The 55,492-nt window shown below is 61.2% G+C and carries 57 protein-coding genes and 3 tRNA genes (2 of these 60 only partly in view); 41 read left to right on the forward strand and 19 right to left on the reverse strand.

Translation table 11 applies throughout. The features are described from left to right. The 7 genes from csrA to ACNFHO_RS00410 all read right to left on the reverse strand — a co-directional run. On the reverse strand, positions 1–67 hold the 5' portion of the coding sequence (gene csrA, locus ACNFHO_RS00380; RefSeq protein WP_054892092.1) for a carbon storage regulator CsrA. It extends 131 nt beyond the left edge of the window; only the first 67 of its 198 coding nucleotides appear in the window; it begins with the start codon at positions 65–67; its stop codon lies off the left edge, out of view. A 264-nt stretch (positions 68–331) separates the two neighbouring features. Continuing rightward, positions 332–1,345: a DNA topoisomerase IB gene (locus ACNFHO_RS00385; protein WP_112898585.1), complete on the reverse strand. Its 1,014-nt coding sequence runs from the start codon at positions 1,343–1,345 to the stop codon at positions 332–334. A 54-nt stretch (positions 1,346–1,399) separates the two neighbouring features. Beyond that, positions 1,400–2,491, reverse strand: coding sequence for a molybdenum ABC transporter ATP-binding protein (modC, locus tag ACNFHO_RS00390; RefSeq protein WP_416764755.1), 1,092 nt, complete (start codon positions 2,489–2,491; stop codon positions 1,400–1,402). A gap of 1 nt (position 2,492) precedes the next feature. Further along, on the reverse strand, positions 2,493–3,173 hold the full coding sequence (gene modB, locus ACNFHO_RS00395) for a molybdate ABC transporter permease subunit (RefSeq protein WP_063545336.1): 681 nt from the start codon (positions 3,171–3,173) through the stop codon (positions 2,493–2,495). Continuing rightward, complete coding sequence (modA, locus tag ACNFHO_RS00400) at positions 3,173–3,931, reverse strand: molybdate ABC transporter substrate-binding protein (RefSeq protein WP_414155705.1); 759 nt, start codon at positions 3,929–3,931, stop codon at positions 3,173–3,175. Before modA ends, modB begins: the two co-directional genes overlap by 1 nt. Positions 3,932–4,100: 169 nt before the next feature. Further along, a complete protein-coding gene (locus tag ACNFHO_RS00405; RefSeq protein WP_172964765.1) occupies positions 4,101–4,271 on the reverse strand; it encodes a hypothetical protein in 171 nt (56 codons plus the stop codon). An 8-nt stretch (positions 4,272–4,279) separates the two neighbouring features. After that, positions 4,280–4,582, reverse strand: coding sequence for a DUF1883 domain-containing protein (locus ACNFHO_RS00410; protein ID WP_054892087.1), 303 nt, complete (start codon positions 4,580–4,582; stop codon positions 4,280–4,282). A gap of 163 nt (positions 4,583–4,745) precedes the next feature. Between ACNFHO_RS00410 and ACNFHO_RS00415 the strand changes: the two genes are divergently transcribed. The 12 genes from ACNFHO_RS00415 (at position 4,746) to ACNFHO_RS00470 (ending at position 17,381) form a co-directional block, all read left to right on the forward strand. After that, positions 4,746–5,105: a hypothetical protein gene (locus tag ACNFHO_RS00415; protein WP_054892086.1), complete on the forward strand. Its 360-nt coding sequence runs from the start codon at positions 4,746–4,748 to the stop codon at positions 5,103–5,105. A 145-nt stretch (positions 5,106–5,250) separates the two neighbouring features. Then, positions 5,251–5,901 (forward strand): c-type cytochrome, encoded by a 651-nt coding sequence (locus tag ACNFHO_RS00420; RefSeq protein WP_063545334.1) that lies wholly within the window; start codon positions 5,251–5,253, stop codon positions 5,899–5,901. Then, positions 5,898–6,812: a c-type cytochrome gene (locus ACNFHO_RS00425; protein ID WP_054892084.1), complete on the forward strand. Its 915-nt coding sequence runs from the start codon at positions 5,898–5,900 to the stop codon at positions 6,810–6,812. The genes ACNFHO_RS00420 and ACNFHO_RS00425 overlap by 4 nt, the downstream gene beginning before the upstream one ends. A gap of 95 nt (positions 6,813–6,907) precedes the next feature. Continuing rightward, entirely contained in the window at positions 6,908–8,269 is a 1,362-nt protein-coding gene (locus tag ACNFHO_RS00430; protein ID WP_416764758.1) for a UDP-glucose dehydrogenase family protein, read from the forward strand. 48 nt (positions 8,270–8,317) lie between these two features. Further along, complete coding sequence (galU, locus tag ACNFHO_RS00435; protein WP_063545331.1) at positions 8,318–9,157, forward strand: UTP--glucose-1-phosphate uridylyltransferase GalU; 840 nt, start codon at positions 8,318–8,320, stop codon at positions 9,155–9,157. 102 nt (positions 9,158–9,259) lie between these two features. Further along, positions 9,260–10,615, forward strand: a complete 1,356-nt coding sequence (gene gorA / locus ACNFHO_RS00440) for a glutathione-disulfide reductase (RefSeq protein WP_153774852.1) — start codon at positions 9,260–9,262, stop codon at positions 10,613–10,615. Positions 10,616–10,830: 215 nt separating this feature from the next. Continuing rightward, positions 10,831–11,355, forward strand: a complete 525-nt coding sequence (locus ACNFHO_RS00445) for a fimbrial protein (RefSeq protein WP_153774851.1) — start codon at positions 10,831–10,833, stop codon at positions 11,353–11,355. Between the two features lie 59 nt (positions 11,356–11,414). Then, complete coding sequence (locus ACNFHO_RS00450) at positions 11,415–12,158, forward strand: molecular chaperone (protein WP_112898580.1); 744 nt, start codon at positions 11,415–11,417, stop codon at positions 12,156–12,158. 4 nt (positions 12,159–12,162) lie between these two features. Further along, positions 12,163–14,619, forward strand: coding sequence for a fimbria/pilus outer membrane usher protein (locus ACNFHO_RS00455; RefSeq protein ID WP_416764762.1), 2,457 nt, complete (start codon positions 12,163–12,165; stop codon positions 14,617–14,619). A gap of 152 nt (positions 14,620–14,771) precedes the next feature. Then, positions 14,772–15,335 carry an alkyl hydroperoxide reductase subunit C gene (gene ahpC, locus ACNFHO_RS00460; protein ID WP_004375926.1) on the forward strand — a complete coding sequence of 188 codons (564 nt, stop codon included), beginning with the start codon at positions 14,772–14,774 and terminating at the stop codon, positions 15,333–15,335. Between the two features lie 125 nt (positions 15,336–15,460). Continuing rightward, on the forward strand, positions 15,461–17,023 hold the full coding sequence (ahpF, locus tag ACNFHO_RS00465) for an alkyl hydroperoxide reductase subunit F (RefSeq protein WP_416764763.1): 1,563 nt from the start codon (positions 15,461–15,463) through the stop codon (positions 17,021–17,023). 166 nt (positions 17,024–17,189) lie between these two features. Further along, the gene (locus ACNFHO_RS00470) at positions 17,190–17,381 is read left to right on the forward strand and encodes a hypothetical protein (protein WP_054892076.1); all 192 of its coding nucleotides are present in this window, start codon (positions 17,190–17,192) and stop codon (positions 17,379–17,381) included. Position 17,382: 1 nt separating this feature from the next. Here ACNFHO_RS00470 and ACNFHO_RS00475 read toward each other — a convergent pair whose 3' ends face one another. The 3 genes from ACNFHO_RS00475 to nhaR all read right to left on the reverse strand — a co-directional run bounded on the left by ACNFHO_RS00475 (position 17,383) and on the right by nhaR (position 20,335). After that, entirely contained in the window at positions 17,383–18,030 is a 648-nt protein-coding gene (locus ACNFHO_RS00475) for a YceH family protein (RefSeq protein WP_372822517.1), read from the reverse strand. Between the two features lie 67 nt (positions 18,031–18,097). After that, positions 18,098–19,309, reverse strand: coding sequence for a serine/threonine transporter SstT (gene sstT, locus ACNFHO_RS00480; RefSeq protein ID WP_416764764.1), 1,212 nt, complete (start codon positions 19,307–19,309; stop codon positions 18,098–18,100). Between the two features lie 132 nt (positions 19,310–19,441). Further along, positions 19,442–20,335, reverse strand: a complete 894-nt coding sequence (nhaR, locus tag ACNFHO_RS00485) for a transcriptional activator NhaR (protein WP_063545325.1) — start codon at positions 20,333–20,335, stop codon at positions 19,442–19,444. 137 nt (positions 20,336–20,472) lie between these two features. Between nhaR and ACNFHO_RS00490 the strand changes: the two genes are divergently transcribed. Together ACNFHO_RS00490 and ACNFHO_RS00495 are read left to right on the forward strand one after the other, a co-directional pair. Beyond that, positions 20,473–20,712, forward strand: a complete 240-nt coding sequence (locus ACNFHO_RS00490) for a hypothetical protein (protein ID WP_063545324.1) — start codon at positions 20,473–20,475, stop codon at positions 20,710–20,712. Positions 20,713–20,727: 15 nt separating this feature from the next. Further along, positions 20,728–21,480 (forward strand): TerC family protein, encoded by a 753-nt coding sequence (locus ACNFHO_RS00495; protein ID WP_054892071.1) that lies wholly within the window; start codon positions 20,728–20,730, stop codon positions 21,478–21,480. 62 nt (positions 21,481–21,542) lie between these two features. Here the strand turns inward: ACNFHO_RS00495 and ACNFHO_RS00500 are convergent, their stop codons facing one another. Next, positions 21,543–21,722, reverse strand: coding sequence for a hypothetical protein (locus ACNFHO_RS00500; RefSeq protein WP_054892070.1), 180 nt, complete (start codon positions 21,720–21,722; stop codon positions 21,543–21,545). Positions 21,723–21,881: 159 nt separating this feature from the next. Between ACNFHO_RS00500 and ACNFHO_RS00505 the strand changes: the two genes are divergently transcribed. Beyond that, positions 21,882–22,619, forward strand: coding sequence for a peptidase C39 family protein (locus ACNFHO_RS00505; RefSeq protein ID WP_372822519.1), 738 nt, complete (start codon positions 21,882–21,884; stop codon positions 22,617–22,619). Between the two features lie 100 nt (positions 22,620–22,719). Here ACNFHO_RS00505 and ACNFHO_RS00510 read toward each other — a convergent pair whose 3' ends face one another. Next, positions 22,720–24,003: an NAD(P)/FAD-dependent oxidoreductase gene (locus ACNFHO_RS00510; protein WP_065862498.1), complete on the reverse strand. Its 1,284-nt coding sequence runs from the start codon at positions 24,001–24,003 to the stop codon at positions 22,720–22,722. Positions 24,004–24,206: 203 nt separating this feature from the next. On the opposite strand from ACNFHO_RS00510, the gene ACNFHO_RS00515 reads away from it, so the two are divergent. The 5 genes from ACNFHO_RS00515 (at position 24,207) to ACNFHO_RS00535 (ending at position 28,960) form a co-directional block, all read left to right on the forward strand. Next, positions 24,207–24,283 (forward strand) — tRNA-Val (locus tag ACNFHO_RS00515). 139 nt (positions 24,284–24,422) lie between these two features. Then, positions 24,423–24,499 (forward strand) — tRNA-Val (locus tag ACNFHO_RS00520). Positions 24,500–24,679: 180 nt separating this feature from the next. Then, the gene (locus tag ACNFHO_RS00525; protein WP_416764767.1) at positions 24,680–27,595 is read left to right on the forward strand and encodes an RHS repeat domain-containing protein; all 2,916 of its coding nucleotides are present in this window, start codon (positions 24,680–24,682) and stop codon (positions 27,593–27,595) included. A 104-nt stretch (positions 27,596–27,699) separates the two neighbouring features. Further along, on the forward strand, positions 27,700–28,269 hold the full coding sequence (locus ACNFHO_RS00530; protein WP_416764769.1) for an SPOR domain-containing protein: 570 nt from the start codon (positions 27,700–27,702) through the stop codon (positions 28,267–28,269). Between the two features lie 265 nt (positions 28,270–28,534). Beyond that, complete coding sequence (locus ACNFHO_RS00535) at positions 28,535–28,960, forward strand: hypothetical protein (RefSeq protein WP_063545318.1); 426 nt, start codon at positions 28,535–28,537, stop codon at positions 28,958–28,960. A gap of 48 nt (positions 28,961–29,008) precedes the next feature. Here the strand turns inward: ACNFHO_RS00535 and ACNFHO_RS00540 are convergent, their stop codons facing one another. Beyond that, a complete protein-coding gene (locus tag ACNFHO_RS00540; protein ID WP_416764770.1) occupies positions 29,009–29,467 on the reverse strand; it encodes a MarR family winged helix-turn-helix transcriptional regulator in 459 nt (152 codons plus the stop codon). A 105-nt stretch (positions 29,468–29,572) separates the two neighbouring features. Here ACNFHO_RS00540 and ACNFHO_RS00545 point away from each other — a divergent pair, with 105 nt between their 5' ends. Further along, positions 29,573–30,556 (forward strand): aldo/keto reductase, encoded by a 984-nt coding sequence (locus ACNFHO_RS00545; RefSeq protein WP_414155695.1) that lies wholly within the window; start codon positions 29,573–29,575, stop codon positions 30,554–30,556. A gap of 48 nt (positions 30,557–30,604) precedes the next feature. Here ACNFHO_RS00545 and ACNFHO_RS00550 read toward each other — a convergent pair whose 3' ends face one another. The 3 genes from ACNFHO_RS00550 to ACNFHO_RS00560 all read right to left on the reverse strand — a co-directional run bounded on the left by ACNFHO_RS00550 (position 30,605) and on the right by ACNFHO_RS00560 (position 33,090). Beyond that, complete coding sequence (locus ACNFHO_RS00550; protein WP_416764772.1) at positions 30,605–31,570, reverse strand: endonuclease; 966 nt, start codon at positions 31,568–31,570, stop codon at positions 30,605–30,607. A 51-nt stretch (positions 31,571–31,621) separates the two neighbouring features. After that, a complete protein-coding gene (locus ACNFHO_RS00555; protein ID WP_054892062.1) occupies positions 31,622–31,861 on the reverse strand; it encodes a DUF1654 domain-containing protein in 240 nt (79 codons plus the stop codon). Between the two features lie 140 nt (positions 31,862–32,001). After that, the gene (locus ACNFHO_RS00560; protein ID WP_054892061.1) at positions 32,002–33,090 is read right to left on the reverse strand and encodes an asparaginase; all 1,089 of its coding nucleotides are present in this window, start codon (positions 33,088–33,090) and stop codon (positions 32,002–32,004) included. A gap of 400 nt (positions 33,091–33,490) precedes the next feature. Between ACNFHO_RS00560 and ACNFHO_RS00565 the strand changes: the two genes are divergently transcribed. The 7 genes from ACNFHO_RS00565 (at position 33,491) to ACNFHO_RS00595 (ending at position 40,519) form a co-directional block, all read left to right on the forward strand. Next, complete coding sequence (locus ACNFHO_RS00565) at positions 33,491–34,444, forward strand: sugar ABC transporter substrate-binding protein (RefSeq protein WP_054892060.1); 954 nt, start codon at positions 33,491–33,493, stop codon at positions 34,442–34,444. A 94-nt stretch (positions 34,445–34,538) separates the two neighbouring features. Beyond that, entirely contained in the window at positions 34,539–36,092 is a 1,554-nt protein-coding gene (locus tag ACNFHO_RS00570; RefSeq protein WP_416765391.1) for a sugar ABC transporter ATP-binding protein, read from the forward strand. Continuing rightward, the gene (locus ACNFHO_RS00575) at positions 36,089–37,084 is read left to right on the forward strand and encodes an ABC transporter permease (RefSeq protein WP_063545314.1); all 996 of its coding nucleotides are present in this window, start codon (positions 36,089–36,091) and stop codon (positions 37,082–37,084) included. Before ACNFHO_RS00570 ends, ACNFHO_RS00575 begins: the two co-directional genes overlap by 4 nt. A gap of 3 nt (positions 37,085–37,087) precedes the next feature. Further along, positions 37,088–38,110, forward strand: coding sequence for a LacI family DNA-binding transcriptional regulator (locus ACNFHO_RS00580; protein ID WP_063545313.1), 1,023 nt, complete (start codon positions 37,088–37,090; stop codon positions 38,108–38,110). Between the two features lie 9 nt (positions 38,111–38,119). Next, the gene (rbsK, locus tag ACNFHO_RS00585; RefSeq protein WP_416764775.1) at positions 38,120–39,028 is read left to right on the forward strand and encodes a ribokinase; all 909 of its coding nucleotides are present in this window, start codon (positions 38,120–38,122) and stop codon (positions 39,026–39,028) included. Next, on the forward strand, positions 39,025–39,429 hold the full coding sequence (gene rbsD / locus ACNFHO_RS00590) for a D-ribose pyranase (RefSeq protein WP_416764776.1): 405 nt from the start codon (positions 39,025–39,027) through the stop codon (positions 39,427–39,429). The genes rbsK and rbsD overlap by 4 nt, the downstream gene beginning before the upstream one ends. Positions 39,430–39,553: 124 nt before the next feature. Then, positions 39,554–40,519 carry a nucleoside hydrolase gene (locus ACNFHO_RS00595; protein WP_323453978.1) on the forward strand — a complete coding sequence of 322 codons (966 nt, stop codon included), beginning with the start codon at positions 39,554–39,556 and terminating at the stop codon, positions 40,517–40,519. Here ACNFHO_RS00595 and ACNFHO_RS00600 read toward each other — a convergent pair. After that, positions 40,491–40,703: a hypothetical protein gene (locus ACNFHO_RS00600; RefSeq protein WP_063545310.1), complete on the reverse strand. Its 213-nt coding sequence runs from the start codon at positions 40,701–40,703 to the stop codon at positions 40,491–40,493. The two genes, ACNFHO_RS00595 and ACNFHO_RS00600, sit on opposite strands and share 29 nt — an antisense overlap. A gap of 290 nt (positions 40,704–40,993) precedes the next feature. On the opposite strand from ACNFHO_RS00600, the gene ACNFHO_RS00605 reads away from it, so the two are divergent. After that, a complete protein-coding gene (locus ACNFHO_RS00605; RefSeq protein WP_054892053.1) occupies positions 40,994–41,317 on the forward strand; it encodes an I78 family peptidase inhibitor in 324 nt (107 codons plus the stop codon). An 89-nt stretch (positions 41,318–41,406) separates the two neighbouring features. Here ACNFHO_RS00605 and ACNFHO_RS00610 read toward each other — a convergent pair whose 3' ends face one another. Next, positions 41,407–41,619: a cold-shock protein gene (locus ACNFHO_RS00610; RefSeq protein WP_012313861.1), complete on the reverse strand. Its 213-nt coding sequence runs from the start codon at positions 41,617–41,619 to the stop codon at positions 41,407–41,409. A 163-nt stretch (positions 41,620–41,782) separates the two neighbouring features. Further along, complete coding sequence (locus tag ACNFHO_RS00615) at positions 41,783–42,085, reverse strand: hypothetical protein (RefSeq protein WP_054892052.1); 303 nt, start codon at positions 42,083–42,085, stop codon at positions 41,783–41,785. 330 nt (positions 42,086–42,415) lie between these two features. Here ACNFHO_RS00615 and thrS point away from each other — a divergent pair, with 330 nt between their 5' ends. From thrS to ACNFHO_RS00675, 12 genes are all read left to right on the forward strand, one after another. Further along, complete coding sequence (thrS, locus tag ACNFHO_RS00620) at positions 42,416–44,338, forward strand: threonine--tRNA ligase (RefSeq protein ID WP_416764778.1); 1,923 nt, start codon at positions 42,416–42,418, stop codon at positions 44,336–44,338. After that, the gene (infC, locus tag ACNFHO_RS00625) at positions 44,338–44,889 is read left to right on the forward strand and encodes a translation initiation factor IF-3 (RefSeq protein ID WP_172964767.1); all 552 of its coding nucleotides are present in this window, start codon (positions 44,338–44,340) and stop codon (positions 44,887–44,889) included. Before thrS ends, infC begins: the two co-directional genes overlap by 1 nt. Before the next feature lie 61 nt (positions 44,890–44,950). Further along, entirely contained in the window at positions 44,951–45,145 is a 195-nt protein-coding gene (gene rpmI / locus ACNFHO_RS00630; RefSeq protein ID WP_003250667.1) for a 50S ribosomal protein L35, read from the forward strand. Between the two features lie 28 nt (positions 45,146–45,173). Then, positions 45,174–45,530 (forward strand): 50S ribosomal protein L20, encoded by a 357-nt coding sequence (gene rplT / locus ACNFHO_RS00635; protein WP_003250671.1) that lies wholly within the window; start codon positions 45,174–45,176, stop codon positions 45,528–45,530. A gap of 110 nt (positions 45,531–45,640) precedes the next feature. Next, positions 45,641–46,657, forward strand: coding sequence for a phenylalanine--tRNA ligase subunit alpha (pheS, locus tag ACNFHO_RS00640; protein ID WP_054892050.1), 1,017 nt, complete (start codon positions 45,641–45,643; stop codon positions 46,655–46,657). A gap of 33 nt (positions 46,658–46,690) precedes the next feature. Beyond that, positions 46,691–49,072 carry a phenylalanine--tRNA ligase subunit beta gene (pheT, locus tag ACNFHO_RS00645; protein ID WP_416764780.1) on the forward strand — a complete coding sequence of 794 codons (2,382 nt, stop codon included), beginning with the start codon at positions 46,691–46,693 and terminating at the stop codon, positions 49,070–49,072. Between the two features lie 4 nt (positions 49,073–49,076). Then, positions 49,077–49,379: an integration host factor subunit alpha gene (gene ihfA, locus ACNFHO_RS00650; protein WP_003250679.1), complete on the forward strand. Its 303-nt coding sequence runs from the start codon at positions 49,077–49,079 to the stop codon at positions 49,377–49,379. Further along, the gene (locus tag ACNFHO_RS00655; RefSeq protein WP_054892048.1) at positions 49,360–49,716 is read left to right on the forward strand and encodes a MerR family transcriptional regulator; all 357 of its coding nucleotides are present in this window, start codon (positions 49,360–49,362) and stop codon (positions 49,714–49,716) included. Before ihfA ends, ACNFHO_RS00655 begins: the two co-directional genes overlap by 20 nt. Before the next feature lie 99 nt (positions 49,717–49,815). Further along, positions 49,816–49,892 (forward strand) — tRNA-Pro (locus ACNFHO_RS00660). A 688-nt stretch (positions 49,893–50,580) separates the two neighbouring features. After that, entirely contained in the window at positions 50,581–52,002 is a 1,422-nt protein-coding gene (gene ltrA / locus ACNFHO_RS00665) for a group II intron reverse transcriptase/maturase (protein WP_416764783.1), read from the forward strand. Between the two features lie 769 nt (positions 52,003–52,771). Then, the gene (locus ACNFHO_RS00670) at positions 52,772–54,430 is read left to right on the forward strand and encodes an ATP-dependent nuclease (protein ID WP_416765393.1); all 1,659 of its coding nucleotides are present in this window, start codon (positions 52,772–52,774) and stop codon (positions 54,428–54,430) included. Then, positions 54,423–55,492, forward strand: partial view of a UvrD-helicase domain-containing protein gene (locus ACNFHO_RS00675; RefSeq protein WP_416764784.1) — the 5' portion only. The gene runs 109 nt beyond the window's last position; 1,070 of the gene's 1,179 nt are visible here — the first part of the coding sequence; its start codon is at positions 54,423–54,425; its stop codon lies off the right edge, out of view. The genes ACNFHO_RS00670 and ACNFHO_RS00675 overlap by 8 nt, the downstream gene beginning before the upstream one ends.

Consider the following 55,492-nt stretch of genomic DNA (forward strand, 5'->3'; position numbering starts at 1 on the left):
GAATGGTGACTTTGATGTCATCGTTGATGACGATGCTTTCGCCAACCTTGCGGGTGAGTATCAGCATGTAGTTCTCCTTGGTGATGTAGAAATCCGTGGGGCTATGTGCCGCAGCGGTGGGAGCCTGTCCCTCTTCCTTCTCATTAAAGACGCTTTCGGAAGATATTAATTCCTGAGCGAACAAAATCTGTTGGCGGTCTTCAGTTGCAGGTGCCGACATCAACCGGGTCAGATCAATCGGCGAAGGTGCTCGGTGGCAAGGATAGGGGGCCGGAGCGAATATGGGAAATTTCTCTGCTTTATGTTGTAAATAGCTCTGGTCAATGAAACTTCACAGCGCTTCGAGTGCCTGCAGAAAACGCAACAGGGCCACCTCTTCCTGCTCCAGGCCTTTGCGTGCCCGCACTCGCGGAAGTTCGGCAAGGCGGCCCAGGTGGAAGTGCTCGAGCAGCGCTGGATGGATGTAGCAGCGTCGGCACACCGCCGGCGTGTTGCCCAGGCGCGTTGCAACCTCGCGGACGATGGCCGCGACCTGGCGCTTGGCCTCGGCCTCAGGCTGCCAGGCCAGCGGACGCAGCAGGCTCAGGGCCAGTGCGCTGCCGCCCCAGGTGCGGTAGTCCTTGGCGGTGAAGTCGGCACCGGTCAGTTGTTGGAGGAACAGGTTGATGTCACTGGAGCCGATGCGATGGCGCTGGCCGTCCTCGTCCAGGTACTGGAAGAGTTCCTGGCCAGGCAGCTCCATGCAGCGCTTGAGCAATTGCGCCAGGCGCCGGTCGCGCACGGTGATGCTGTGCTCGACGCCGCGCTTGCCGCGAAACTGGAAGCGAATGGTGCTGCCCCTGACTTCGACATGTCGGTTGCGCAGGGTGGTCAGTCCGTAGGACTGGTTGTCGCGCAGGTATTGACGGTTGCCGATGCGGATCAGCGTGTTGTCGAGCAGGCTGACCACCAGTGCCATGACCTTTTCCCGGTCCATCCCGGGGCGTGCCAGGTGCTGGTCCAGGTGCTGGCGCAGCCCTGGCAACGCTTGCGCGAAGGCCAGCATGCGCCCGTACTTGTGCTCGTCGCGTAGCGTGCGCCACTCGCTGTGGTAGCGGTACTGCTTGCGCCCACGGGCATCGCGACCGGTGGCTTGCAGGTGGCCTTGTGGGTCGAGGCAGATCCACACATCGGTATAGGCGGGCGGGATGACCAGCGCCGCGATACGCGCCAGCGTCTCCGTGTCGCGCACGCGCTCGCCATCAGGGCTGAGGTAGATGAAGCGCCCACGCCAAAGGCGTCGGCTCAGGCCGGGCTGGGTGTCGTCGACATAGTGCAGGGTGCGGGGCAGGGTGATCTCGGGCATGGCGCAGTCCATCGACCAGTTGTCATCTGTGGACAACGACAGTGCCTGAGTTGCTCAGGCCAACAGCGCCACCGACTTGATCTGCGCCCACAGCATCTGGCCCGGCTGCAGCCCGAGCTGGTCTGCCGAGTACCGGGTGATGCGCGCGAGCAAGGCGCTGCCGGCAGCGTCGAGGCTGACCAGCACGTGCGCCGGGTTGTCGGCCGGGCGACATTCACGTACGGTCACCGGCAAACGGTTGAGGATGCTCGAGGTGCCGTCGTGGGCGAGGGTCAGGCTGACATCTCGGGCCTGGACCTTGAGGCGCAGGGTGCTGCCGACATGCAGGTCGGGATGGGCGATGCGTAGCAGCGCACCGTCGCTGCCCGGCAAGCGCAGGTCGAACAGTCCATAGTCGGGTTGGTGGCCGATCACCACACCTTCGAGCACCACACCCGCTTCCTCGCTCTGCGCCAGCGAGAGATCGAGGCGCGCGAGCGTCTGGCCGATCGGGCCGCTGGCCATGACCTTGCCCTGCTCCAGCAGTACCAGATGATCGGCCAGGCGTGCGACCTCGTCCTGGGAGTGGCTGACATACACCACAGGGATGTCGAGCTCGTCGTGCAAGCGTTCGAGGTAGGGCAGGATCTCGCGCTTGCGCGGGCCGTCCAGGGCGGCCAGGGGCTCATCCATCAGCAGCAGCCGGGCGCTGCTGAGCAGGGCGCGAGCGATGCCGACACGCTGCGCTTCGCCGCCGGAGAGGGTGATGGGCTTGCGTTCGAGCAAGTGCCCGATCCCCAGCAACTGGCAGGCTTGGTCCAGTCCGACCTTGCGTTCGCTGGCCGAGACCCGCCGCCAGCCAAATTCTAGATTGCCGCGCACCGAGAGGTGCGCAAACAGGCTGGCCTCCTGGAACACATAGCCCACCGGGCGTCGATGCGGGGCGAGGAAAGTGCCGTGGCGACTGTCTTCCCACACCTCGCCGTTGATCTCGATGTAGGCTTCGCTGGCGCGTTCCAGGCCGGCCAGGCAGCGCAGGCAGGAAGTCTTGCCTGAGCCCGAATGGCCGAACAGGGCGCTGATCCCGCGGCCCGGCAGGTCGAGGTCGACATCCAGGGTGAAGTCGTCGCGCGCCAGTTTCAGGCGTGCGTGCATGCGTGAACTCATCTCAGCTCCAGCCAGCCTTGCCACGGCGGCCGGCATAGAGCATCAGCAGCACCAGGAAGGAGAACACCAGCATCGCACCGGCCAGCCAGTGCGCTTGCGAATAGGCCATGGCTTCGACGTGATCGAAGATCTGCACCGAAACCACGCGGGTCTTGTCGGGGATGTTGCCACCGATCATCAGTACCACACCGAACTCGCCGACGGTATGGGCAAAGCCGAGGATGCTGGCAGTGATGAAGCCCGGCCTGGCCAGCGGCAGCACCACGTGGATGAAGGTGTCCCAAGGACTGGCCCGCAGCGTTGCGGCCACTTCCAGCGGGCGCTGGCCGATGGCGCTGAAGGCGTTCTGCAGGGGCTGGACCACGAACGGCATGGAGTACACCACCGAGCCGATCACCAGCCCGGTAAAGCTGAACACCACGGTGCCTAGCCCAAGCGCCTGGGTGGCCTGACCAAGCCAGCCGTGGGGGCCGAGCGCGATCAGCAGGTAGAAACCGATCACGGTCGGTGGCAGCACCAGGGGCAGTGCGACGACTGCCCCGACGGGCCCGCGCAGCCATGAGCGGGTGCGTGCCAGCCACCAGGCGATGGGCGTGCCCACCACCAGCAGGATCAGTGTGGTCAGGCTGGCCAGTTTGACGGTCAGCCAGATCGCCCCCAGGTCACTGGCGTCGAGTGGCATCAGATTTCATAGCCGTAGGACTTGATCACCGCAGCGGCTTTCGGACCCTTGAGGTACTCGACCAAGGCCTTGGCCGCCGGATTATCCTTGCCTTTGTTGAGAATCACCGCGTCCTGGCGAATCGGGTCGTGCAGGCTGGACGGGACGATCCACGCCGAACCGTTTTCGACCTTGCCATCCTTGTAGATCTGCGACAGGGCGACGAAGCCCAGTTCGGCGTTGCCGGTGGAGACGAACTGGAAGGCCTGAGTGATGTTCTGCCCTTCCACGATCTTGCCCTTGGTGGCTTCGGTCAGCTTGAGTTTGTCCAGCACCTGGGTCGCGGCCAGGCCGTAGGGCGCGGCCTTGGGGTTGGCGATGGACAGGTGCTGGAAGTCGTTCTTCTTCAACACCTCACCCTTGTCGTCGACATAACCGGGCTTGGCGGACCACAGGGCGAGGGTGCCGATGGCGTAGGTGAAGCGCGAGCCTTCGACGATTTCCTTTTCCTGCTCAAGTTTGGCAGGGGTGCTGTCGTCGGCGGCGAGGAACACTTCGAACGGCGCGCCGTTCTTGATCTGCGCGTAGAACTGTCCGGTGGCGCCAAAGGCTGCGACCAGCTTGTGTCCGGTGTCTTTCTCGAAGTCCTTGGCGATCGCCTGGATCGGCGCGGTAAAGTTGGCTGCCACGGCCACCTGAACTTCATCGGCCCAGGCGCTATTGAGGGAAATCAGGCTGGCCAGGGCGCTGACGGCCAGGTGGGGCAGGCGAATACGCATGAAACGGGCTCCTCGGAGGTTATCGTTATATTGCGAAATATATAGCGATAAACCGTTCGCGGGGAAGAGGTGAAATCATGGCAGGGTGCTATCGGGACGCCAGGCCTGTATCGGCGGTGCAGGCACCCAGGGCGGCGGCGGGCACGCCCTGAGCGCTATGGCTGTTGGATTACAACGCCTTGCTGACTTGAATGTCGCTGATTTTCTCGGCGTCTTCGCCGTGGATCTTGCGCAACGCTTCCAGGGCTTGTTCCTGAGAGGCATCGGGCATCACGGCAAAGTCCCAGCGGCGCTGGCCGTCGAGCTTGTACTTGATCACGTATTTGAGGTTCTGGGTCATGGCAGGGCTTATCCGAGTTTCGACGACGAGCGACGGATGATCTTGATCTTGTGGGTGAAGGTCGGCTTGCGCGTCACCGAGATCGGGCGGGCGGTCACGGTATCGAGCGTGATGTTCCAGAAACCGGTGCTGGGGACGGTGATTTTCGCCGGGAAGCGTTCGAACAGGCCGCCGTGGTAAGTGTGGCGACCGCCGTTCTTGAAGCTGCGGAAGTTGGCGTCGTTCATCAGGCGGATGTTGCAGCGCTGGGAGCACTCGATAACGACGATGTCATCCTCGTTGAGGTGCTCGCGCTGGTGGACGAATTTCATGTGGGGCTCCGCGAGGTTGGGATTCTGCAAATGCCCAAGATACCACGATGTCAGGGTACACTGGCGGGCTGCACGGCCGGGCCAGGGAGAAATCTGCCAAAGCAGGGAGCAAAACCGCCCGGACGTTGTCGAACGATTTCTTTGATTGGCAGAGGTGCAACGGATGAAGTGGGTGATGGCGGCGGCGACGCTGGTACTGGGTGGTTGCGTCAGTGTCTCGGAGCTGGAGCAGTCGCGAGAGACGCTGGATGTGATCTCCGGCAAGACGCCGCGTGAGTATGCCGATTGTGTCAAGCAGAAGCTGGGCGATAGCCGTGATCCGCTGGTGGAAGAGGCGCGTGGCGATGGCCTGCGCCTGATCGTGCCGCAGAAGCTCAGTGCCGGTGTCGGCCCGGCAGCGCTTGTCGATGTCGACAAGCGTGGCAGTGGCAGTGCCATCAAGCTGCATGAACGCTTGAACAACTTCCCTCTGCGTCTGGGTGATGTGCGCTCCGCAGCGACCCAGTGCATCTCCGGTTCTTGATCCAGCGCAAGCAATACGTCGTTAGACGCCCGATCAATACCTTATGACTTGTAGGGACATTGTTCCGCTTTAGTTATCCGGACTAGTATCCATTTCCTTATGTCTTTTAAGACTAAGCTTATAACAAGGAAATGGAGTGTCCCTGATGAACCCGATGAGTCGCGTCATGATCGGCGGTCTGCTGATCCTGGCCTGGCCCGCGGCGCATGCCGTCGATGGCCAGAAAATCTTCACCCAGGGCGGGCAGAATCCCGCCGCCATGGCCTGTCTCGGTTGCCATGGCCCGGACGGCAAAGGTATCGCCGCCGCTGGTTTTCCCCGCCTGTCCGGCTTGTCTGCCGGATACCTGAGCAAGCAACTCGAGGACTTTCGCTCGGGTAGCCGCAAGCAGCCGGTCATGGAGCCGCTTGCCAAGGCGCTGAGCGACGAGGAGATCCGCTCGGTCAGCGCTTGGCTGGCCGAGCAGCCTTCCGACCCGGTTACGGGTTCGCGCCGTCAGCAAATGGCCAGCGATCCGACCGAACGCCTGGCCTTGTACGGCGACTGGAGCCGGCAGATTCCCGGTTGTGTGCAGTGCCATGGCCCAGGTGGTGCGGGGGTTGGCGAGCACTTTCCGCCACTGGCCGGACAACCGGCGGCTTACCTGGTTGCGCAGCTCAATGCCTGGCGCGACGGTAGCAGGCGTAACGACCCTAACCAACTGATGGTCGGTGTGGCCAAGGCCATGACCGATGCCGAGGTGACGGCAATCGCCGACTACTTCGCCCACGCCGCCCGCCAGGAGGTCGCACCATGAAAAAAATCCTGATCGCAGCATTGTGGCTCGGCGCAGGCGTCGCCCAGGCGGCGCAGATCGCCATGCAAGACCAGTCGCAGCTCAAGGTGCCCGGCAGCCAGGCCACTCCGGTATTCGTGCCTCCTGCAGAAAGCGAGTTGCCGGACAACGCGTTCGGCCAGATGGTCCGCCAGGGGCATGCGCTGTTCGTCGATACTCGCCGCTTGATGCCTGAGGCTGTCGGCAATGGCATGAACTGTAGCAACTGCCATCTCGACCAAGGCCGCATGGCCCACTCAGCGCCGCTGTGGGGCGCCTACCCGATGTATCCCGCCTATCGCAAGAAAAACGACAAGGTCAACACGTACGCCGAACGTATCCAGGGCTGTTTCCAGTTCAGCATGAACGGCAAGCCCCCGGCGGCCGACAGCCCGCAGATGACCGCGCTCAGCGTCTATGCCTACTGGCTGGCGACCGGTACTCGCACAGGCGTGGAGACGCCCGGTCGCGGCTATCCTGAGGTGCCGCAACCCAAGGACGGCTACGACTTCAAGCGTGGCGAGCAGGTGTACAGCGAGCAATGCGCGATCTGTCACGGCGGCAAGGGCGAGGGGCAGAAAGTTGCAGGTGAGTACGTCATGCCGCCGTTGTGGGGGCGCGATGCCTATAACTGGGGGGCCGGGATGCACCGGATCAACACCGCCGCGTCCTTCATCAAGCACAACATGCCACTGGGCAAGCCAGGCAGCCTGAGTGACCAGCAGGCGTGGGATGTCGCGGCCTGGATCAACCGTCACGAACGCCCGCAGGATCCGCGCCTGGTAGAGGGCTCCATCGAGAAGACGCGGGTGAAGTTCCATGCCAACGATGGCGTCAACCTGTATGGGCAAAAGGTCGAGGGTGTATTGATCGGGCAGGGCACGGGCGGCTGAATACCGGGCACCTGTCATATTCCCGCCGCGTCGCTGTCACGGCCCTGCAATCGCCTGCAGGTTGCAATGTCGTATCTTCCTGAAGGAGTGCGGCCATGGAACTCTGTGTGATCGGGGCGGGGTATGTGGGGCTGGTCACGGCGGCCTGTTTCGCGCAAATGGGCAATCGCGTGGTCTGTCTGGAGCATGACCGCGCGCGCCTGGCCCAGTTGCGTCAGGGACAGTGTCCGATCTACGAGCCCGGGCTTGCTGCGCTCGTGCAGGAGGGGCTGCACAGTGGCCTGTTGAGTTTCACCGAGCACTGGGATCATGCGTTGGCGCGGGTCGATGTGGCGTTCATCGCCGTGGGCACGCCCAGCCATGAAGACGGCTCGGCGGACCTGCAGCATGTGCTGGCGGTGGCCGACAGTCTCGGGCGGCACTTGCTGCGCCCATGCCTGGTGGTGAACAAGTCGACCGTGCCGGTGGGCACGGCCGAGCGGGTTGCCCGCCAGGTCAACAGCGGCTTGCGCGCACGCGGGGCCAGTTTCACGGTGTCGGTGGCGAGCAATCCGGAGTTTCTCAAGGAGGGCAGCGCCGTCGAGGACTTCATGCGCCCTCAGCGGATCATCATCGGCACCGACAGTGACGCCGCCACTCAATGCTTGCAGCGCCTGTATGCGCCCTTTGTACGTAACCGGGAGCGCGTGCTGGTCATGAGCCCGCGCGCCGCCGAATTCAGCAAGTATGCCGCCAATGCCTTCCTTGCCACCAAGATTTCCTTCGTCAACGAACTGGCCGGCCTGTGCGCCGAGCTGGACGTGGATATCGAACAGGTGCGTCGCGGGATCGGCAGCGACCGGCGCATCGGCAGCGATTTCATCTACGCGGGCTGCGGCTATGGCGGCTCATGCTTTCCAAAGGACGTGCGTGCGCTGATCCACACAGCCGAGCAGCATGGCTATCAGACGTCGATCCTGCGCGCGGTCCAGGCGCGCAACGCGCAGCAGAAGACCGTGTTGTTCCAGGCACTGCAGGAGCATTTCGGGGGTAGCATGCGCGGGTGCAATGTGGCGTTGTGGGGCCTGGCGTTCAAGCCTGGCACCGACGACCTGCGAGAGGCGCCCAGCCTGGTGCTGCTCGACGCCCTGCTGGCGGCAGGGGCACGGGTGCGGGCCTGTGACCCGGCGGCGCTGGAGGGGGCCGCGGCGGCTTATCCGCAGGCGATGGCCAGTGGTCAATTGCAGTTGGGGGATGATCCCTATGCCTGTGTGGAGGGCGCGGATGCACTGGTACTGGTGACCGAATGGAAGCAGTTCCGCCAGCCGGATTTTCGTCGGATCAGGAGCCTGATGCGTAAGCCGGTGCTGTTCGACGGGCGTAATATTTACGATCCATCGGAACTATCTACACTGGGGTATCTCTATCATGGCATCGGTCGGCCGCAGGTGGGGCATTGTAAGGTGACTGCCGCCTGATTAGACTGCGCCGAATACCACAGGCCCAGCCCTTGTTTAAGGATGTATATGATCAAAAAATGCTTGTTCCCGGCAGCCGGTTACGGCACCCGCTTCCTGCCCGCTACCAAAGCCATGCCCAAGGAAATGCTGCCGGTGGTGAACAAGCCACTGATCCAGTATGGCGTTGAAGAGGCCTTGGACGCCGGTCTGAACGAGATCTCCATTGTCACCGGGCGCGGCAAGCGCGCGTTGGAAGACCATTTCGACATCAGCTATGAGCTGGAAAATCAGATCAAGGGCACCGACAAGGAAAAATACCTGGTCGGTATCCGCCGCCTGCTCGACGAGTGCTCGTTCTCCTACACCCGCCAGACTGAAATGAAAGGCCTGGGCCACGCCATCCTCACCGGTCGCCCCCTGATCGGTGACGAGCCGTTCGCCGTGGTGCTGGCGGACGACCTGTGCGTCAACCCTGAAGGTGACGGTGTACTGACCCAGATGGTCAAGCTGTTCAATCAGTTCCGCTGCTCGATCGTTGCCATCCAGGAAGTCGATCCGCAGGAAACCAACAAGTACGGCGTGATTGCTGGCGACATGATCCGCGACGACATCTTCCGCGTGACCAACATGGTCGAGAAGCCCAAGCCTGAAGATGCGCCGTCGAACCTGGCGATCATTGGCCGCTACATCCTGACCCCGGACATCTTCGATATCATCGCCAACACCGAGCCGGGCAAAGGCGGGGAGATCCAGATCACCGACGCCCTGATGCAGCAGGCACAGAACGGTTGTGTCATTGCCTACAAGTTCAAGGGCAAGCGTTTCGACTGCGGCGGCGCCGAAGGCTATATCGACGCCACCAACTTCTGCTTCGAGAACTACTACAAGACCGGCAAGGCCTACTGAGTCCGAGCCAGCGCTGCAGCGTCACTTTTCTTGCTGTCTGACGCTTGCAGCGCGTCACGAAAAGAGCCACCCTCGGGTGGCTTTTTTTGTGGAGTCTGGAAAGTGGCCTACGATTTTGATCTGTTCGTGATTGGTGCCGGTTCCGGCGGTGTACGCGCGGCGCGCTTTGCCGCGGGGTTCGGGGCGAAGGTGGCGGTGGCCGAGAGTCGTTATCTGGGCGGCACCTGCGTCAACGTCGGCTGTGTGCCGAAGAAGTTGCTGGTGTACGGTGCACACGTCGCCGATGAGCTGGAGCAGGCGGCCGGCTACGGCTGGACCCTCGAAGAAGGTCACTTCGACTGGGGCACCCTGATCGCCAACAAGAACCGTGAGATCGAGCGTCTCAACGGCATCTACCGCAACCTGCTGGTCAACAGCGGCGTCACCTTGCTGCAAGGTCATGCGCGCATGACCGGTGCCCATGAGGTTGAGGTAGAAGGTCAGCGCTACAGCGCGGCGAACATCCTCATCGCCACGGGCGGCTGGCCACAGGTGCCTGACATCCCTGGCAAGGAACTGGCGATCACCTCGAACGAGGCGTTCTACCTCAAGGAGCTGCCACGCCGGGTGCTGGTGGTCGGTGGTGGCTACATTGCCGTCGAATTCGCCGGCATCTTCCAGGGTCTGGGCGCCGATACCACCTTGCTGTATCGCGGCGACCTGTTCCTGCGCGGCTTCGATGGTTCGGTACGTACCCACCTGAAGGAGGAACTGGAAAAGCGCGGTCTGGACCTGCAGTTCAACGCTGATATCCAGCGTATTGACCAACAGGCCGATGGCAGCCTCAAGGCGACGCTCAAGGATGGTCGGGAGTTGATCGCCGACTGTGTGTTCTACGCCACCGGTCGTCGTCCGATGCTCGACAATCTGGGGTTGGAGAACACCGGCGTTGAGCTCGACGAGCGCGGTTACATCCGGGTCGACGACCTGTACCGTACCACCGAGCCTTCGGTGTTCGCCTTGGGCGATGTAATCGGTCGTGTCCAGCTCACACCGGTCGCTCTGGCAGAAGGCATGGCGGTGGCCCGTCACCTGTTCAAGCCTGAGCAGTACCGTTCGGTGGACTATCAGAACATCCCCACGGCGGTGTTCAGCCAGCCGCCGATTGGCACCGTCGGCCTGACCGAAGAGCAGGCACTGGCTGCCGGCCACAAGATCCAGATCTTCGAGAGCCGCTTCCGCGCCATGAAGTTGACCCTCACCGACCTGCAGGAAAAGACCCTGATGAAGCTGGTGGTCGATGCCGAGACCGACAAGGTCCTGGGTTGCCATATGGTGGGGCCGGATGCAGGCGAGATCATCCAGGGGCTGGGTATCGCACTCAAGGCAGGCGCCACAAAGCAGCAGTTTGACGAGACTATCGGCGTACATCCGACCGCCGCTGAGGAATTCGTCACGATGCGGACTGTAACTCGTTAGTAGTTCGCAGCATTCTCCGGGCCTCGAAGCATGAGGTCTGGGGATTGTTCCCACAATCGCATGGTAGAGAATCCTACCGCTGTCATGGTTGTCGCCAGCCGCTGATCAACCAATCACCGACAGAGCCTCCCAAGCCTGATGCAGATACTGTTGCCGCGCCGCTCTACGGCGCCGGTTCGGCATGTGCCTGATCGTCTCGCTTGAGGAAGGATGATATGGACAGGTTCTACAAAAGTGTTTTTGCGCTCTGCGGGTTGTCGCTGATCGCTGGGGGGGCCCAGGCAGACCATGGCGAAATCAGCTTTCAGGGGCGGGTTCTGGCGCCGACGTGCATCATCAATGGGGGGGACGGCAATCTTCCGGTGACCCTGCCGGATGTCAACGCCGCGAAACTCGTGCGTCCAGGCGATGTGGAAGGGGAAACCTCCTTCGTATTGCAACTGACGGGTTGTACCCATGTCGGCCAGGTTTCAACTTACTTCGAGCCAGGTGCGAGCGTCAGTGATCAAGGGCGTCTGATCGTCGATGCCGGCGGCAGTGAAAACGTCGAGCTGCAATTGCTCAACAGTGCCAAGAGCGTCATGAATCTCGCTGCAGCCAAAGGCTCGCAGAACTCCCAGCAAGTCACCCTCGTGGACGGTAACGCGACGCTGCGCTACTACGCCCAGTACTACTCGACAGGCCGCACTACCCCAGGCCTGGTCAGTTCCAGAATCCGCTACTCGCTGGATTATCTCTGAGTCCTATGGAGCAGCCCTGTCCGGGGCTGCTCCACTCCCAATTTTTCGAGTGGAACATCATGAAGCTATCACTCAGCACCATGGGGTGGGGATCGTTGCTGGCCGCGTTTTTGTCGTGCACGCAGGCCAATGCCAGTGTGGTGATTGCGACCACGCGGGTCGTCTATCCCGCCGAGAGCTCCGAGGTCACTGTCAGGTTGAGCAACGAGGGACGGTATCCGTCGCTGGTGCAGGTCTGGGTCGACGAAGGAGGGCCGGAAGAGGCTGAGGATGAGTTACAGGGACCATTCAGCGTGACACCTGGGTTATTGCGCCTGGACCCGGGCAAGCGCCAGAGCCTGAGGGTGTTTCACGATAGTCGTGCCATGCCAACGGATCGAGAGAGCCTGTACTGGCTGAATGTACTCGATGTCCCGCCGAAAGGTGGTGGCGATAACAGCCTGCAGATTTCTCTCAGGACTCGTATCAAACTGTTCTATCGGCCGCAGGGATTGGCCGCAAAACCTGCCGATGCACATGCTCGGCTTACCTGGCGCCTGGTCAGGGAATCCCAGGGCTGGGTACTGCATGCGGACAATCCCACACCCTATCACGTCAATCTCGCCAAGCTCGAGGCTGTCCATCCGGGTTCGGCGTTGCCAGCATCGGTAGGCCATGTTGCTCCCCTCAGCAGCGCCCGTTTCGCGTTGAGCTCCGCGCCGTCTCGTCCCGATGCGGTTTCTCAGGTCCGCTATCAGTACCTGGATGACTACGGCGCCTCTCGAGAAGCTGTTGCAATCCTGCAGTTCCCTCAAGGCCGTTAAACCCATGAGTTTTCGCCGGTGGTGGGCCATTCTCGGTATGACGGGAGGGTATGTCGGGCTTGTACCTGGTGTGGAGTTCGATCCCGGCCTGTTGCGCCAGGGCAGCACGATCAATCTCGAGCGTTTCCAGGCCAGCGATTCGGTTCCCCAGGGCGACTTTGCCCTGGATATCATCCTCAACCAGCAGTGGATAGGGCGGCGTACCGTGTTTCTGCGCAATCGGGATGCATCCGGTCAGGCGGCGCCCTGTTATGACCGAATCCTGCTCGAAGAGTTGGGGCTTGATCTAGCGAGGCTGGCGGCTCAGCCGCGCAAGCAACTGATCATCCCCGACAGCTGCATGATGTTGCCTCAACTGCTGGTGGCTGCCAGCGAGGACCTGGATTTTGGGGCCTTGCAACTGCGCCTTGAAATTGACCGGTCTTTGCTGCGTCGCCAACCCCAGGACAATTTGCCATTCCATACCTGGGATGCAGGTGTCACAGCAGGGTTTGTCGACTACCGCCTGAATGTCCATGAGCAGCACGACCTGCAGGCAGGCAGTCGTAGCCAGCAGGGCTATCTCGGCCTGCGTGCCGGATTCAATACCGGGGATTGGTATTGGCGCCACGAAGGCAATGCGCAGATGAGCGACAAGCGCGCAGCCCGGTACCAGCCGGGTGCGACGTCGGTACGGCGCGATGTTCCCTTGTGGTCGGCCCAGCTTACTCTCGGCGATGGCTACGCTGCTGGGGATGTATTTGACAGCAGCGCCTTTCGCGGACTGCGATTATCCACTGACGAGCGCATGTTGCCCCGCGCACAGCGGGGGTTTGCGCCGGTAGTGAGGGGCGTGGCCAATACTACGGCGCTGTTGAGCATCCGCCAGCGAGGGATGCTGCTGCATGAGTCGACGGTGCCGCCGGGGCCATTCGAGATCGACGACCTTTATGCCAGTGGCCTCAACGACGATCTGGAGGTCACCCTGGAGGAGGCTGACGGCAGCGTACGACGCTTCACGTTGCCCTATCAGGCTGCGCCACTGGCCCTGCGAGAAGGGGCAAGCCGTTTCGACCTTAGTGCGGGGGTGTGGCGCGACGACCTTGGGCGTCCTGGCCCAGGGCATGTGCAAGGCAGTTGGCAGCAAGGGGTGGACAACACCTTCAGCGTACATGGAGGCGCCTGGCTGGCAGAGGACTATCTGGCCAGCGCCATGGGGGGGGCGATCAACAGCCGCTTTGGTGCTTTTGGATTGACCGCATACCACGCGCAGGCATCGCTAGGCCAGGGTCGCTCCGCGCAGGGGCAGGCGCTGCGCTTCAGTTGGCGCCAGCGGGTGGAGGCAACGGCCACCGACCTGAGCGCCAGCCTTACCCACCGCAATAACGCTGGCTACTACAGCTTTGACGAGTTCGCCCGCACCAGCCAGCAAACGCAGCGTACAAATCAGCGTTCGCCTCAGCACTGGCGGGCAGCGCTGACACTTCAGCAGCGCCTGCCCGGGAGCGGTCGTCTGAGCCTGAGGGCCAGCGCGGGTAAGCAGTGGGGATCTGGGGTGGGCAATCGTGAGTACAACGTGGGGTATTACAACAATCTGCGCTCGCTCTCCTACGGCATGACGCTTGGGCGCGAGTATCGAGGCAACGGACAGGCCGTGAGCGCTTTGACACTGACGGCCAGCTTGCCGTTGGGTCTGCAACGTCGTGGATCGCTGAGTTCCAGCATGAGCCGCGACTCCGAAGGCGGGGCCAGGACGAATGTGCGCTGGAGCGCGACTGCCGGCGAGGATGGACAATGGGGGTATGGCCTGTCCAGTGTGTACCAGGAGGGAAGGCAAGGCGGCGCAGGGCTCGACGCCAACCTGGTGCATCGCAGCCCGACGGGAGAGCTGAGCGGGGTCGTGGCCCAGCGCCAGGGATCCCGTCAGCTGGCACTCGGCGCGCGCGGCTCGGTGGTCGCCCATCCGGGAGGTGTACTGTTGGCGCAACCGTTGGGCGAAAGTTTCGCTATCGTCCATGCCCCCTTCGCTGAAGCGGCGCGTATTCAACAGCATCCGAGTGTGCGGCTGAATGCCCAGGGCTTTGCGGTGGTCCCCTCGTTGAGCCCCTACAGCGTGAATACCGTCGACCTGGACCCCAAGGGCATGTCACAGGATGTGGAGTTGCAGATCAGCGGTCAGTCGGTGGTGCCCCGAGCCGGTGCGGTGACACTGCTGCACTATCCGACGCGCAGCGGTCGCTTGCTGATGCTGGAGGCTCGCAACGAGCACGGGCATGCCTTGCCGTTCGGTGCCCAGGTATTCGATGTGCAAGGTGACGAGGTGGGGATGGTGGGGCAGGGCAGCCGCCTGCATTTTCGCTCGCATGACGCGCGAGGACGGGTAAGGGTCTCCTGGGGTGAGCAAGCAGATGCGAGCTGCTGGCTGGATTACGCAGAGGGCGCAGCCTCGACCTGCACTTCAGGACCGGCAGACGAGGCATAGGAATGAAAAAATCTATCGGTCGCGCAGCTTATAGCCAAAACCAATCACCAACATGAGGTTTACCAATGAGCCATTGTCGAGGTCATTGGATAGGATTACTCCATCGAAAGTTACCCACCCCAAGTTAACTAACCCTCGAAGGAGCGTTTCTCATGCCCATCATCAACAGCCAGGTCAAACCGTTCAACGCCACTGCCTACCACAAAGGCGAGTTCGTTCAGGTAAGCGAAGCCGACCTGAAAGGCAAATGGTCCGTCGTGTTCTTCTACCCGGCTGACTTCACTTTCGTCTGCCCGACCGAACTGGGTGACCTCGCTGACAACTACGCCGAGTTCCAGAAACTGGGCGTCGAGATCTACGGCGTGTCCACCGACACCCACTTCACCCACAAAGCCTGGCACGACACTTCGGACACCATCGGCAAGATCCAGTACCCGCTGATCGGTGACCCGACCCACGTCATCTCGCGCAACTTCGACGTGCTGATCGAAGAAGCCGGTCTGGCTGATCGCGGCACCTTCGTGATCAACCCGGAAGGTCAGATCAAGATCGTCGAACTGAACGACGGTGGTGTAGGTCGTGACGCAGCCGAGCTGCTGCGCAAGGTCAAGGCTGCCCAGTACGTTGCCGCTCACCCAGGCGAAGTCTGCCCGGCCAAGTGGAAAGAAGGCGAAGCCACTCTGGCGCCGTCGCTGGACCTGGTCGGCAAGATCTGAGTCCATGCATCAGTCGAGGGCGGTGAGCAGCCGCCACAGCTGAAGTACTCACTGCCCCGTCAAACGCCCGGGCGACCTCGCCTGGGCGTTTTTGTATCCGAGTTTTGAAAAAGGAATCGCCCCGTATGTTGGACGCCACGCTTAAATCGCAACTGAAAACCTACCTGGAGCGGGTCACCCAGCCGATCGAGATCGTTGCTTCCCTCGACGACGGCGCGAAGTCCCGTGAAATGCACGACCTGCTGGTTGAGATCGCCGGCCTGTCGAACCTCATTACCCTGCGCGAGGACGGCAGCGACGCCCGTCGCCCGTCATTCTCGCTCAACCGTCCCGGGGGCAATATCAGCCTGCGTTTCGCCGGCATCCCCATGGGCCATGAATTCACCTCGCTGGTACTGGCGTTGCTGCAGGTCGGCGGCCACCCTTCGAAGGCCAGCGCCGAAGTGATCGAGCAGATCCAGGCCCTGGAAGGCGAGTTCAACTTCGAGACTTACTTCTCGCTGTCTTGCCAGAACTGCCCGGACGTGGTCCAGGCCCTGAACCTGATGGCGGTGCTCAACCCCAACATTCGGCACGTCGCCATCGATGGTGCGCTGTTCCAGGATGAAGTCGAATCGCGCAAGGTCATGGCGGTGCCGAGCATCTACCTGAACGGTGAAGTGTTCGGCCAGGGTCGCATGGGCCTGGAAGAGATTCTCGGAAAGATCGACACCAGTGCTGGCAGCCGCCAGGCCGAGAAGATCAACGCCAAGGACGCTTTCGACGTGCTGGTGGTCGGCGGTGGCCCGGCTGGCGCTGCGGCAGCCATCTACGCTGCGCGCAAAGGCATTCGTACCGGCGTTGCCGCCGAGCGCTTCGGCGGCCAGGTGCTCGACACCCTGGCGATCGAGAACTTCATCTCCGTGCAGGAGACCGAAGGGCCGAAGCTGGCCACTGCGCTGGAAGAGCACGTCAAGCAGTACGACGTCGACATCATGAATTTGCAGCGCGGTGAAGCGCTGATCCCGGCCGCCGATGGCGGTCTGCACGAAGTACGCCTGGCCAGCGGTGCGTCGCTCAAGGCCAAGACCGTGATCCTCGCCACCGGCGCCCGCTGGCGCGAAATGAATGTCCCCGGTGAGCAGGAATACCGCTCCCGTGGCGTGGCCTACTGCCCGCACTGCGACGGCCCGCTGTTCAAGGGCAAGCGCGTGGCGGTGATCGGCGGCGGCAACTCTGGCGTGGAAGCAGCCATCGACCTGGCCGGTATCGTCGCTCAGGTGACGTTGATCGAGTTCGACAGCCAGCTGCGTGCCGATGCGGTGCTGCAGCGCAAGCTGCACAGCCTGCCGAACGTCAAGGTGATCACCAGTGCCCTGACCAAGGAAGTGCTGGGTAACGGCGAGAAGGTCACCGGCCTGCGCTACGAAGACCGGACCAGCAACGAGATCCACGAACTGGCGCTCGAAGGTATCTTCGTGCAGATCGGCCTGCTGCCGAACACCGATTGGCTCAAGGGCACGGTCGAGTTGTCGCCGCGCGGCGAGATCATCGTCGACGCAAAAGGCCAGACCAGCATCCCTGGTGTGTTCGCGGCCGGTGACGTGACCACGGTGCCGTACAAGCAGATCGTCATCGCCGTGGGCGAGGGCGCCAAAGCTTCGCTGGCAGCCTTCGACCACCTGATCCGGACTTCGGCGCCGGCGTAAGTCAGCGCGGGCCTCATCGCGGGACAAGCCCACCCCACCGGTAAAGCGCAGTTCTCGAGAACTGCGCTTTACCGGTGGGGTGGGCTTGTCCGTGATATGGCCGACCAAACCAAGTATCACCCGAGGGTGTCTATGATTACTGCAGACGCTCCCAGGAGGTACAGTCATGACCCCGATCAGTCGAGAACCCTGGTGGTTGGTGCCACCCAAGCCCGGCCAGCAGGAGCAGGACCTGCACTGGGGCTATCTGGAAATCTATCCCGACGGCCGCACCGTGTTCGTCGACCAGCGCCCCAGCGACAGAGAGTTGGCCGAGCGCAAGAGCTGCCGTAACTTCCCCGAACCCGACCAGCCCTGACTCAGCCCTCGAGCTGAGCCAGCCGGGCTTCCAGTGCCGCGACGCGGGCTTCCAGCGCCTCGATCCGCTCGTCCGAAGCCGCACCTGACGCACTGCGTGAACCACCTTCCTGCTGGCGCGCGGCAAGAATCGCTTCGATCTCGGCCGGATCGCCCAGGGCGTGGGTGTAGCGGTCTTCACGCTGGCCTGCCTGACGTGGCAGGTGCAACGCCAGCCCACGTGAAACCAGGCGTTCCAGCTGATGCTGGACCTGATCGACGTCTTCGAATTCGTGCAGGCGATTGCTGCGGGTCAGTAATTCATTGAGGGTCTGCGGCCCGCGCAGGAACATCAGGCCCATCAGTACCAACTGTGCCGGCACCAGTTCCAGCGCCTTGTCCACCCGATGCTCCCAGCGGTCGGCGCGGCTGCCCATCTGCAGGCGGGCCATGTCCTGGCCTTCGAGTGCACGCAGGGCCTGGCCGACCTGGCCGGGGGAGAGGTTCATCACCGGCTCGCGGCTGGTCTTCTGGTTGCAGGCCAGGACCAGCGCATTGAGTGTTAGTGGGTAGCTTTCCGGGCTGGTGGCCTGCTTTTCGATCAGCGCGCCGAGGATACGGACCTCGATACTGTTGAGGCGGCCTTCGCCTGCGGTTTCGTGTTCTGACATGGCCCTGTCTCGTTACTAGGAAAAGGCCATTAGCCTAGGCCTTGCGTCTGGCATAAGCAATTGCGGCTCAGGCAGCACGCCGCTCCATGGCCTCGCACGCAGCCGCAGTGAACAGTACGTCGGTCGATGAATTGAGCGCGGTTTCCGCCGAGTCCTGCAACACACCGATGATGAAGCCGACGGCAACCACCTGCATCGCAATCTCGCTGGGAATGCCGAACAGGCTGCAAGCCAGAGGAATCAACAGGAGCGACCCGCCGGCCACGCCCGAGGCGCCGCAGGCACAGACCGCAGCCACCACGCTGAGCAGCACCGCGGTCGGCAGGTCGATGGTGATCCCCAGGGTATGCACCGCCGCCAGGGTCAGCACGGTAATGGTGATCGCTGCCCCGGCCATGTTGATGGTCGCACCCAGCGGGATCGACACCGAGTAGGTGTCTTCATGCAGGCCCAGGCGCTCCGACAATGCCAGGTTCACCGGAATGTTTGCCGCCGAGCTGCGAGTGAAGAACGCGGTGATACCGCTTTCGCGCAGGCACAGGAGGGTCAGCGGGTAAGGGTTGCGACGAATCTTCCAGAACACGATCAACGGGTTCATCACCAACGCCACGAACAGCATGCAGCCGATCAGCACCCCCAGCAGGTGCAGGTAGCCGAGCAGGGCATCCAGGCCCGCCTCGGCCAGGGTCGAGCTGACCAGGCCGAAGATCCCCAGCGGGGCGAAGCGAATCACCACGCGAACCAGCTGCGTGATGCCGTTGGACAGGTCGTCGACCACACCGCGCGTTGCCTTGCCGGCCTTGCGCAGCACTATGCCCAGGCCGATCGCCCAGGTCAGGATGCCGATGAAGTTGGCATTGACCAGTGCGCTCACCGGATTGTCCACCGCGCTCAGCAGCAGGCCCTGCAGCACTTCGGTGATGCCACCGGGGGCGCTCAGCGTCGCTTCATGTGCGCTCAACACCAGAGTCGAAGGGAAGGCCATGCTCGCCACCACGGCGACCACCGCGGCACCGAAAGTGCCCAGCAGGTAGAGCCAGAGAATAGGGCGGATATGGGTCTGCTGGCCTTGTTGGTGGTTGGCGATGGAGGCAATGACCAGCACGAACACCAGGATCGGTGCCACGGCCTTGAGGGCCGAGACGAACACCTTGCCGAGGAATGCAAGATCCCGGGCCAGGCTCGGGGCGACCAGCGCCAGGGCGATACCGGCAGCCAGGCCAATGATGATCTGGGTCACCAGGCTGGTGCGGTTGAGAAGGCGAAAAACAGGGCTCATGTGCAGCGGGGTCTCGGGTTTGAACGAACCGCGGACTTTAGCACAGGCACTGTAGGACAGGGCTGACGGTATTGTTCCTCCGACGCACTGCAGCGATCGCGGTGCAATCTGCCAGAAAAAGCCAGCATGGCCTCACCAGTTGAACAGTTCCCTGCGTGCCCCCTCGGTAATCGCCACGATCCCCGGATGCTTGACCTTGCGCTCCACCGAAATCGCATAGAACGACTCATGCACCGCCTCGGTTTGCCCGATCAACTCCACGCCGTATTGCCGACACACCTCATCGGCGATCACGCTTGGTGCCACGAAGATGCCGCTGCCCGATTGCCCGAATGCCTGCATCAAGGCGCTGTCGTCGAATTCCCCGACGATACGCGGCTGCACCTGCTGCTCGGCCAGCCAGCGCAACAGGCGGCTGCGCACCACCGTTTCCTGGCCGGGGATCAGTAGCGGTGCGTCGTTGAGGCAGCCGGGGAAGGGCTGCTTCAACCGAGTGGCAAGTGCCGCAGTGGCAAAAAAGCTCAGGCCGCACTCGCCCAGTTTCTGGCTATAGCCCTTGATGTCCAGATGGCTGGGCATGGGGCTGTCGGAGATCACCAGGTCAAGGCGCTGGATCGCCAGGTCCGCGAGCAGGCGCTCCAGCTTGTCTTCACGGCAATTGATGCGCAGTACTTCGTCAAGCTCCATGGTCGGTGCCAGCAAGCGATAGACGATGGACTTGGGCACCACGTCGGCGACCCCGACGCGGAACAGGATCTGCTCCTGGGGGCCGGCCCGCAGCAGGGTCTCGAGTTCGCTGCCGATCTGGAACATCTGCTCGGCATAGGCGAGGGTCTGCCGGCCGGTTTCGGTCAGCTCCAGTTGGCGACCGACGCGCTGGAACAGCTCCAGGTTGTAGGTCTGTTCGAACAGGCTGATCTGGCCGCTGATAGTCTGCGGCGTGAGATTCAATTGCTCGCTGGCGCGGGTGATGCTGCCAGTGCGGGCTACTACCCAGAAATAGTGAAGCTGCCGGTAGTTGAGCATGGAGACGCTACTCGATTCGTAAAAACCGAAGTATAACCGCTAAAAATACGAATTTTCCTGAACTGTTGTCCTCTCTAGAATTCGACTCCATCAGGCGCGGTGCGCGCGCCAGCCGAATATCGATAAGCGAGGACCCTATGCTACAACTGAAATCCATCGGCACCCCGTTGGTACTGGCGCTGGCGCTGTTGGCCACGGCGGGGTGCGACCAGGCCGAGAAGTCGGCCCAGCAGGTGCTGAACCAGGCTGCCGAATCGGCCAAACAGGCGATCGACAAGACCAACGAGGCGGCCCAGCAAGCGCTGAACGACACTCTTGGTGGCGAAGGGCAAAAGCCCGAGAGCAAGCAAGACAAGAACGACACCCAGGACATCTGAGCGAAGGAACACTAAATGGAATACTTGCTGGAACTTGCCGCGAGCCCCGCCGCCTGGGTCGCCCTGGCTACCTTGGTGGCGATGGAGATCGTGCTGGGTATCGATAACCTGATCTTCATCTCCATTCTCACCAACAAGCTGCCCGAGGCCTACCGCTCCAAGGCGCGACGCATCGGTATCAGCATGGCGCTGATCATGCGCCTGGCGTTGCTCTCTACGGTGGCCTGGATCGTCCAGTTGACGGAGCCGGTGATCGAGGTGTTCGACCACGCCTTCTCCTGGAAGGACATGATCCTGATCGCCGGTGGCCTGTTCCTGCTGTGGAAGGCGACCAAGGAGATTCACGAAAGCGTCGACCCGCATGGTGCGAAGGAAGAGTCCAAGGCCGGCTCCACCGTGACCCTGGGCTTTGCTGCGGCCATCGGCCAGATCCTGCTGCTGGACATCGTCTTCTCGGTAGACAGCATCATCACTGCCGTGGGCATGACCGAGCACCTGCCGATCATGATCATCGCCGTGGTCAGTGCCGTGATCGTGATGCTGGTGGCCGCCGACCCGCTGGCCAAGTTCATCAACGACAACCCTACCGTGGTGATGCTGGCACTGGGCTTCCTGATCATGATTGGCATGACGCTGATCGCCGAAGGTTTCGGCGCCCACGTACCGAAAGGCTATGTGTACGCAGCGATGGCCTTCTCCACGGTGATCGAGATTCTCAACATCATGGTTCGCCGGGCACGCCTGAAGCGCGAGGCGGCGCAAGGCTGACACCAGGCTGAGGTAAAAGAGAAGGGGCTGCCAGGCAGCCCCTTGTTCTTTTGCGGATCAGGTCAATGTGCCCCGGCGTGCCGGCGGGTGCGATGCAGCGGCTGCGGCTTGGGCGTGGTGGCCGCTTGGGTGTGATGCGGTCGGGCATGGCGTCGTGCGATGCGCAGTACCCCCCAGAGCATGGCGGTGGCGACGCTCAACCACATCGCGACCAGCATGAAGATTGCCATTGTCAGGCTCATGTGCGTGCCTCCTTCTCTCGGGACAGCTGTGGGCTGTTCCCTCCAGACACTTACTTAGTCTAGCTGCAGGCGTGTGACGTTCCATTGACCGAAGGTCTATTGCTTGGGTCGTTTCGTTACAAGCCCGAAGCGGGCTATACCCGCGCCGCGCAGGCGCCTATGATCGGAGCCCAGTGCCGGGCGCTGTCTGCCGGGCGTCGAAACAAGCGAGTGTCCATGTCGCAGCATTTCTTCACCTCCCTGAGCCCGCGCCGCCTGCTGGCGGCCTGCCTGGTGGCCGCCAGCCTTGCCGGTTGCGCCGGTTCTCCACCGGCAGCGCTCGACAAACTGCCGCAGCGGGTCGAGATCAGCAGCGTGCCGTTCTATCGTGGTAATGCCAACTTGAGCGGCTCCATGGCCCTGGCCGCCGTGCTTTCGCAGCAGGGCGCGCCGATTACGCCTGGCCTGCTGGACAAGTCACTGAACCTCCCGCAGGGCGCGGCGTCGTTGGAAACCGGTATTCCCCGAGTGGCCCGCGAGTACGGGATGGTGGTCTATCCGCTGGACAAGCGCCTGGATGCCTTGCTCACCCAGGTGGCGGCCGGTCATCCGGTGCTGTTGCGCTACCACGACGGCTCGGCGCTGTGGGGCGAGCCACGCTATGCGGTGCTGATTGGCTACGACCGTTACAAGCAGCGGGTGTTGCTGCGTTCAGGGATGGCCCGGCGGCATCTGCTGGATTTTGACAGCTTCGAGAGTGCCTGGGCCAAGGAGGGGAGCTGGGCTGTGCTGGTACAACCGCCGCAGCGCCTGCCGGCCCAGGTCGATCGCCAGCGCTGGCTGAAGGCCGCCGACGAGCTGGCGCGGGATGGGCAGGAGATTGCCGCGAAGCAGGCGCTGCGCAGCCTAGGGCAGTAGTTGCTGGCGGTACTGATTCCATTTCGCGGGTAACCCCGCTCCCACAGATGCACGTTTGTGGGAGCGGGTTTACCCGCGAAAAGAACAATACGGTGCTACATCAGAACCCCAGGCGATCCCGCAGGCTGTAGTACCACGCGCCAATGGCGCTGAACGGTACGCGCAGCATCTGACCACCCGGGAACGGGTAGTGCGGCAGGCCGGCGAAGGCGTCGAAACGCTCGGCCTGGCCACGCAGGGCTTCGGCCAGTACCTTGCCCGCCAGGTGGGTGTAGGTCACGCCATGGCCCGAGCAACCCTGGGAGTAGTAGATGTTGTCGCCGATACGACCGACCTGCGGCAGGCGCGACAGGGTCAGCAGGAAGTTGCCGGTCCAGGCGTAGTCGATCTTCACGTCCTTGAGCTGAGGGAAGGCCTTGAGCATCTTCGGACGAATGATCGCCTCGATGTTCGCCGGATCGCGTGCACCGTAGACCACGCCGCCGCCGAAGATCAGGCGCTTGTCGCTGGTCAGGCGGTAGTAGTCGAGCAGGTAGTTGCAGTCTTCGACGCAGTAGTCCTGTGGCAGTAGAGTGCGGGCCAGTTCATCGCCCAGTGGCTCGGTGGTGATCACCTGGGTGCCGCAGGGCATGGACTTGGCGGCCAGTTCCGGCACCAGGTTGCCCAGGTAGGCGTTGCCCGCGACGATGATGAACTTGGCGCGCACTTTGCCTTGTGGGGTATGTACCACAGGGTTGGCGCCACGCTCGATGCGGACGGCAGGCGTCTGCTCATAGATGACGCCGCCCAGCGACTCGACTGCAGCGGCCTCGCCCAAGGCAAGGTTCAGCGGATGGATGTGGCCCCCGCTCATGTCGAGCATGCCGCCTACATAGCTGTCGCAGGCCACCACTTCACGGATGCGCTTCTGGTCCATGAGCTCCAGCTGGGTGTGGCCGAAGCGTTCCCACAGGCGCTTTTGCGACTCCAGGTGGCCCATCTGCTTGCTGGTCAGGGCCGCGAATACGCCGCCGTCTTTCAGGTCGCACTGGATGTTGTACTTGGCCACGCGCTCACGGATGATGCGTCCGCCTTCGAAGGCCATCTCGCCCAGCAGTTGTGCCTGCTTGGGGCCGACAGTGCGTTCGATGACGTCAATGTCGCGGCTGTAGCTGTTGACGATCTGCCCGCCATTGCGGCCCGATGCACCGAAGCCGACCTTGGCGGCTTCGACGACGGTTACCTTGAAGCCGTTCTCCAGCAGGAACAGGGCGCTGGACAGGCCGGTGTAGCCGGCACCGATGATGCATACATCGGTCTCCACCTCGCCCTGCAGCGCCGGACGTGGCGGCACCGGGTTGGCCGAGGCGGCGTAGTAGGACTGGGGGTAGGGGGTGTTAGCCATGCTCGGAAAACCTCGTGTTTTATATTTTTAACGAATGTACCGATGCTATCAATAATAATAAACACCCGCTAGTCGTATGGTGAAAATCCTTTACATGAGCGTTACTGCCACCCATGGGCGCAAACATTTTTAGAATCAGTAGGTTAGCTCGAAAAAAACTGTTGACAGGGATTTTCTAGCGCGTAGAATGCGCCCTCATCGACAGGCACATAGCTCAGTTGGTTAGAGCACCACCTTGACATGGTGGGGGTCGTTGGTTCGAGTCCAATTGTGCCTACCAAATCGAAGAAAAGGGGCGATCCGCAAGGGTCGCCCTTTTTTGCGTCCTGGCATAGCTCCAGCCTGCAAAGTTTTTGATTTTTTTGAGAAAAAACGCTTTACAGGTGTGCATTCGATCACTAATATGCGCACCACACGACAGGCACATAGCTCAGTTGGTTAGAGCACCACCTTGACATGGTGGGGGTCGTTGGTTCGAGTCCAATTGTGCCTACCAAATCTGAAAAGGGCGTCCCGAAAGGGACGCCCTTTTTCATTTTCGCCCTTTGAGGTGGCAGCTCTCTCAGGGATGGCTAATCTCGCATTGAATGGTTCGAGAACATCGCCAGGGAGTAGGTAGCGGCATGTGTGAGGCTGCTTGGCGTCTTCCGCCGATCCCAATGAAGGGAGCCTCTCCATGCAGGGTGCCAACGCGTCGCTTCACACGTACACGCCTGAAGTCAGCGTCTCCGATAACCGGGGCCTGATCGTCCGCGATATCCGTTTTCACCGCCATCCGGATAGCCCTGACTCAACGGATTGTCGGGTAACCCACCTTCATTTCAATGCACGTGGCCACCCTGTGCAAAGCATAGACCCGCGTCTGGCCCAAAGCCGGCGTGAGGCACCAGGTGCGCCACCCAATCTGCTGTTGCAGCCTGCTCTGAGCGGCGCGGTGGTACGTTCTCAGAGTGTCGATGCCGGCACGCTGCTTGCGTTGGACGATTGCGCGGGACGGTCACTGATGCGTCGCAGCGGCGTGGGGGTTACCCATCGCTGGAATTACCAGTCGGTAGCCTTTTCAGGGCGATTACACTCACTTGATGAACAGGCAGAGGGCGCCGAGCGTGCAGTGTGCGAGCGCTGGATCTGGGCGCTTGACGGTGCCGTCGAACGTGCGCGCAATCTGCTGGGCGAATGCCTGCGCCACTATGACACGGGTGGCCTGCAGCAGGTGTGCAGCATCGCTTTGACGGGGACGCCACTGCTCGTTGCCCGGCAAATGCTGAGGGATGCCGAGCGGCCTGAATGGCTTGGCGAGAATGAGCAAGCTTGGCAGGCAAAGCTGGAGCCCATCATCCACGTCAGTGGTTGTAGCGCCGACGCCACCGGCGCGGCACTGACGCAAACCGATGCGCGGGGGCATCGGCAGCGCCATGCGTATGATGTGGTTGGCCGCTTGAGCAGCTGTTCGGTGCATGTGCACGGTGAGGAGCAAGAGCGCCGTGTGCTTGAGGCATTGACCTGGACAGCCGTGGGGCAGAAGCAGCGGGAACTGCATGGCAATGGCGTACTGACCCACTATCTATATGAAGCGCAGACGCAACGTGTGTCAGCCATCAAGACGGAACGCCCAGACGGCCATCCGGCAGGGGGCCGATTGCTGCAATACCTGCGCTACGTCTATGACCCCGTGGGCAACGTGGCCAGTGTAGACAACGCTGCGCAGGCTACTCGGTTCTGGCGTAACCAAAAAGTGTTGGCACAGAACACCTTCATCTACGACAGCCTTTACCAGCTGGTGCAGGCGTGTGGCCGGGAATTGGCGGCGCATGGGCAGCAGGGGGTGGGTGTTCCGTCGGCGGTAGTGCCGTTGCCGAGTGGCCCCGAGGCGTTTACCCGTTATCAGCGCGACTACAAGTACGACAGGGGCGGCAACTTGACGCAAATCCGTCACAGCGCGCCGGGCAGTGGCAACAGCTACACCACGGACCTGCTGGTCTCTCCCCATGGCAATCGTGCTGTGCGCTGGCAAGAGGGCCTTGATCCGGGTGATGTCGAACGGATGTTCGACGGCGCTGGTCACGCGCTGTGGTTACAGGCTGGCCAGCCTTTGCACTGGAATCCGCGTGGCGAACTGGGGCGCGTGGTGCAGGTCGCCCGCAGCACGATTGATGATAGTGAGCATTACCGCTACGACGGGGCTGGCAGGCGCCTGTTGAAAGTCACTTCCCGGCAAATCGGTGACGGTATCCAAGAGCGCCGGGTCTTGTACTTGCCTGGGCTCGAGCTGCGCGACCAGGCTTTCGACGGCGCCGCGCAGAAGGCGCTTGAAGTGGTTGCCGTGGGCAGTGCCGGGCGAGGTCAGGCGCGCTTGCTGCATTGGCCCGATGGGTTGACCGGTGACACGCTGCGCTACAGCTTCGACGACCTGTTGGGCAGCAGTCAGCTGGAGCTGGATGAGCAGGGCGAGGTCATCAGCCAGGAAGAGTATTACCCCTATGGCGGTACTGCGGTGTGGACGGCACGTAGCGAGGTGGAGGCGGATTACAAGACCTTGCGCTACTCCGGAAAGGAGTGTGACGCCACCGGGTTGTACTATTACGGGTTGCGGTACTACCAGCCTTGGCTCGGGCGCTGGTTGAGCGCTGACCCTGCTGGTGTCGTGGATGGGCTGAACCTGTATCGCATGGTTCGCAACAACCCCGTCACGCTCAAGGATCAACAGGGATTAGAACCCGTTTACCCGGTGCTATCGGCATTTCTGGCGGATGTCATGACCGATTTGAACCACGATGCCTTGGGCTTCGTCCCGTGGGGTGAGCAACTTGATTCAGCTCCGCCGTGGGCTATCGCCATCTGGGGAGATAACGCCTATGTGTCGACGATGAACAGGCATATGTCCATTCGGCCGCAGGGTGAGCGGGGATTCCCTGATTTCGTAGGTGTTTATGACGGGGGGCGCATTACGACAGAAACGGGGCATTACCGAACGCCGCCAGGTTATGCAGCAGGCATTGAGAACAACAGGCCGCGAATAACCTCGCATGGAAGCACTGCGTCACTGGATTGGCGAATGACAATGTTCAGTGATCCTCATGCGTATATGGCCAAGGTCAATGAATTCTGGAAAATCAATGATCGGGCAGAAAGGGGGCGGGCGGTATTGGCTTTCCTCAAATCGCATTGGGCGCAAGGTCTTGAAGAACTCGCTTCTTCATTCAATGAAAACAGGCCGGCCCTGCTGCTGGAAATGTTCCAGGCCAATGGGCAGTTGCGGGATGTCGAGCAGACGGGCTTTCAGTGGGTGGACCAGTTGTACGCAGAGGCCAATCAAATAATCTATGAAATCGGTGATCGCAAGGTCCTCGCGAAGCGGCAGCAAGCCAAGGCGCTGGCCGAGTTTAAATACAATGCAGTCATGGATATCTACAAAGGGAGAGAAGGCGATCTGCACATGGCGCGTCGATCCGAAGTCGAGGCGCAACTCCCGCCAGTGCCGCGCTTGACTGCACCTGCACGTGGCCTTCCGCGAAGACCGGTGACGACCGTTGCTCAGCCTGGGCGAAAGCCGAATTTTCTTTCCAGAATAAGGAATGCCCTCAAGCATTGATGGTTAGCCAGCTCGGGCCAGGTGCCGCTGCTGCGCCAATCTGACCCTCGGTCTGTGCTGTGCCTCGTGCTAGAATGCGCCCCTTCGAATCTGGAGGTACACGCGTGCGCAAACTGGCAGTGGTATTGGCAGTGCTGGCCCTGGCTGGCTGTGAGAACGAGGTCGAGGCCGTGCACAACCAGGTGGCCGAACACCTGCACAATCCCAAGACGGCCAAGTTCGCCAACGTGCGGATCGACACTCAGGGTTCGATCTGCGGCCAGGTCCGCGGCAAGGATGACGCCGGCCAGTACGAAGCCTACCGCAGCTATGTGGCGATCAAGCACGATGGCCAGTACGAGATCCTGGTCGACGATAGCGGCAACAATCTGCGCATCCGTGAGATCTGCGGCGGTGCCGAGCTGCAGCGCCGTGCCGATGCCCTGGCTGGCGAACCGGCGCCGGAAGGCTGGGATGTCGAAGTTGTGCAGGGGCCCAATATGGGCGCACTCACCGACATGACTGCGCGCCTGATCGAAAAAGGCATCCCTTCCTGGGTCGAATACCGCGACGGCAAGCCTGTCGTGCTGATGGGGCCTTTCCCCACCAAGGACGAGGCCGATGCGCGCAAGGCCGACGTCATGGCACGCCTGGGCACGGATTCGATCGTCATTCAGCACGGCGTCAAGCGCTGATACTCCCGCGCCCGGGCGGGGGCGTTGCATAGCCTCGGTCATAGCCCCCAGTACTGCGGCCTCTACTGCCAAGGAGGCCGATCACGCCCGCCTTACCATTCGATAGGCCCCGATAAAGCGACAACGAACCGGCACTGATCTTGTACAAGCGCCATGGCTTTGAAGTCGAAGGACATTTACTGGACTATGCTTTGCGTGACGGCATCCTTGTCGATGCTGTTGCAATGGCGCGTGTGCGACGACGTGCGGGGTGAAAGGAGGGGTCATGTCTAGCCTGGAACGAGCAATCGTGGTGGCGACCAGAGCCCACGAAGGGCAGATCGACAAAGGCGGCGCCGCATACATCCTGCATCCGCTGCGGGTGATGGAGCGGGTCTCGACGCCCGAGCAGCGAATCGTCGCGGTGCTTCACGATGTGCTGGAGGATACGCCGCTGACCCTGTCCGACCTGGCCCGCGAGGGCTTCACTCTGAAAATCCTGGCGGCGCTGCTGGCGTTGAGTCGGCGTGAGGGTGAGCGCTACGAGGATTTCGTCGTGCGGCTGGGCAGTGATCCGCTGGCGCGCGAAGTGAAGCTGGCCGACCTCGCCGACAACAGTGATCTCTCGCGAATCGTATGTCCGGGGCCCGCCGATATCGCCCGGCTGAGCCGTTATCGAGAGGCCAGCGCCTACCTGCAGGCGCTGGCGTGATAGCGCACGCCCTTGGCGGGGGCATCTGGTCACGATACGGGGCCGACTCTACAGGGAGTCAGCTGCTTCAGCCTCCGGGTCATTGAGCGTGCTCATGCACGCATCCATCAGTACATGCAGCGCGCTGATGCGCTCAAGCCCCAGCGCGTCCTGCAATGAGTCTTGGGCCGCCTGCCACGCCTGACTGCCTTCCTCGCGTTTTTCTATCCCGGCCTCGGTGATCTGCACCGCACGGCTGCGCGCATCGCCGCCCGCCGAAATGGTCAGCCAGCCCTGAGCTACCAGCGGTTGCATGTTGCGCGTCAGGGTCGAAGGTTCCATCTGCATGGCCTTGGCCAACTCACCTGGACGCAACGGGCCGAGCCGCAGCACATGGGAAAGCAGGGCGTACTGGGTGTTCTTCAGGCCTATGGCAGCCAAGTGCTGGTCGTAGTGGCGGGTGACCATGCGCGTCAATTGGCGCAGTTTGAGGTTTGTGCAGCCGGAGGGCTTGATTGATGTGTTCATGTGAAATATTGTACCTGCAACATTTGTATATGCAAATGTTCTGTTGGCCGGGGGCGATCAACCCTGGCGCCTGTTGGAACGGTATTCATCGGCTCAGGAGCATCCATGCGCTACACACCCTTTGGCAAGACCGGATTACAACTGTCCCAGCTGGCATTGGGTACAGGCAACTTTGGCACCGCCTGGGGTCATGGCGCCGACCCCGATGCATGCAAGGCGATGTTTGACACCTATCTTGAGGCTGGCGGCAATCTCATCGATACGGCGGACATCTATCAGTTCGGTGAGTCTGAAACGCATCTGGGGCGCTTGCTGGCAGGGCGCCGCGATGAGGTGGTGCTGTCGACCAAGTTCACCCAGGGCGCCTCGCCCACTGCGGGCGTGCTGGCCACCGGCAATAGCCGCAAAGCCATGGTCACGTCTTTGGAGGCCAGCCTCAAGCGTTTGAACACGGACCGTGTCGATCTCTACTGGGCGCACTTCCCCGATCATGTGACCCCGACCGAAGAGCTGCTGCGTGGTCTGGAAGACCTCTCGCGATCAGGCAAGGTGCTGTATGTCGGCCTGTCCAATTTCCCTGCCTGGCGTGTGGCCCATGCGGCCACCTATGCCCAGCTTGCTCGCGCCGTGCCTATTGCTGCTGCACAGTTCGAACACAGCCTGGTGCGTCGCGAATGCGAGCTGGACCTGCTGCCGACCTGTCGAGCATTGGGGTTGGGCATGATGACTTTCTCGCCCTTGGGCGGCGGCATGCTCACCGGCAAGTACCGCCAGGGCGAGGCCGGGCGAGCCCAGGGCCTGGGTGGCAAGGTGTTCCAGGCAGAGAATTCGCCGCAGCGCAGCGCGATCCTCGATGCGCTGCTAGGTGTGGCGCAGGAGCATGGCGTACCGGCAGATCAGGTGGCGATCGCCTGGGCCGCCAGTCACGACACATTGCCGCTGATAGGGCCGCGCTCGCTGGCGCAGTTGCAATCGAACCTGGCGGCGCTTGAGGTGAAGCTCAGCAGCGAGCAGTTGCAGCGCCTGGATGACGTCAGCCAGCTCGTGTCGCTGCCCGTCGAGCGGACTGCTCGCATTCCGGTGGCATGACTGATCTTGCTTCCGGGGCGCCGTAAAGGCGCTCCCGGTTCATGAGGCTCAGCGGCAGTTGCCGGCCTTGCGGTAACCGGCCGCCCGGGCTTGCGACTCGGACTCGAAGCTCACCTGGTTCTTGGCCGACACCTGATTGTAGCCAGGGCAGCCGCTGGGCAGATGGTAGACGTGGCTGTTCTGGTTGCCGATGATCGTGCCCGTCATGCTGGCCTTGGCCAGGGTGGGCTGAGGTGTGGCCTTGGCTGGTTTGGCGGCAACGCCACTGACCACACCGTCGCCGACGGGCTTGTAGCCGACTGTCCAGCGCCGCTCGCCGCTCACGAACGGGTTGGCGTGCCCCATGATGCCGGCGATGCGACGGTCGCGCTCGCGCTCCCAGGTGGTGACCGGATACTGCTTGTCCCAGGCCATCAGTAGTTGTTGCTGCTGGCGAGACATGTTCAGGCCATAGCGATCGAACATATAGAAGGTGGTGCGGGCGACCAGGCCCTTGACTTCATCGCGCGGCTCGGCAGCGCGCTGGTTGAAATCGACGCGGGTCTTGCACTGGCCGTACTGCTGCCCCACACCCGACGCCATGCCATAGTTGAAGTTGCTGCGATCGCCATTCACCTCGCCCACAGCCGGGTACAGGTTGAACAGGTCGGCTTCCATGGCACGGAATACCGGGTCGTCGTCGGCGCAGTGTTCGCGGCCACCGTTCTTCCAGCATTGACGTTGATGACCCAGGGTCCAAGCCGGCACGATGTGTTCCCACTCGGTGCGGTCGGCGCGGGTCTGTTGCTTTCGGGCTTGCAGGCCGCAGGAGGCGGGGTCGATGCGCCCGCCGGACTTGCCCACCCAGGTCCATTTGCAGCCGCAGTAGAGCTCACCCATGGCGCTGCTGGCCTGGTCGAGATAGATCTTCTGTTTGGCCACGACCTTGGCTTCGGCAAAGGTGGCGGGAGGGTTGGCGAGCGCTGGAGTGGCGACGGACAGGAGCAGGGCAACGGCAGACAGCAGTTTTTTCATGGGCGAGCGCAAATCATCTTTCGGTGGAAGAGGCGGGGCGGGGAGGAAGGATCAGTCTTCTTTGGGGACGGTCCAGAAGATCTGGATGCCGCCATCGTCACGGTGGGCGAGGGTGACGTTGTCGTTCTCGGCGATTTCTTCGAGCAGGGTTTCCCAGTCGTCGGGTGACTCGTGCTCCAGGCGGAAGATCAGCGCCGCGCGGCTGCGCTGGGCGGTGGGGCTGTTGATGATCTTCTGGATGCGTACGCCCAGTTGTTCATAACTGCTGGGCGCTGCGGCGGTGCTAGCCATGGAACTTTCCTTATTTTGCTGTATGTGCGTACAGTATTTCACTGTCAGTTTTTTCGCAACAGCATGTCAGGCAAAAAGCATCCAAAGGCTAATGCGGTTGTAGCAGGAGCGGCACAGGGCCGCTCCAACTCAAGCCGGAATCAATATTCCCAGAAGATCCGCTGCAGTTCCTTGCTGTCCTGGGTCTTGGTCATGGCGACCATTGCCAGGATGCGCGCCTTCTGCGGGTTCAGGTCATGGGCCACGACCCAGTCATTCTTGTCGTCCGGCTGTTCGGCGTTACGCAGCACGAAACCGCCCTGGTTGACGTGCGAGGAACGAATGATCTGCACGCCTTCCTTGCGCAGTTCCTGCAGTGCCGGGACTACGCGCGACGACACCGAGCCGTTGCCGGTGCCGGCATGGATGATCGCCTTGGCGCCACCCTGGGCCAGGGCCTTGTAAGCGGTATCGGTCACGTTGCCGTAGCCATAGGCGATGTCCACTTGGGGCAGGCTGCTGATCTGCTTGATGTCGAACTCGGAGTTGCTGGTGTGGCGCTTGGCCGGCAGGCGGAACCAGTACGATTTGCCTTCCACGACCATGCCCATCGGACCCCAGGCGCTCTTGAACGCCTCGGTCTTGATGTTGACCGACTTGCTGACGTCACGACCGGACTGGATCTCGTCGTTCATGGTCACCAGTACGCCCTTGCCACGCGACTGCTTGTCGCCAGCCACGGCCACGGCGTTGTACAGGTTGAGCATGCCATCGGCAGACATCGCGGTGCCCGGACGCATCGAGCCGACGACCACGATCGGCTTGTCGGTCTTCTCGACCAGATTGAGGAAGTAGGCCGTCTCTTCGAGGGTGTCGGTGCCGTGGGTGATGACGATACCGTCGACATCCTTGCTGTCGGCCAGCTCTGCGACACGTTTTGCCAGCTTGAGCAGGTCGTCGTTGCTGATGCTCTCGGAGGCGATCTGCATCACCTGTTCGCCACGTACATTGGCGATGTCGGCCAGTTCCGGCACGCCGGCGATCAGCTTGTCGATGCCCAGCTTGGCAGCTTGGTAGGTCGCGCTGTTGGCAGCGCTGGCACCGGCCCCGGCAATGGTGCCGCCAGTGGCGAGGATGACCACATTGGCGAGCTTCTGCTGTTGTTCTGCTTCCTTGGCGGAAACGGTCATTGGCAGTGCAAGCAGCAGGGCGAGGGCGCCCGGTGCGAAGGTTTTCAGTGCGGTGTTCATTATTTTTTCTTCTCTCTTCCAAATGAGATGTTTATTCGCACAGGGTTGTAGGCAGGTTCCGTACCAAGGGGTGCGGCAGTGGTGAGGCGCAGGGCGAATTGAGTCGGATTTTTCGCGGGCAAACCCGCTCCCAGCGGTGTATGGAGCACTTAACTACGGCGCTGCCATGGTAGGCACGGGCTTTGCCACGAGGCGGGTTGCGGGTGTTTTGCTATTCGGAAATCCGAACAATCTCTACGAGAGCTATTCGGTTTTCCGACTATTTACCGGATAATCTCCGAGCAGTACGACGGGAGCTGGAACCCCGGAAAGTCATTTGACAAAACCTGTTCCTGTTCCCATAGTAAGGTAGCGCAAACGTTTGCGGTCCGATAAAAACCACAAGATTCGGAGTTATCCCATGAAGCTGCCGTTCCCAGGTCGTCTGCTGGCTATTGCCATTCTCTCCTCCCTGTCTCTCGCCATCCCGCTGTCCCAGGCCCATGCCGAGGACAAGCCCAAGGTCGCGCTGGTCATGAAGTCGCTGGCCAACGAGTTCTTCCGCACCATGGAGGATGGCGCCAAGGCCTACCAGAAAGAACATCCCAACGATTTTGAACTTGTCGCCAACGGCATCAAGGACGAAACCGACACCGGCAACCAGATCCGTATCGTCGAGCAGATGATCGCCACCGGCGCCAAGGCCCTGGTCATCGCTCCGGCCGACTCCAAGGCTTTGGTGCCTGTGATCAAGAAAGCCATGGACGCGGGCATCACCGTGGTCAACATCGACAACCGCCTCGACCCCGAAGTGCTCAAGAGCAAAGGTATCAGCGTGCCGTTCGTTGGCCCCGACAACCGCAAGGGCGCGCGTCTGGTTGGCGATTACCTGGTGAAAGAGAAGCTCAAGGCCGGCGATCAGGTTGGCATCATCGAAGGTGTGCCGACCACCACCAACGCCCAGCAGCGCACCGCGGGCTTCAAGGATGCGATGGAGGCCGCGCAGATGAAGATCGTCTCGGTGCAGTCTGGCAACTGGGAGATCGACAAGGGCAACGCCGTTGCCGCCTCGATGCTCAACGAATACCCCGATCTCAAGGCGCTGCTGGCGGGTAACGACAGCATGGCCCTGGGCGCGGTCTCGGCTGTGCGTGCTGCCGGCAAGACCGGCCAGGTACAGGTGGTCGGCTACGACAACATCAACGCCATCAAGCCGATGCTCAAGGACGGCCGTGTGCTCGCCACGCTCGACCAGGCAGCCAGCCAGCAGGCCGTGTTCGGTATCCAGGCGGCGCTGAAGATGGTCAAGGGCGAGAAGCCTGATGTCGATGCCGACAATGTCATCCAGACACCGGTAGAACTGATCACCAAGTGATGCTGGCAGTGCGCTGAGTCCGATGCAGCGGTGGTTCGCCGCTCCCGCAGAGTCAGCGCCAGTTCAAGCAGTTGCAGCGCGTTCCATGAGAGAGGTGGCCATGTCGGCCCATGAATCCGTGCTCAGTGTCACCGGCCTGGGCAAGACGTACGCCCAGCCCGTTCTCGGCGATGTCACGCTAGACCTGCGCGGTGGCGAGGTGCTCGCCCTGACTGGCGAGAATGGCGCCGGCAAGAGCACCTTGTCCAAGCTCATCAGTGGCCTGGAAATCCCCACCACCGGGCAGATGACCTACCGCGGCAAACCCTACAGCCCTGGCAGTCGCAGCGAGGCCGAGCGCCTCGGTGTGCGCATGGTGATGCAGGAGCTCAACCTGCTGCCCACGCTCACCGTCGCCGAGAACCTGTTCCTCGACAACCTGCCCAGTCGTGCTGGCTGGATCAGCCAGAAGCGCCTGCGTCAGTTGGCCACCGCGGCCATGGCCCAGGTCGGGCTGGACGCCATCGATCCGGATACTCCGGTCGGCGAGCTGGGCATTGGCCATCAGCAGATGGTCGAGATCGCCCGCAACCTGATTGGCGACTGCCACGTGCTGATCTTCGACGAGCCCACTGCGATGCTTACTGCGCGCGAAGTGGAGCTGTTGTTCACGCAGATCGAGCGCCTGCGCCAGCGCGGCGTGGCCATCGTCTATATCTCGCACCGGCTCGAAGAGCTGCAGCGTGTATCACAACGCATCGCCGTGCTGCGCGACGGCAAGCTGGTGTGCGCCGAGCCGATTGCTCGCTACAGCAGCAACGAATTGGTCAACCTGATGGTCGGCCGCGAAGTCGGCGAGCACATCGACCTTGGCCGCCGCGAAATCGGTGCGCCGTTGCTCAAGGTCGAACACATGACCCGTGGCGACAAGGTGCGCGATGTGTCGTTCGAGGTCAGGGCAGGGGAGATCTTCGGTATCTCCGGGCTGATCGGTGCCGGGCGTACCGAGCTGTTGCGGCTGATCTACGGTGCCGATCGCGCCGACAGTGGCAGCATCCAGCTCGGACGCCCGCTGCAGCCTGTGGTCATCGACTCGCCCAAAGCCGCTGTGCGCGCCGGTATCGCGCTGATCACCGAGGACCGCAAAGGCGAAGGCCTGCTGCTGCCGCATTCGATCAGCGCCAATGTCGCCCTGGGCAACCTGGGTGCGGTATCGCGGGCCGGCATCCTCGACGCCACTGCCGAGCGTGAGCTTGCCGAGCGGCAGATCAGCGCCATGCGTATCCGTAGCGCGAGCTCCGCCCAGGCGGTCGGCGAGCTGTCCGGTGGCAACCAGCAGAAGGTGGTGATCGGTCGTTGGCTGGAGCGCGATTGCCAGGTGCTGATGTTCGATGAACCCACCCGCGGCATCGACGTCGGCGCCAAGTTCGACATCTATGGGTTGCTGGCCGAGCTTGCCCGCCAGGGCAAGGCCCTGGTGGTGGTGTCCAGTGACCTGCGCGAGCTGATGCTGATCTGCGACCGCATCGCCGTGCTTTCCGCTGGCCAACTGATCGAGACCTTCGACCGTGATCGCTGGAGCCAGGACCAGATCCTTGCCGCCGCCTTCGCCGGTTATCAGAAACGTGACGCACTGCTGCATGACGCAGCTCCCAGGATGGATGTATGAAGACCCCCTCCCTCGACTCCGCCGGCAGCACGCCGGCCCGCCGCAGCGGCACCTATTTCGGCCTGGGCACCTACCTGGGGCTGGCCGGCGCCTTGCTGGCGATGATCGTGCTGTTCTCGTTCCTGAGCAGCCACTTCCTCTCGTACGCCACCTTCAGCACCCTGGCCAACCAGATACCCGACCTCATGGTGTTGGCCGTCGGCATGACCTTCGTGCTGATCATCGGTGGTATCGACCTGTCGGTCGGTTCGGTACTTGCCCTGGCCGCCTCGACCGTCAGCGTCGCCATCCTCGGCTGGGGCTGGAGTGTGCTGCCTGCCGCGCTGCTGGGCATGGCCATCGCCGCCCTGGCCGGTAGCATCACCGGCGCGGTCACCGTGGCCTGGCGCATTCCGTCGTTCATCGTCTCGCTCGGCGTGCTGGAAATGGCCCGCGGCCTGGCCTACCAGTTCACCGATTCACGCACCGCCTATATCGGCGACGCATTCTCCTGGTTCTCCAACCCGATCGCCTTCGGGATCTCCCCCGCATTCATCATCGCCTTGCTGGTGATCGTGCTCGCCCAGCTGGTGCTGACCCGGACCGTGTTCGGTCGTTACCTGATCGGCATCGGCACCAATGAAGAGGCCGTGCGCCTGGCAGGCATCGATCCGCGTCCGTACAAGATCGGCGTGTTTGCTCTGATGGGGTTGCTGGCCGGTCTGGCCGCGTTGTTCCAGATTTCCCGCCTTGAGGCCGCTGACCCGAATGCGGGCTCGGGCCTTGAGTTGCAGGTGATTGCCGCCGTGGTGATCGGCGGCACCAGCCTGATGGGCGGGCGAGGCTCGATCATCAGCACGTTCTTCGGTGTGCTGATCATTTCCGTACTGGCTGCAGGCTTGGCGCAGATCGGCGCTTCCGAGCCAACCAAGCGCATCATCACTGGCGCTGTGATCGTCATCGCCGTGGTCCTCGATACCTATCGCAGCCGGCGTGCGACCCGGCGGAACTGACCCATGGCAACCATCAAAGACGTCGCGGCACTGGCGGGTATTTCCTACACCACTGTGTCCCATGTATTGAACAAGACCCGTCCGGTCAGCGAGCACGTGCGGCTGAAGGTCGAGGCCGCCATCGCCGAACTGGACTACGTGCCCAGCGCCGTGGCCCGCTCGCTCAAGGCGCGCAGCACCGCGACCATCGGCTTGCTGGTGCCCAGCAGCGTCAACCCGTACTTCGCCGAGCTGGCGCGCGGTATCGAGGACGGCTGCGAGCGCAACGGTTATTGCGTGATCCTGTGCAACTCGGACGATGATCCGAAGAAGCAGCGCAGCTACCTGAGGGTGCTGCTGGAAAAACGCATCGATGGCCTGATCGTCGCCTCGGTGGGCGAAGACCGTGACCTGCTCGAAAGCCTGGCTGCCGTGCGCACGCCAATGGTCATCGTCGACCGAGCCCTCGAAGGTGTCGATGCCGACCTTGTGCGTATCGATCACGAGCTGGGGGCCTATCTGGCTACGCGCCACCTGCTTGAGCTCGGCCATACCGACATTGCCTGCATCGGCGGTCCGGCCGAGACTGGCGTCAGCCAACTGCGTGTGACCGGTTTTCGTCGCGCCATGGCCGAAGCCGGGCTGGACGTGGCCGCCGATCGCGTGCTGCATAGCGACTTTACCAGCCCTGGTGGGCACGCAGCGGCTGCGCAGCTGCTCGAAGACAGGCCGCCGACGGCGATCTTTGCGGGCAACGACATGATCGGCTTCGGTGTGTTGCGTGCTGCGGCCGAGCGCAATATCGACGTCCCTGGCCAGCTATCGGTAATCGGCTTCGATGACATCGAGCTGAGCCGCTATGTGTATCCGCCGCTGACCACTGTCGGCCAATCGATCCGTGAGCTGGGCGACAGCGCTGCGCAGTTGCTGCTGTCGCGCATCGCCACACCGCGCCGCGATACGGCGCAGCAACGTATCGTCGCGCCGCGTATCGTGCTGCGCGAATCCACCGGGCCGCGCCCGGACCTGTTCAATGATTACCGCTAAGGAAGACCCATGCATGCCAAGGTCGTAGTGGTCGGCAGCCTCAACATGGACCTGGTGGCCCGTGCCGAGCGTCTGCCGCGTGGCGGCGAAACCCTCGCCGGCGACAGTTTTTTCACCGTGCCCGGCGGCAAGGGTGCCAACCAGGCCGTCGCTGCCGCGCGCCTGGGGGCGAGCGTGGCCATGGTCGGCAATGTCGGCGATGACGCCTATGGCCAGCAGTTGCGCCATGCCCTGGAGAGCGAGAGCATCGATTGCCAGGCAGTGGGCGTCTGCGCGGGCGTGTCCAGTGGCGTGGCGTTGATAGTGGTGGATGCCGCTAGCCAGAATGCCATCGTCATCATCCCGGGCGGCAATGGCCTGTTGATCCCCGAGTCGGTGCAGCGCTTCGACGCGTTGCTGCAGAACGCCGGCGTGATCATCTGCCAACTCGAAGTGCCGCCTGCCACCGTGGCCTGGACGCTGGCTCGCGGTCGTGAGCTGGGCAAGACGGTCATTCTCAACCCGGCTCCGGCGACGGGGCCGCTGCCCAGGGAGTGGTTCGCCCATATCGACTACCTGATCCCCAACGAGAGCGAAGCCGAGGCCCTGACCGGCCTGCCGGTGAACAACATCGACAGCGCCCGCCAAGCCGCCGAGCGTCTGCGCGAATGGGGCGCGGGCAAGGTGATCGTCACCCTGGGCGCTGAAGGTGCATTGTTCGTCAGCGAGCATGGCAGCCGTCATTTCCCGGCGACCAAGGTTAAACCGTTGGACACCACGGCGGCAGGCGACACCTTCGTCGGTGGCTTCGCAGCGGGGCTTGCCTGTGGGCTGGGGGAGGGCGAGGCGATCGTGCGGGGGCAGCGTGCTGCAGCCATCTCGGTCACCCGTGCAGGGGCGCAGCCATCCATTCCCTTCCTCAAGGAGTTGGCGCCATGAAGAAGACCGCGCTGCTCAATATCGCCCTCTCGCGCACCATTGCCGGCTTGGGCCATGGCGACATCCTGGTGATCGGCGATGCCGGCCTGCCGGTGCCGCCAGGGGTGGAATTGATCGACCTGGCATTGACGCCGGGCATCCCGGGCTTTGCCAGCGTGCTGCGCGTGGTGCTCAGCGAGATGCAGGTGGAGCGGCACGTGTTGGCCGACGAGATTTTCAGCGCCGCACCGCCCGGGCTGGTGGAGGTCGAGGAGCAGCATGCGCTGGGCTTGCTCGGTGAGCGTGAGCGCATGCCTCACGAGGCGTTCAAGGTCTTGAGCCAGCGGGCGCGGGCGGTGATCCGCACCGGGGAGTGCAAGCCCTACAGCAATATCGCGTTGATCGCGGGCGTCACGTTCTAGGTAGAGGGCGCTTTTACCGGCCCGCCCACCCGAAACAGACCAAACAACAAAAGCAAAGGAGTGAAGCGGGATGTTGATCAACAAAGCCAAACGTTTGCTACAAGGAGTCGTGCTCATGTCGACGATGGCCGCCGCCAGTGCATTCGCCGCCCCGCGGGACCTGATCATCGACACTGACCCCGGCGCCGACGATGTCGTGGCCTTGTTTCTGGCCATGGCCTCGCCCGAGGAGCTGAAGATCCGCGCCATCACCACCGTCGCCGGCAATGTGCGTCTCGACAAGACCTCCCGCAATGCACGCCTGGCGCGCGAATGGGCCGGCCGTGAAGACATTCCGGTCTACGCCGGGGCAGGGCGCCCGCTGGTGCGCACGCCGATCTACGCCGCCGATGTCCATGGCGAGGAAGGCTTGACGGGGGTCGCGGTGCATGAGCCCAAGCAGCCTCTGGCCAAAGGCAATGCCGTGCAGTACCTGGTCGACACCCTCGATGCCGCCGAGCCCCACAGCATTACCATCGCCATGCTCGGCCCGCAGACCAACCTCGCTCTGGCGCTGATCCAGAAGCCGGAAATCGTCAAGGGCATCAAGGAAGTGGTGATCATGGGTGGCGCCCACTTCAATGGCGGCAACATCACCCCGGTGGCCGAGTTCAACCTCTACGCCGATCCGCATGCTGCCGAAGTGGTGTTGGCCAGTGGCGTCAAGCTGACTTACCTGCCGCTGGACGTGACCCACAAGATCATCACCAGCGACGCTCGCCTCAAGCAGCTCGCCGCTGTCGGCAACGACGCCAGCAAGAAGGTGGTGGACATTCTCAACGCCTACATCAAGTACGACATGGACAAGTACGGCATGAGCGGTGGCCCGGTGCACGACGCCACGGTCATCGCCTACCTGCTCAAGCCAGAGCTGTTCAGTGGCAAGCAGATCCACATGACGGTCGACAGCCGCGAAGGCCCGACCTTCGCCCAGACTGTCGCCGACTGGTACGGCGTGCTCAAGCAGCCGGCCAACGTGATGTGGGTCGAGAACGGCGACGCCCAGGGCTTCTTCGACCTGCTCAGCGCTCGCCTGGCTCGATTGAAATAGCGGCGTGCGGCGCGTAGCGCTCGAACACTTGTTCGATGAAGCTGCGCGCTGCTTCACTGCCCCGATCACGGACCAGCAGGTCGATGGCGATCAGCAGTAATTCTTCCGGAGTGCCCGGGCTGTAGGCGCTCTGGCCCTCGGCCCATTTGACCTTGATGTCGGCGTCTATGCTATGGGTGTTCATGGGGTACTCGCGACTGTGCCTGGTGCCTGGGGTCGAACACCGGCTCCTGGCGTTCGCGGGGGAGGCGAGACGCACTCCACGTCTGCCAAGTAAATCATGCCTTTGCAGCTGTTGCGCTGCGACTTAAGCATAAGCAGGCCGCCCGCCCTAACCAATCGCCACGATGCAAAATCCGGTCACGATTGCTTTTGGCCTGATCGGGCGAGATCAGGCAGACTTGAGCGGTTTTGCAACAAACTGTGAGCGGAGCGGTCGCATATGACAGTTCCCGAGATCGATTAGGAGGATTCATGTTTCGTACCCGCGCTTCCCTGGCGACCTTGCTGATGGCTGCCGTTCTGGCTGGTTGCAGCACCGGTGGCTCGTCTGATGGCGGCAGCGCCGCGCCGGCGACCCCTGCTGGTGGCGATGGCCGTTGCAGCGCCGGTGGTGCCGATTTCGCTGTCGGCAAGCAGGGCACGCCCGAGCTGCTCGAGCAGGCCCGCAAGGCAACTGGCGCGCAGACCGCTCGCATCCTCAAGCCCCATGATGTCGTCACCCTGGAATACCGTTCCGATCGTTTGAACCTGAACGTCGACGAGCAGGGCAAGGTCATCCGCGCCAACTGCGGCTGATCGCCCGAGGGAGATGGTTTGTCCGGATAAATCCGAATCCATGAAAAAACCCGCCGGTTAAGGCGGGTTTTTTTACTGCGGTATCCGAATTACTCCGGACGAACCTGAGCAGCCTGCATGCCCTTCTGGCCTTTTTCGGCAACGAAGGAAACAGTCTGGCCTTCTTTCAGGCTCTTGAAGCCGTCGGATTCGATGGCCTTGAAGTGTACGAACAGGTCGTCGCCGCCGCCTGCTGGGGTGATGAAGCCGTAGCCTTTCTCATCATTGAACCATTTGACGGTGCCTTGTTGGCGATTGGACATGAGGTGAATCTCCAGAACATTTAGTTTTTCAGTGGTGCAATGCGGCCGAGGCTACGGAGCACCGGCAACATCATAGTCTAATTCTGCTTATGTAGCGCTGTTTACCTTAGCCGGATACTGATCTGGCGCAAACAATGCGCGATCGGTGCGGCTCGGCGGGTCATCATTTTGGCTTGCAGGCGGCCTGTACCACGCTCTGGGCTTTCGCCATCAACTTGGCGTCGACGCCGTCCGTGCTGTCGAGGTCCTGGATCTCCTTATCGGTGAAATTCTTTTTGATGGCTTGGGCGCCGCAATCGCAGTGCTTTTTCGCCGTTGCCGCGTCCACGCCCTGGCCGGTCGCGACTTGCTGGCACTGGGTCATGTAGGCTGCCTCCTTGCCGGCGGGGAAGTTACCTGCGGTGGCGGCCAGTGGCAGCAGCAGGACGCTCGCGGCACACGCGGCCAGAAGAGACTGAACTCGCATAACCAGACACTCCTTGGGTTAGGTCTCATCAAGAGTAGGATGCTTCAGAGGGTCTGATAGGAATTTTTCCGTACAAGTTCACCGCTCCGGCGTAAATTCCAAATATTTCTGCGTCACGCGCAGGCCGCGTGCTAGCATGGTCGGCTTGCAGCTGTTCACGTCCAGCGCGCAAGTTATCTTTCCAGTCACTCTGGTTCGCCCCTGACAGGCCGAAAGGCTTCTGCCGCTGTGAGGCAGGCTTTCCCCCGGGAAAGGCAGGTCGGATCTTGTACTGGCTCATCCCAACCCACGTGACCTTTGGTAGGGGTCACCACTAGGAGAGGAGGCGCCATGCCCACCATTACTCTTCCCGATGGCAGTCAACGTTCGTTCGACAAGGCCGTATCCGTAGCTGAAGTTGCCGCATCCATTGGTGCAGGCCTCGCCAAGGCCACCTTGGCCGGCAAGGTCGACGGCAAACTGGTCGATGCCTGCGACCTGATCGAACACGACGCCACCCTGCAGATCATCACCCCCAAAGATGAAGAGGGACTGGAGATCATCCGTCACTCGTGCGCCCACCTGATCGGCCACGCGGTGAAGCAGCTGTACCCGACCGCCAAGATGGTGATCGGCCCGGTGATCGACGAAGGCTTCTATTACGACATCGCCTACGAGCGTCCTTTCACCCCCGAGGACCTCGCTGCGATCGAACAGCGCATGCACCAGCTGATCGACAAGGACTACGACGTCGTCAAGAAGATGACCCCGCGTGCCGAAGTCATCGATGTGTTCAGCACCCGTGGCGAAGACTACAAGCTGCGTCTGGTTGAAGACATGCCGGACGAGCAGGCCATGGGCCTGTACTATCACGAAGAATACGTCGACATGTGCCGTGGCCCGCATGTGCCGAACACCCGTTTCCTCAAGGCGTTCAAGCTGACCAAGCTGTCCGGCGCCTACTGGCGCGGCGACGCCAAGAACGAGCAACTGCAGCGCGTGTATGGCACCGCCTGGGCTGACAAGAAGCAGCTGGCGGCCTATATCCAGCGCATCGAAGAAGCCGAAAAGCGCGACCACCGCAAGATCGGCAAGCAGCTCGACCTCTTCCACCTGCAGGAAGAAGCCCCGGGCATGGTGTTCTGGCACGCCAACGGCTGGACCGTCTACCAGGTGCTCGAGCAGTACATGCGCCAGGTCCAGCGCGAGAACGGCTATCAGGAAATCAAGACCCCGCAGGTCGTCGACCGCATCCTCTGGGAGCGTTCCGGCCACTGGTCCAACTATGCCGAGAACATGTTCACCACTTCGTCGGAAAACCGCGACTACGCGGTAAAACCGATGAACTGCCCGTGCCACGTGCAGGTGTTCAACCAAGGCCTGAAGTCGTACCGCGACCTGCCGCTGCGCCTGGCCGAATTCGGTGCCTGCCACCGTAACGAGCCGTCCGGCGCCTTGCACGGCATCATGCGCGTGCGCGGCTTCGTGCAGGACGACGCCCACATCTTCTGCACCGAAGAGCAGGTGAAGAAGGAAGCGGCCGACTTCATCAAGCTGACCCTGGACGTGTACAAGGACTTCGGTTTCACCGACGTCGCCATGAAACTGTCCACTCGTCCGGCCAAGCGTGTCGGTTCCGAAGAGCTGTGGGACCGTGCCGAAGGCGCGCTGGCCGACGCCCTGAACGAATCCGGCCTGGCCTGGGAATACCAGCCGGGCGAGGGCGCGTTCTATGGTCCGAAGATCGAGTTCACCCTGCGCGACTGCCTCGGCCGTAACTGGCAATGCGGCACCCTGCAGTACGATCCGAATCTTCCGGAGCGTCTGGATGCCAGCTATATCGCCGAAGATAACGCCCGTAAGCGTCCTGTGATGCTGCACCGCGCCATCCTCGGCTCGTTCGAGCGCTTCATCGGCATGCTGATCGAGCACTACGCCGGTGTGTTCCCAGCGTGGTTGGCACCGACCCAGGCGGTGATCATGAATATCACCGACAAACAGGCCGATTTCGCCCTCGAGGTGGAAAAAACGTTGAACGGAAGCGGTTTCCGTGCCAAGTCCGACTTGAGAAATGAGAAGATCGGCTTTAAAATCCGCGAGCATACGTTGCTGAGGGTCCCGTACCTTTTGGTTATAGGGGACCGCGAAGTCGAAACGCAAACCGTCGCTGTGCGTACTCGCGAAGGCGCAGACCTGGGCTCCATGCCCGTCGCGCAATTCGCTGAGCTCCTGTCGCATGCGGTTTCCCGGCGTGGTCGCCAAGAATCGGAGTAATGACTATTAAGCGTGAAATGAGAAACGATAAACGAACTGCACCTAAGGCACCGATCAACGAGAATATCTCGGCACGCGAGGTTCGGTTAATTGGCGCTGATGGCGAGCAGATTGGCATCGTCTCGATTGATGAAGCGCTTCGTATCGCTGATGAAGCGAAGCTGGATCTGGTGGAAATCTCCGCTGACGCTGTCCCACCTGTTTGCAAGGTGATGGACTACGGCAAGCACCTCTTCGAGAAGAAGAAGCAGGCCAACGAAGCGAAGAAGAACCAGAAGCAGATCCAGATTAAAGAAATCAAGTTTCGTCCAGGGACGGAAGAAGGGGATTACCAGGTAAAACTACGCAACCTGGTACGTTTCCTTACCGATGGGGACAAGGCCAAGATCTCTCTGAGATTCCGCGGCCGTGAGATGGCCCACCAGGAGCTGGGTATGGAACTGTTGAAGCGGGTCGAAACCGACCTCGTCGAATACGGGACCGTCGAACAGCATCCTAAGATGGAAGGACGCCAGCTTATGATGGTCATCGCTCCCAAAAAGAAGAAGTAATCTCCCGGGCACGGCAGGCCTGATGATTATTGTGTAATTTTATCGAATGCGGAGTTCCAACATGCCAAAAATGAAAACCAAGAGCGGTGCTGCGAAGCGTTTCCTGAAAACAGCTTCCGGCTTCAAGCACAAGCACGCTTTCAAGAGCCACATCCTGACCAAAATGTCGACCAAGCGTAAGCGTCAACTGCGCGGTGCCAGCTTGCTGCACCCGTCTGACGTGGCAAAAGTCGAGCGCATGCTGCGCGTACGTTAATTTCGGTCAAAGATAGAGGAAGTTACTCATGGCTCGTGTAAAGCGTGGCGTCATCGCTCGTAAGCGTCACAAGAAAATTCTGAAACTGGCTAAAGGCTACTACGGTGCACGCTCGCGCGTATTCCGCGTCGCCAAGCAAGCGGTCATCAAGGCAGGCCAATACGCCTACCGCGACCGTCGCCAGAAGAAGCGTCAGTTCCGCGCTCTGTGGATCGCTCGTATCAACGCCGGTGCCCGCACCAACGGCCTGTCCTACAGCCGTCTGATTGCTGGCCTGAAAAAGGCGTCGATCGAAATCGACCGCAAGGTTCTGGCCGACCTGGCAGTGAACGAAAAAGCGGCGTTTGCTGCGATTGTCGAGAAAGCTAAAGCCGTCCTGGCTTAAGTACCCGCGACAATCATTCGCCGGCACTCCGTGTCGGCGGGTGTAAAACGTCATCGATAGGGGAAGAGCCTTCAAAGCTCTTCCCCTATTTTCGTATCTGGAGTCTGTACATGGAAAACCTGGACGCGCTGGTCTCCCAAGCCCTCGAGGCCGTGGAACGCGCTGAAGACATCAATACCCTGGAACAGATCCGGGTCCAATTTCTCGGCAAGAAGGGCGAGCTGACCCAGGTGATGAAGACCCTGGGCAACCTGCCAGCCGAAGAGCGCCCCAAGGTCGGTGCGCTGATCAACGACGCCAAGGAGCGCGTCACTGACGTGCTCAACGCACGCAAGGCCGCCTTCGAAGAGGCTGAGCTGAACGCTCGCCTGGCTGCCGAATGCATTGATGTCACCTTGCCAGGCCGTGGCCAGGCCACCGGTGGCCTGCACCCGATCACCCGTACCCTCGAGCGCATCGAGCAGTTCTTCACCCACATCGGCTACGGCATCGCCGAAGGCCCTGAGGTCGAAGACGACTACCACAACTTCGAAGCGCTCAACATCCCCGGCCACCACCCGGCCCGGGCGATGCACGACACCTTCTACTTCAATGCCAACATGCTGCTGCGCACCCACACTTCGCCCGTTCAGGTGCGGACCATGGAAAGCACCCAGCCGCCGATCCGCATTGTCTGCCCGGGCCGCGTATACCGCTGCGACTCGGATATTACCCACTCGCCGATGTTCCACCAGATCGAAGGCCTGCTGGTCGACCGCGACATCAACTTCGCCGACCTCAAGGGCACCATCGAAGAGTTCCTGCGGGTGTTCTTCGAGAAAGAGCTGGCGGTGCGTTTCCGTCCGTCGTTCTTCCCTTTCACCGAGCCGTCCGCCGAAGTCGACATGGAGTGCGTGATGTGCTCCGGCAAAGGCTGCCGGGTGTGCAAGCAGACCGGCTGGCTGGAAGTGATGGGCTGCGGCATGGTCCACCCGAACGTGCTGCGCATGTCCGGCATCGACCCGGAAGAATTCTCCGGCTTCGCCTTCGGCATGGGTGTCGAGCGCTTGGCCATGCTGCGCTATGGCGTCAACGATTTGCGTCTGTTCTTCGACAACGACCTGCGGTTCCTGGCGCAATTCCGCTAGGCCACACCTCGACGCAATCTTCAGGAGAACAGCATGAAATTCAGTGAACAGTGGCTGCGCGGTTGGGTAAACCCGCAAGTCTCCCGTGACGAACTGGTCGCCCGCCTGTCCATGGCCGGCCTGGAAGTCGACAGCGTCACCCCGGCGGCTGGCCAGTTCAGCGGCATCGTGGTGGGTGAGATCCTCGCCACCGAGCAGCATCCGGACGCAGACAAGCTGCGCGTCTGCCAGGTCAGCAACGGCCAGGAAACCTTCCAGGTGGTGTGCGGCGCCCCCAATGCGCGCCCGGGGATCAAGATCCCGTTCGCCATGATCGGCGCCGAACTGCCTGGCGACTTCAAGATCAAGAAGGCCAAGCTGCGTGGCGTCGAATCCTTCGGCATGCTGTGCTCGGCCGCCGAACTGCAGATCAGTGAAGAGAACGACGGTCTGCTGGAGCTGGCAGCCGACGCACCGGTGGGTGAAGACATCCGCCAGTACCTCAATCTGGATGATGCCAGCATCGAGATCGGCCTGACCCCGAACCGCGGCGACTGCCTGTCGGTGGCGGGCCTGGCGCGTGACGTCAGCGCCCTGTATGACGCCCCGGTTACCCGCCCGGTGGTCCCGGCCGTCGCACCTGCCCACGATGAAGTACGCCCGGTGGACGTCAGCGCTCCCGCTGCCTGCCCACGCTATTTGGGCCGCGTCATCCGCAACGTCGACCTGAGCAAGCCGACCCCGCTGTGGATGGTCGAGCGCCTGCGTCGCAGCGACGTACGCAGCATCGACGCTGCCGTCGACATCACCAACTACGTGATGCTCGAGCTCGGCCAGCCGATGCACGCCTTCGACCTCGCCGAAATCAATGGCGGCATCCGCGTGCGGATGGCCGAGGAGGGTGAGAAGCTCGTCCTGCTCGACGGCCAGGAAGTTGCCCTGCGTAGCGACACCCTGGTCATCGCCGACCACACCCGCGCCCTGGCCATCGCCGGCGTCATGGGGGGCGAGCACAGTGGTGTCAACACCGAGAAGACCCGCGACCTGTTCCTGGAGAGCGCCTTCTTCGAGCCTGTTTCCGTTGCTGGCAAGGCCCGTTCCTACGGCCTGCACACCGATGCCTCGCACCGTTACGAGCGCGGTGTCGACTCGCAACTGGCCCGCGAAGCGATGGAGCGCGCTACCGCCCTGGTGCTCGAGATCGTCGGCGGCGAAGCCGGCCCGATCGTCGAAGCCGTGAGCGAGCAGCACCTGCCCAAGGTTGCTCCGGTCACCCTGCGCGCCGAACGCGTCAGTCAGATGCTCGGCATGGACATGGCCCCGGCCCAGATCGAACAACTGCTCAACGCTCTGGAGCTGAAAACCAGCACCAATGGGGCAGGGGTGTGGACTGTCGAGATCCCGAGCCACCGCTTCGACATCAGCCTCGAAGTCGACCTGATCGAAGAGCTGGCGCGCCTGTACGGCTACAACAATCTGCCGGTTCGCTACCCGCAAGCCCGCCTGGCCCCCAAGGCTCGTTCGGAATCGCGCGGCGAGCTGCCGGTCCTGCGTCGCCTGCTGGTCGCTCGCGGCTACCAGGAAGCCATCACCTACAGCTTCATCGATCCCAAGCTGTTCGAGCTGTTCACCCCGGGCGTCGAGCCGCTGATGCTGGCCAACCCCATCTCCAGCGACATGGCCGCGATGCGCGCCTCGCTGTGGCCGGGCCTGGTCAAGGCGCTGCAGCACAACCTCAACCGCCAGCAAGACCGCGTGCGCCTGTTCGAAAGCGGCCTGCGCTTCGTCGGCCAGTTGGGCGACCTCAAGCAGCAACCGATGATCGCCGGCGTGATCACCGGCAGCCGCCTGCCGGAAGGCTGGGCCAATGGCCGTGACAGTGTCGATTTCTTCGACATGAAGGCCGACGTCGAAGCCCTGCTGGGCTACTCCGGCGCGCTCGCCGACTTCAGCTTCAGCGCAGGCAAGCACCCAGCCCTGCACCCTGGCCAAACCGCCCGCATCGAGCGCGACGGCAAGGAAGTGGGCTACCTGGGCGCGATCCACCCGGAGCTGGCCAAGACCCTCGGCCTGGAGCGTCCCGTGTTCGTCTTCGAGCTGGTACTGGGTGATGTGGTCGAAGGTCGTCTGCCGAAATTCAGCGAACTGTCCAAGTTCCCTGAAACCCGTCGTGACCTGGCGTTGATCGCAGGACGTGATGTGGCGTCGAGCGCCGTGCTTGAAGTAATTCGTGACAATGCAGGGGAATGGCTCACAGACCTCAGGCTGTTTGATGTCTACCAGGGTAAAGGTATTGATCCTGATAGAAAAAGCCTCGCGGTCGGCTTGACCTGGCAGCATCCATCGCGCACTCTTAACGACGATGAGGTGAACACCACCCTGCAAAATATCCTCACCTCGCTCGAACAAAGGTTGAACACCACGTTAAGGAAATAACGGCATGGGTGCTCTGACGAAAGCTGAGATGGCCGAAAGGCTGTACGAGGAGCTGGGGCTTAACAAGCGCGAGGCCAAGGAGCTGGTCGAGTTGTTTTTCGAAGAAATTCGTCACGCGCTTGAGGAGAACGAGCAGGTCAAGTTGTCCGGATTCGGCAACTTCGACCTTCGCGACAAACGCCAGCGGCCGGGCCGCAACCCCAAGACAGGGGAAGAGATCCCGATCACCGCACGGCGCGTCGTCACCTTTCGTCCAGGGCAGAAACTGAAAGCCCGGGTTGAGGCCTATGCTGGAACCAAGCCATAACGACGAGCTGCCCCCCATTCCGGGCAAACGCTACTTCACCATCGGTGAGGTGAGTGAGCTCTGTGCGGTAAAACCGCACGTGCTGCGTTACTGGGAGCAGGAATTCCCGCAGCTCAACCCGGTCAAGCGCCGCGGAAACCGGCGGTATTATCAGCGCCAAGATGTGCTGATGATCCGCCAGATCCGCGCGTTGCTGTATGACCAGGGCTTCACCATCGGCGGCGCGCGCTTGCGCATGTCCAGTGATGAGGCCAAGGATGACACGACCCAGTACAAGCAGCTGATTCGACAGATGATTGCCGAGTTGGAGGATGTGTTGGTGGTGTTGAAGAAGTAACCTGCTTGACGATGAATGGATTTTTTTGAAAAAAAGCTTCCATTATTCAAAAGGTTAGGTTAGATTTCTTACCGTTCTCAGCGGTACCGAGAATAGAGTCGGGGCGTAGCGCAGCCCGGTAGCGCACTTGCATGGGGTGCAAGGGGTCGAGTGTTCGAATCACTCCGTCCCGACCAAATAACTCCAAAGAATCCAGTCACTTAGCGGTGACTGGATTTTTTATGGCTGTCAGCTTTTTCTTGGGAAGCAATTTTGCCCCACTTTTTGCCCCACCGAATTGCAGCTGCCCACTATCCAGAATTTTGAATCGGACGATCTCTGGTACTGCTCATGCAGAAGGCGAGCAGCCTGGAGGAGTGACGATGTGATGGTTCGAATCCCTACGCTTCCGCCACTAATTCTCATTAAAGCCCTGATTTTTCAGGGCTTTTTTGTGGTGCGCCAGGCATGGCGCGTTGCGCGCAAGCGCAACCCGTTTGGCTGTGGTGGCTGAGCGGGTGACTTGGAGATGAAAGTCCTCTACACACCCGGCAAGGGGAAGTGTTAGCCAGAGGCAAGGGTGTCGCGGGCGACTGCGAATCTGAAGGAAGCCCGAGGCAAAATGCTGGCCTGACGAACAGGAAGTGGATACGAGGCGGCGCAGCGGGGTAAGAAGGCCACAATCTTCAAAGCCCAATACTTGCACGGAACGCTGTGACGTAGATCCGACAGGCATAAGCAGGAAGGTCGCGCGAATTACCCTGGGAGATCTGCACGTTTGCCACTGTGCTACCGAGCGCCGAGAGGCGACGGGATGAACGTGCAGAAGTCAGCCGAAGCCGTAGTAAGTGGCGGTTAACCGCGCCACCAAGGGCCGAACAGGTTATGCCGCCAGTAGGCGTCGCTGTCTCGTTGGTAGCCGCAATGCGGAAATTTCCTACATCGGAAACTGTCACCCCGACTCCCGGCCAGAAGCCGAGGATGACGCCTGACAGCGCACAGGTGCCAGCGGCGTCAGCAACGTGGACGAACGCGGAGCCGAACACGCTGATGGAGCGGGTGCTTGCACCGGCCAACCTCAGGTGTGCGTATCAACGCGTGGTCAGCAACAAGGGCGCACCGGGTGCCGATGGCATGACGGTGTCCGAGTTGGCGGGCTACGTGAATCAGTGTTGGCCAATCCTCAAGGCCAGGTTGCTGGCTGGTGAATACCATCCCCAGGCAGTGCGGGCGGTTGAAATTCCCAAGCCGCAGGGCGGTACACGCCAACTGGGTATCCCCAGCGTGGTGGACCGCTTGATCCAGCAAGCCTTGCAGCAACAGCTCACGCCTATCTTCGATCCACTGTTCTCGGACTACAGCTACGGCTTTCGTCCGGGCAGAAGTACGCATCAAGCCATTGAGATGGCCCGTGCCCATGTGGCAGCGGGGCATCGCTGGTGCGTGGAACTCGATTTGGAGAAGTTCTTCGATCGGGTCAACCACGACATCCTCATGGCCTGTGTCGAGCAGCATGTCGAAGACAAAAGCGTGCTCAGGCTCATCCGTCGTTACCTCGAGGCCGGGATCATGTCAGGCGGTGTCGTCAGTCCGCGCCAGGAAGGGACGCCGCAAGGCGGCCCGCTCTCGCCGTTGCTGTCGAACATCCTGCTCGACGAGCTCGACCGCGAACTGGAACGGCGGGGCCATCGCTTCGTGCGCTATGCCGATGATGCGAACATCTATGTGCGCAGCCCACGAGCAGGCGAACGCGTGTTGGCCAGCGTCGGGCGCTTCCTGAGTCAACGTCTGAAGCTGACGGTGAACAGGAAGAAGAGCCAAGTGGCAAGGGCCTGGAAGTGCAATTACTTGGGCTATGGAATGAGCTGGCATCAACAGCCGAGGCTGCGTGTGTCTGCGATGAGCCTGGGGCGCCTGCGCGACCGGCTCGCAGAACTGCTGAGCAGTGCGCGGGGCCACAAGATGGCGAATACCATCGAGCGGATAAACCCGGTTCTGCGAGGCTGGGCAGGTTACTTCAAGCTTAGCCAGAGCAAACGGCCACTTGAGGAGCTGGATGGCTGGCTCAGGCACAAACTCCGCTGTGCCATCTGGCGCCAATGGAAGCAGCCCTCTGCGAGAGCGCGCAACCTGATGCGTCTTGGATTAAGCGAAGAGCGTGCCTGTAAATCGGCCTATAACGGCCGAGGCCCGTGGTGGAACTCGGGCGCGTCGCATATGAATCAGGCGCTACCGAAGAAACTATGGGATCGACTCGGACTGGTTTCGATACTGGATACGATCAATCGGCTTAGTCGTGTGACCTGAACCGCCGTGTACGGAACCGTACGCACGGTGGTGTGAGAGGACGGCGGGTGTGAGCCCGCCTCCTACTCGATCCTTAGTGTTTTTGGTCCCCCATCTGGTCCCCCATTTTTGGTTTGGCTTCCCCTGGCGTTCTGTGGATTGTGGTGGGAGTGTTGGATTCATGATGGCCTGCTGACTCATGTCAGGAAGGGGTGTTCAGGTTTCACTAACGCCAGTTCCGGCCTTCAGCTACAAGTCAAATTCCGTCGCCACTCCTACTCCCGGGCACGCTGCTCAAGCTTAAGCCTCAGGCAAAGCTTCATGCGAGGGAAATCGCAGAGTAAACGGTTCTCTCGATCAGGCCTGCCTCCTCCAGTGAACGCACTAGGGACTGGTGTCAGTGAGATACCGCAGTCTCCCAGCATGCAGGTGTTGGATGGCGGCTTGAGGCCTTCTTCTTCGATCAAACAGCGCAATGCTTGCGCGTAGTGCCGATGGCCAAAGGCGTCTAGGTCTTCGGTTTCAGGGTGACGATCAAGCACGGCGGGAATCGAGCCTACGATCATCTATTACCAGTATGGCAAATGGCCCTTTTGCTGTTGAGCATTCTGGGCGCCGTTGCTCGAGACCAGTGGGTATGGCGAAAGGTGGAAACTCGTGCGCGCCTGTCATTGCCGTATAGCGTAATAAAATCCATTGGTTCGCCGATAGACAGTCTCGGAAGGGCGCTGTAATGTCGCAGCAGAAGTGGCACCAGGCCACTATCCGACGTTTTCTAGAGGGAATTAGAGTGCGCGTTAAATCGATTAAGCTGACCAATTTCAAGAAGTTCAAAGATGATCATCTTGAGTTCAACGATGACGTCAACATCTTTGTCGGCGATAACAATGCCGGTAAGAGTACGATTCTAGAAGCCTTGGAAATCGTTCTTAATAATAACTACCGTGGCCGCCCCTTCGGCACTGAGTTGACGCCAGACATTTTTAATAAGGACGCTGTCCAGCAATTCTTGAATTCCGACAGATCGGCCAAACACCTGCCAAGTTTGGTCATCGAGGCGTTCATCGAGGGCGTGCCTGACTATCGTGGCGCGAACAACTTCTTGAAGGTGGATGCTCAGGGTGTCACGGTGCAAGCGTGCTTCGATGCCTCGCTGGAGGCTGTTTATGCCGAGTACCTTAATACGAAACCGAACCTTACGAGCGTTCCGATCGAGTTCTACAAACTGGAGTGGCTGGATTTCGGATGGAACCCCATCAAGGCTGTGGCCAAAAAATTCAGGGCGTTGTACATCGACCCGACCCGGATTCATCCCACATTGGGGAAAAACCAGTACATCTCGACCATCTTGAACACCGCGTTGGACAAGGAGGAGCTGGTCAAACTGACCCTCAACTACCGCGAAAATCAGCAGGTGTTCAACGATTCGGGCGAGGTCAAAGCAGTCAATGAGGGCTTGGATGCAGATCACCTGATCACAGACAAAAAACTCTCCATCGCCGCGAGCACTTTGCCAGCTGGTTCGATCCAAACCGGCCTGCAGCTTGAAGTGGATGACGTGCCATTCCAGTTCATCGGGAAAGGTGAGCAGAGCAATGTGCAGATCAAGCTCGCCATTCAGAACAAGTCGAAGGACATCGACCTGGTGATGATGGAGGAGCCGGAAAACCACCTCTCGCACACCAATCTCAACAAGCTGGTGCACTACATCGAGAAGCAGCGGGGTGCCAAGCAGCTATTCCTCACTACGCACAGCTCGTACGTTCTTAACAAGCTGAGCATCGATAAAATCTGCCTCGTGCAGTCGGGCTACCAGCGTCTTCACAAGCTGGATCCCGATGTCGTCAAGACGCTCAAACGCTTGCCTGGCTATGACACCTTGCGTGTGGCGCTGTCGCGCAAGGTGATTCTGGTAGAAGGGCCATCTGACGAGTTGGTGCTGAAGAAGATTTACTACCGTAAGCATGACCGTCTGCCGGAGCAGGATGGCATCGATATTATCGTGGTACGCGGGGTCGGGTTCGACACCTTCATCTCTGTTGGTAAAGAGATCGGCACACGTATCAATGTCCTCAGGGATAACGATGGCGACTACCAGAACAACGTGGTGAAGGCCCGTGACGATTACGCGGACTTTGCAAACATCAAGCTCATCTCCTCGGACAACGATGAGGAGTTTTCGCTTGAGCCCGCCATGATTTACGCAAACGCGGTCGATCTGAAAACGCTGAACGCTTTTGCTAAAGAGGTATTGTCCAAGAAGACTTACAACCTATACACGGAGGAGGCTGGCTTAAACAAACGCCGTGAGTTTTTGATCGATTGGTTCCGAAGCGTGAAGGGCAATGGCAAGGGCGCCCGTAAGGTCGATTCGGCCATCAGACTGTTCGATGGAGGCCTAGAATTCAAGTATCCGGCATTCCTTGATGAGGTGTTCGACTTTGGCTAATGAATTTTGGATCGCCGGAGCCGGATCGGGAAAAACCCACAAAATCATAGAGGAAGCCATCGAGGTCATCGAAGCGGGTGGCCGCGTGTTGGTCGTCACCTACACGATGAGCAACCAGGCCGAGTTACGTTCTCGTTTCGTCGAAGTGTACGGCAGAAGCAGTGACGAGTTTGTCGTCAAAGGTCTGTTCTCTTTTTATTTGGAAGACTTGGTGAGACCGTACCAAAACGCTGTGTTTCCTGAGCGTATTGCTACCATAATGTTCACGGAGCAGAACCCTCACCTGATACCTCGTACGAAGAGCTGGTATCCCAATAGAGGTGAAAAGACCGAGGGCGGTTTGAACCCACTCCATTATCTGACCCCCTGCAAGACAAAGGCCTATACCGGCTTGCTCGCGAAATTGGCGACGAGGGTCGCGGCTGCCTCCAAAAATGCTCCTGCTAAGCGGCTGAAGGAAATCTATCAGCGGGTCTTTTTCGATGAGGTACAGGATCTGGTGGGCTGGGATTACGACGTCATCAAGACGCTGAGTAAGGTCATGCCTGACTCGATTTGCTGTGTTGGTGATTTTCGTCAAACCATTTACACGACTACGTTCGGCCACAAAGCGCCCGAAACGCCGCAGCAGAAGATCCAGTATTTTCAGGGTTTGAAGTTTGAACAGCGCTCGCTGCCGAAGAACCGTCGATGCATCCAGGACATCTGTGATCTGTCGGATACGATACACCCTGGCCTCTATGACAAAACCCAGTCTGAGGTGGCGGGCGTTCCTGATGAGATGGCCCACCACTGCGGTGCCTTCGTCATCAGGCCATCGCAGGTGAGCGAATATCTCGCCACGTTCAGGCCCCAAGTATTGCGATGGTCGTCGTCAATGGGCAAAGGCTACCTGCCGGCTAGCCTCTCCTGTCACACCTTCGGTTCCAGCAAAGGTCTTGGGTTTGATCGCGTTATGATTATCTCACCGGACAAACATCTCAAGTATTTAGGCGGTGACCTCAGGGTTTTCGACAAGGATAAAACAGACGAGTCTAGGAACAAGCTGTACGTGGCTATCAC

Origin of the sequence: Pseudomonas sp. NY15374 (assembly GCF_048068255.1) — a bacterium.
Taxonomy (GTDB): domain Bacteria; phylum Pseudomonadota; class Gammaproteobacteria; order Pseudomonadales; family Pseudomonadaceae; genus Aquipseudomonas; species Aquipseudomonas machongensis.

Excerpts from the sequence above, each read along its gene's own strand:
- ACNFHO_RS00385 (WP_112898585.1), bottom strand. The coding sequence starts at position 1,345 with ATGCCCGAGATCACCCTGCCCCGCACCCTGCACTATGTCGACGACACC.
- modC (WP_416764755.1), bottom strand. The coding sequence starts at position 2,491 with ATGAGTTCACGCATGCACGCACGCCTGAAACTGGCGCGCGACGACTTC.
- modB (WP_063545336.1), bottom strand. The coding sequence starts at position 3,173 with ATGCCACTCGACGCCAGTGACCTGGGGGCGATCTGGCTGACCGTCAAA.
- modA (WP_414155705.1), bottom strand. The coding sequence starts at position 3,931 with ATGCGTATTCGCCTGCCCCACCTGGCCGTCAGCGCCCTGGCCAGCCTG.
- ACNFHO_RS00405 (WP_172964765.1), bottom strand. The coding sequence starts at position 4,271 with ATGACCCAGAACCTCAAATACGTGATCAAGTACAAGCTCGACGGCCAG.
- ACNFHO_RS00410 (WP_054892087.1), bottom strand. The coding sequence starts at position 4,582 with ATGAAATTCGTCCACCAGCGCGAGCACCTCAACGAGGATGACATCGTC.
- ACNFHO_RS00415 (WP_054892086.1), top strand. The coding sequence starts at position 4,746 with ATGAAGTGGGTGATGGCGGCGGCGACGCTGGTACTGGGTGGTTGCGTC.
- ACNFHO_RS00420 (WP_063545334.1), top strand. The coding sequence starts at position 5,251 with ATGAACCCGATGAGTCGCGTCATGATCGGCGGTCTGCTGATCCTGGCC.
- ACNFHO_RS00425 (WP_054892084.1), top strand. The coding sequence starts at position 5,898 with ATGAAAAAAATCCTGATCGCAGCATTGTGGCTCGGCGCAGGCGTCGCC.
- ACNFHO_RS00430 (WP_416764758.1), top strand. The coding sequence starts at position 6,908 with ATGGAACTCTGTGTGATCGGGGCGGGGTATGTGGGGCTGGTCACGGCG.
- galU (WP_063545331.1), top strand. The coding sequence starts at position 8,318 with ATGATCAAAAAATGCTTGTTCCCGGCAGCCGGTTACGGCACCCGCTTC.
- ACNFHO_RS00445 (WP_153774851.1), top strand. The coding sequence starts at position 10,831 with ATGGACAGGTTCTACAAAAGTGTTTTTGCGCTCTGCGGGTTGTCGCTG.
- ACNFHO_RS00450 (WP_112898580.1), top strand. The coding sequence starts at position 11,415 with ATGAAGCTATCACTCAGCACCATGGGGTGGGGATCGTTGCTGGCCGCG.
- ACNFHO_RS00455 (WP_416764762.1), top strand. The coding sequence starts at position 12,163 with ATGAGTTTTCGCCGGTGGTGGGCCATTCTCGGTATGACGGGAGGGTAT.
- ahpC (WP_004375926.1), top strand. The coding sequence starts at position 14,772 with ATGCCCATCATCAACAGCCAGGTCAAACCGTTCAACGCCACTGCCTAC.
- ahpF (WP_416764763.1), top strand. The coding sequence starts at position 15,461 with ATGTTGGACGCCACGCTTAAATCGCAACTGAAAACCTACCTGGAGCGG.
- ACNFHO_RS00470 (WP_054892076.1), top strand. The coding sequence starts at position 17,190 with ATGACCCCGATCAGTCGAGAACCCTGGTGGTTGGTGCCACCCAAGCCC.
- ACNFHO_RS00475 (WP_372822517.1), bottom strand. The coding sequence starts at position 18,030 with ATGTCAGAACACGAAACCGCAGGCGAAGGCCGCCTCAACAGTATCGAG.
- sstT (WP_416764764.1), bottom strand. The coding sequence starts at position 19,309 with ATGAGCCCTGTTTTTCGCCTTCTCAACCGCACCAGCCTGGTGACCCAG.
- nhaR (WP_063545325.1), bottom strand. The coding sequence starts at position 20,335 with ATGCTCAACTACCGGCAGCTTCACTATTTCTGGGTAGTAGCCCGCACT.
- ACNFHO_RS00490 (WP_063545324.1), top strand. The coding sequence starts at position 20,473 with ATGCTACAACTGAAATCCATCGGCACCCCGTTGGTACTGGCGCTGGCG.
- ACNFHO_RS00495 (WP_054892071.1), top strand. The coding sequence starts at position 20,728 with ATGGAATACTTGCTGGAACTTGCCGCGAGCCCCGCCGCCTGGGTCGCC.
- ACNFHO_RS00500 (WP_054892070.1), bottom strand. The coding sequence starts at position 21,722 with ATGAGCCTGACAATGGCAATCTTCATGCTGGTCGCGATGTGGTTGAGC.
- ACNFHO_RS00505 (WP_372822519.1), top strand. The coding sequence starts at position 21,882 with ATGATCGGAGCCCAGTGCCGGGCGCTGTCTGCCGGGCGTCGAAACAAG.
- ACNFHO_RS00510 (WP_065862498.1), bottom strand. The coding sequence starts at position 24,003 with ATGGCTAACACCCCCTACCCCCAGTCCTACTACGCCGCCTCGGCCAAC.
- ACNFHO_RS00525 (WP_416764767.1), top strand. The coding sequence starts at position 24,680 with ATGCAGGGTGCCAACGCGTCGCTTCACACGTACACGCCTGAAGTCAGC.
- ACNFHO_RS00535 (WP_063545318.1), top strand. The coding sequence starts at position 28,535 with ATGTCTAGCCTGGAACGAGCAATCGTGGTGGCGACCAGAGCCCACGAA.
- ACNFHO_RS00540 (WP_416764770.1), bottom strand. The coding sequence starts at position 29,467 with ATGAACACATCAATCAAGCCCTCCGGCTGCACAAACCTCAAACTGCGC.
- ACNFHO_RS00545 (WP_414155695.1), top strand. The coding sequence starts at position 29,573 with ATGCGCTACACACCCTTTGGCAAGACCGGATTACAACTGTCCCAGCTG.
- ACNFHO_RS00550 (WP_416764772.1), bottom strand. The coding sequence starts at position 31,570 with ATGAAAAAACTGCTGTCTGCCGTTGCCCTGCTCCTGTCCGTCGCCACT.
- ACNFHO_RS00555 (WP_054892062.1), bottom strand. The coding sequence starts at position 31,861 with ATGGCTAGCACCGCCGCAGCGCCCAGCAGTTATGAACAACTGGGCGTA.
- ACNFHO_RS00560 (WP_054892061.1), bottom strand. The coding sequence starts at position 33,090 with ATGAACACCGCACTGAAAACCTTCGCACCGGGCGCCCTCGCCCTGCTG.
- ACNFHO_RS00565 (WP_054892060.1), top strand. The coding sequence starts at position 33,491 with ATGAAGCTGCCGTTCCCAGGTCGTCTGCTGGCTATTGCCATTCTCTCC.
- ACNFHO_RS00575 (WP_063545314.1), top strand. The coding sequence starts at position 36,089 with ATGAAGACCCCCTCCCTCGACTCCGCCGGCAGCACGCCGGCCCGCCGC.
- ACNFHO_RS00580 (WP_063545313.1), top strand. The coding sequence starts at position 37,088 with ATGGCAACCATCAAAGACGTCGCGGCACTGGCGGGTATTTCCTACACC.
- rbsK (WP_416764775.1), top strand. The coding sequence starts at position 38,120 with ATGCATGCCAAGGTCGTAGTGGTCGGCAGCCTCAACATGGACCTGGTG.
- rbsD (WP_416764776.1), top strand. The coding sequence starts at position 39,025 with ATGAAGAAGACCGCGCTGCTCAATATCGCCCTCTCGCGCACCATTGCC.
- ACNFHO_RS00595 (WP_323453978.1), top strand. The coding sequence starts at position 39,554 with ATGGCCGCCGCCAGTGCATTCGCCGCCCCGCGGGACCTGATCATCGAC.
- ACNFHO_RS00600 (WP_063545310.1), bottom strand. The coding sequence starts at position 40,703 with ATGAACACCCATAGCATAGACGCCGACATCAAGGTCAAATGGGCCGAG.
- ACNFHO_RS00605 (WP_054892053.1), top strand. The coding sequence starts at position 40,994 with ATGTTTCGTACCCGCGCTTCCCTGGCGACCTTGCTGATGGCTGCCGTT.
- ACNFHO_RS00610 (WP_012313861.1), bottom strand. The coding sequence starts at position 41,619 with ATGTCCAATCGCCAACAAGGCACCGTCAAATGGTTCAATGATGAGAAA.
- ACNFHO_RS00615 (WP_054892052.1), bottom strand. The coding sequence starts at position 42,085 with ATGCGAGTTCAGTCTCTTCTGGCCGCGTGTGCCGCGAGCGTCCTGCTG.
- thrS (WP_416764778.1), top strand. The coding sequence starts at position 42,416 with ATGCCCACCATTACTCTTCCCGATGGCAGTCAACGTTCGTTCGACAAG.
- infC (WP_172964767.1), top strand. The coding sequence starts at position 44,338 with ATGACTATTAAGCGTGAAATGAGAAACGATAAACGAACTGCACCTAAG.
- rpmI (WP_003250667.1), top strand. The coding sequence starts at position 44,951 with ATGCCAAAAATGAAAACCAAGAGCGGTGCTGCGAAGCGTTTCCTGAAA.
- rplT (WP_003250671.1), top strand. The coding sequence starts at position 45,174 with ATGGCTCGTGTAAAGCGTGGCGTCATCGCTCGTAAGCGTCACAAGAAA.
- pheS (WP_054892050.1), top strand. The coding sequence starts at position 45,641 with ATGGAAAACCTGGACGCGCTGGTCTCCCAAGCCCTCGAGGCCGTGGAA.
- pheT (WP_416764780.1), top strand. The coding sequence starts at position 46,691 with ATGAAATTCAGTGAACAGTGGCTGCGCGGTTGGGTAAACCCGCAAGTC.
- ihfA (WP_003250679.1), top strand. The coding sequence starts at position 49,077 with ATGGGTGCTCTGACGAAAGCTGAGATGGCCGAAAGGCTGTACGAGGAG.
- ACNFHO_RS00655 (WP_054892048.1), top strand. The coding sequence starts at position 49,360 with ATGCTGGAACCAAGCCATAACGACGAGCTGCCCCCCATTCCGGGCAAA.
- ltrA (WP_416764783.1), top strand. The coding sequence starts at position 50,581 with ATGCCGCCAGTAGGCGTCGCTGTCTCGTTGGTAGCCGCAATGCGGAAA.